This is a genomic window from Vibrio sp. Vb0304 (assembly GCF_033338995.1).
GTDB lineage: Bacteria > Pseudomonadota > Gammaproteobacteria > Enterobacterales > Vibrionaceae > Vibrio > Vibrio alginolyticus.
The window spans coordinates 472,665-530,335 of the sequence record NZ_JAWOTT010000001.1; the positions used below are offsets into that span (position 1 = coordinate 472,665).

The 57,671-nt window shown below is 45.3% G+C and carries 50 protein-coding genes (2 of these 50 cut by a window edge); 25 read left to right on the forward strand and 25 right to left on the reverse strand.

The window, feature by feature from the left end:
• Positions 1-370, forward strand: partial view of a M9 family metallopeptidase gene (locus R7P35_RS02060; protein ID WP_213904543.1) — the end only. Its footprint begins 2,057 nt before the window's first position; 370 of the gene's 2,427 nt are visible here — the last part of the coding sequence; the start codon falls outside the window, past its left edge; the stop codon is at positions 368-370.
• Positions 371-652: 282 nt separating this feature from the next.
• Positions 653-883 (forward strand): PAS factor family protein, encoded by a 231-nt coding sequence (locus R7P35_RS02065; RefSeq protein ID WP_005375384.1) that lies wholly within the window; start codon positions 653-655, stop codon positions 881-883.
• Between the two features lie 77 nt (positions 884-960).
• Here the strand turns inward: R7P35_RS02065 and R7P35_RS02070 are convergent, their stop codons facing one another.
• Together R7P35_RS02070 and R7P35_RS02075 are read right to left on the reverse strand one after the other, a co-directional pair.
• On the reverse strand, positions 961-1,338 hold the full coding sequence (locus tag R7P35_RS02070; RefSeq protein ID WP_005375385.1) for a carboxymuconolactone decarboxylase family protein: 378 nt from the start codon (positions 1,336-1,338) through the stop codon (positions 961-963).
• A 58-nt stretch (positions 1,339-1,396) separates the two neighbouring features.
• Positions 1,397-1,753, reverse strand: a complete 357-nt coding sequence (locus tag R7P35_RS02075; RefSeq protein ID WP_005375386.1) for a MerR family transcriptional regulator — start codon at positions 1,751-1,753, stop codon at positions 1,397-1,399.
• Between the two features lie 520 nt (positions 1,754-2,273).
• Here R7P35_RS02075 and R7P35_RS02080 point away from each other — a divergent pair.
• Positions 2,274-3,623 (forward strand): alpha-amylase family protein, encoded by a 1,350-nt coding sequence (locus R7P35_RS02080; RefSeq protein WP_193837199.1) that lies wholly within the window; start codon positions 2,274-2,276, stop codon positions 3,621-3,623.
• Positions 3,624-3,731: 108 nt separating this feature from the next.
• Here R7P35_RS02080 and R7P35_RS02085 read toward each other — a convergent pair whose 3' ends face one another.
• Positions 3,732-4,025 carry an ArsR/SmtB family transcription factor gene (locus R7P35_RS02085; protein WP_005375388.1) on the reverse strand — a complete coding sequence of 98 codons (294 nt, stop codon included), beginning with the start codon at positions 4,023-4,025 and terminating at the stop codon, positions 3,732-3,734.
• Between the two features lie 245 nt (positions 4,026-4,270).
• Between R7P35_RS02085 and R7P35_RS02090 the strand changes: the two genes are divergently transcribed.
• Positions 4,271-4,564 carry a hypothetical protein gene (locus R7P35_RS02090; RefSeq protein ID WP_005375389.1) on the forward strand — a complete coding sequence of 98 codons (294 nt, stop codon included), beginning with the start codon at positions 4,271-4,273 and terminating at the stop codon, positions 4,562-4,564.
• Positions 4,565-4,656: 92 nt separating this feature from the next.
• On the opposite strand, the gene R7P35_RS02095 is transcribed toward R7P35_RS02090, so the two are convergent.
• From R7P35_RS02095 to R7P35_RS02105, 3 genes are all read right to left on the reverse strand, one after another.
• Positions 4,657-6,621, reverse strand: a complete 1,965-nt coding sequence (locus R7P35_RS02095; protein ID WP_025768498.1) for a monovalent cation:proton antiporter-2 (CPA2) family protein — start codon at positions 6,619-6,621, stop codon at positions 4,657-4,659.
• Positions 6,618-7,235 carry an NAD(P)H-dependent oxidoreductase gene (locus R7P35_RS02100; RefSeq protein WP_005375391.1) on the reverse strand — a complete coding sequence of 206 codons (618 nt, stop codon included), beginning with the start codon at positions 7,233-7,235 and terminating at the stop codon, positions 6,618-6,620. The genes R7P35_RS02095 and R7P35_RS02100 overlap by 4 nt, the downstream gene beginning before the upstream one ends.
• Before the next feature lie 166 nt (positions 7,236-7,401).
• Positions 7,402-7,827 carry a universal stress protein gene (locus R7P35_RS02105; RefSeq protein WP_005375398.1) on the reverse strand — a complete coding sequence of 142 codons (426 nt, stop codon included), beginning with the start codon at positions 7,825-7,827 and terminating at the stop codon, positions 7,402-7,404.
• A 445-nt stretch (positions 7,828-8,272) separates the two neighbouring features.
• Between R7P35_RS02105 and R7P35_RS02110 the strand changes: the two genes are divergently transcribed.
• From R7P35_RS02110 to R7P35_RS02140, 7 genes are all read left to right on the forward strand, one after another.
• A complete protein-coding gene (locus R7P35_RS02110; protein ID WP_205461294.1) occupies positions 8,273-9,844 on the forward strand; it encodes an ATP-binding cassette domain-containing protein in 1,572 nt (523 codons plus the stop codon).
• A gap of 206 nt (positions 9,845-10,050) precedes the next feature.
• Positions 10,051-12,210, forward strand: a complete 2,160-nt coding sequence (locus R7P35_RS02115; protein ID WP_169629135.1) for a prolyl oligopeptidase family serine peptidase — start codon at positions 10,051-10,053, stop codon at positions 12,208-12,210.
• Between the two features lie 529 nt (positions 12,211-12,739).
• Positions 12,740-13,531 carry a hypothetical protein gene (locus R7P35_RS02120; protein WP_017635247.1) on the forward strand — a complete coding sequence of 264 codons (792 nt, stop codon included), beginning with the start codon at positions 12,740-12,742 and terminating at the stop codon, positions 13,529-13,531.
• Positions 13,532-13,621: 90 nt separating this feature from the next.
• Complete coding sequence (gene vmeP / locus R7P35_RS02125) at positions 13,622-14,764, forward strand: efflux RND transporter periplasmic adaptor subunit VmeP (RefSeq protein WP_053303798.1); 1,143 nt, start codon at positions 13,622-13,624, stop codon at positions 14,762-14,764.
• 10 nt (positions 14,765-14,774) lie between these two features.
• Positions 14,775-17,915 (forward strand): efflux RND transporter permease subunit VmeQ, encoded by a 3,141-nt coding sequence (vmeQ, locus tag R7P35_RS02130; protein WP_258458378.1) that lies wholly within the window; start codon positions 14,775-14,777, stop codon positions 17,913-17,915.
• 120 nt (positions 17,916-18,035) lie between these two features.
• Complete coding sequence (locus R7P35_RS02135; RefSeq protein WP_193837204.1) at positions 18,036-19,121, forward strand: OmpP1/FadL family transporter; 1,086 nt, start codon at positions 18,036-18,038, stop codon at positions 19,119-19,121.
• 176 nt (positions 19,122-19,297) lie between these two features.
• Entirely contained in the window at positions 19,298-20,095 is a 798-nt protein-coding gene (locus tag R7P35_RS02140) for a hypothetical protein (RefSeq protein ID WP_138939636.1), read from the forward strand.
• A 47-nt stretch (positions 20,096-20,142) separates the two neighbouring features.
• Here the strand turns inward: R7P35_RS02140 and speG are convergent, their stop codons facing one another.
• Positions 20,143-20,682 (reverse strand): spermidine N1-acetyltransferase, encoded by a 540-nt coding sequence (speG, locus tag R7P35_RS02145; RefSeq protein ID WP_005375417.1) that lies wholly within the window; start codon positions 20,680-20,682, stop codon positions 20,143-20,145.
• 246 nt (positions 20,683-20,928) lie between these two features.
• Here speG and R7P35_RS02150 point away from each other — a divergent pair, with 246 nt between their 5' ends.
• The gene (locus R7P35_RS02150; RefSeq protein ID WP_005375418.1) at positions 20,929-21,081 is read left to right on the forward strand and encodes a hypothetical protein; all 153 of its coding nucleotides are present in this window, start codon (positions 20,929-20,931) and stop codon (positions 21,079-21,081) included.
• A 112-nt stretch (positions 21,082-21,193) separates the two neighbouring features.
• On the opposite strand, the gene R7P35_RS02155 is transcribed toward R7P35_RS02150, so the two are convergent.
• The 7 genes from R7P35_RS02155 to R7P35_RS02185 all read right to left on the reverse strand — a co-directional run bounded on the left by R7P35_RS02155 (position 21,194) and on the right by R7P35_RS02185 (position 31,326).
• Entirely contained in the window at positions 21,194-22,243 is a 1,050-nt protein-coding gene (locus tag R7P35_RS02155) for a sensor domain-containing diguanylate cyclase (protein WP_205461298.1), read from the reverse strand.
• A 282-nt stretch (positions 22,244-22,525) separates the two neighbouring features.
• Positions 22,526-23,377 carry a carbenicillin-hydrolyzing class A beta-lactamase CARB-42 gene (locus tag R7P35_RS02160; RefSeq protein WP_005375420.1) on the reverse strand — a complete coding sequence of 284 codons (852 nt, stop codon included), beginning with the start codon at positions 23,375-23,377 and terminating at the stop codon, positions 22,526-22,528.
• A gap of 324 nt (positions 23,378-23,701) precedes the next feature.
• The gene (gene copI, locus R7P35_RS02165; RefSeq protein ID WP_054574439.1) at positions 23,702-24,253 is read right to left on the reverse strand and encodes a copper-resistant cuproprotein CopI; all 552 of its coding nucleotides are present in this window, start codon (positions 24,251-24,253) and stop codon (positions 23,702-23,704) included.
• 76 nt (positions 24,254-24,329) lie between these two features.
• Positions 24,330-27,509, reverse strand: coding sequence for an efflux RND transporter permease subunit (locus tag R7P35_RS02170; protein WP_213904541.1), 3,180 nt, complete (start codon positions 27,507-27,509; stop codon positions 24,330-24,332).
• A gap of 2 nt (positions 27,510-27,511) precedes the next feature.
• The gene (locus R7P35_RS02175) at positions 27,512-29,230 is read right to left on the reverse strand and encodes an efflux RND transporter periplasmic adaptor subunit (RefSeq protein WP_213904540.1); all 1,719 of its coding nucleotides are present in this window, start codon (positions 29,228-29,230) and stop codon (positions 27,512-27,514) included.
• Positions 29,231-29,376: 146 nt separating this feature from the next.
• Entirely contained in the window at positions 29,377-30,768 is a 1,392-nt protein-coding gene (locus R7P35_RS02180; protein ID WP_104029242.1) for a TolC family protein, read from the reverse strand.
• 135 nt (positions 30,769-30,903) lie between these two features.
• Positions 30,904-31,326 (reverse strand): hypothetical protein, encoded by a 423-nt coding sequence (locus R7P35_RS02185; RefSeq protein WP_205461304.1) that lies wholly within the window; start codon positions 31,324-31,326, stop codon positions 30,904-30,906.
• A 304-nt stretch (positions 31,327-31,630) separates the two neighbouring features.
• Between R7P35_RS02185 and fdhF the strand changes: the two genes are divergently transcribed.
• Both fdhF and R7P35_RS02195 read left to right on the forward strand, forming a co-directional pair.
• Positions 31,631-35,869 carry a formate dehydrogenase subunit alpha gene (gene fdhF / locus R7P35_RS02190; protein ID WP_213904539.1) on the forward strand — a complete coding sequence of 1,413 codons (4,239 nt, stop codon included), beginning with the start codon at positions 31,631-31,633 and terminating at the stop codon, positions 35,867-35,869.
• A gap of 384 nt (positions 35,870-36,253) precedes the next feature.
• On the forward strand, positions 36,254-36,625 hold the full coding sequence (locus tag R7P35_RS02195; protein WP_005375433.1) for a hypothetical protein: 372 nt from the start codon (positions 36,254-36,256) through the stop codon (positions 36,623-36,625).
• Between the two features lie 109 nt (positions 36,626-36,734).
• On the opposite strand, the gene R7P35_RS02200 is transcribed toward R7P35_RS02195, so the two are convergent.
• The 4 genes from R7P35_RS02200 to R7P35_RS02215 form a co-directional block, all read right to left on the reverse strand.
• Positions 36,735-37,832 (reverse strand): ABC transporter permease, encoded by a 1,098-nt coding sequence (locus R7P35_RS02200; RefSeq protein WP_017635233.1) that lies wholly within the window; start codon positions 37,830-37,832, stop codon positions 36,735-36,737.
• Positions 37,832-38,758 carry an ABC transporter ATP-binding protein gene (locus R7P35_RS02205; protein ID WP_213871213.1) on the reverse strand — a complete coding sequence of 309 codons (927 nt, stop codon included), beginning with the start codon at positions 38,756-38,758 and terminating at the stop codon, positions 37,832-37,834. The genes R7P35_RS02200 and R7P35_RS02205 overlap by 1 nt, the downstream gene beginning before the upstream one ends.
• Before the next feature lie 4 nt (positions 38,759-38,762).
• Positions 38,763-39,713, reverse strand: coding sequence for an HlyD family secretion protein (locus tag R7P35_RS02210; protein WP_372036095.1), 951 nt, complete (start codon positions 39,711-39,713; stop codon positions 38,763-38,765).
• 207 nt (positions 39,714-39,920) lie between these two features.
• Positions 39,921-40,712, reverse strand: a complete 792-nt coding sequence (locus R7P35_RS02215) for a PhzF family phenazine biosynthesis protein (protein ID WP_042521526.1) — start codon at positions 40,710-40,712, stop codon at positions 39,921-39,923.
• Between the two features lie 187 nt (positions 40,713-40,899).
• Here R7P35_RS02215 and R7P35_RS02220 point away from each other — a divergent pair, with 187 nt between their 5' ends.
• Positions 40,900-41,433 (forward strand): YbhB/YbcL family Raf kinase inhibitor-like protein, encoded by a 534-nt coding sequence (locus R7P35_RS02220; protein WP_042521524.1) that lies wholly within the window; start codon positions 40,900-40,902, stop codon positions 41,431-41,433.
• Between the two features lie 19 nt (positions 41,434-41,452).
• On the forward strand, positions 41,453-42,232 hold the full coding sequence (locus R7P35_RS02225; protein WP_005375447.1) for a helix-turn-helix domain-containing protein: 780 nt from the start codon (positions 41,453-41,455) through the stop codon (positions 42,230-42,232).
• 36 nt (positions 42,233-42,268) lie between these two features.
• Here R7P35_RS02225 and arsB read toward each other — a convergent pair whose 3' ends face one another.
• The gene (gene arsB, locus R7P35_RS02230; RefSeq protein ID WP_042521522.1) at positions 42,269-43,324 is read right to left on the reverse strand and encodes an ACR3 family arsenite efflux transporter; all 1,056 of its coding nucleotides are present in this window, start codon (positions 43,322-43,324) and stop codon (positions 42,269-42,271) included.
• A gap of 85 nt (positions 43,325-43,409) precedes the next feature.
• The gene (locus R7P35_RS02235; protein WP_009706198.1) at positions 43,410-43,751 is read right to left on the reverse strand and encodes an ArsR/SmtB family transcription factor; all 342 of its coding nucleotides are present in this window, start codon (positions 43,749-43,751) and stop codon (positions 43,410-43,412) included.
• Positions 43,752-44,022: 271 nt separating this feature from the next.
• On the opposite strand from R7P35_RS02235, the gene R7P35_RS02240 reads away from it, so the two are divergent.
• Together R7P35_RS02240 and R7P35_RS02245 are read left to right on the forward strand one after the other, a co-directional pair.
• Positions 44,023-44,607, forward strand: coding sequence for an NAD(P)H-dependent oxidoreductase (locus R7P35_RS02240; RefSeq protein ID WP_017635228.1), 585 nt, complete (start codon positions 44,023-44,025; stop codon positions 44,605-44,607).
• A gap of 167 nt (positions 44,608-44,774) precedes the next feature.
• Positions 44,775-45,140: a winged helix-turn-helix transcriptional regulator gene (locus R7P35_RS02245; RefSeq protein ID WP_005375456.1), complete on the forward strand. Its 366-nt coding sequence runs from the start codon at positions 44,775-44,777 to the stop codon at positions 45,138-45,140.
• A 195-nt stretch (positions 45,141-45,335) separates the two neighbouring features.
• Here the strand turns inward: R7P35_RS02245 and R7P35_RS02250 are convergent, their stop codons facing one another.
• Positions 45,336-46,019, reverse strand: coding sequence for a hypothetical protein (locus R7P35_RS02250; protein ID WP_318091633.1), 684 nt, complete (start codon positions 46,017-46,019; stop codon positions 45,336-45,338).
• A gap of 511 nt (positions 46,020-46,530) precedes the next feature.
• Positions 46,531-47,070, reverse strand: a complete 540-nt coding sequence (locus R7P35_RS02255) for a redoxin domain-containing protein (RefSeq protein ID WP_042521517.1) — start codon at positions 47,068-47,070, stop codon at positions 46,531-46,533.
• Positions 47,071-47,634: 564 nt separating this feature from the next.
• Here R7P35_RS02255 and R7P35_RS02260 point away from each other — a divergent pair.
• On the forward strand, positions 47,635-49,392 hold the full coding sequence (locus tag R7P35_RS02260; protein ID WP_213904538.1) for an SgrR family transcriptional regulator: 1,758 nt from the start codon (positions 47,635-47,637) through the stop codon (positions 49,390-49,392).
• Positions 49,393-49,401: 9 nt separating this feature from the next.
• Here R7P35_RS02260 and R7P35_RS02265 read toward each other — a convergent pair whose 3' ends face one another.
• A complete protein-coding gene (locus R7P35_RS02265; protein ID WP_053307850.1) occupies positions 49,402-50,277 on the reverse strand; it encodes a LysR family transcriptional regulator in 876 nt (291 codons plus the stop codon).
• 141 nt (positions 50,278-50,418) lie between these two features.
• On the opposite strand from R7P35_RS02265, the gene R7P35_RS02270 reads away from it, so the two are divergent.
• The 3 genes from R7P35_RS02270 to R7P35_RS02280 all read left to right on the forward strand — a co-directional run bounded on the left by R7P35_RS02270 (position 50,419) and on the right by R7P35_RS02280 (position 52,330).
• Positions 50,419-51,387, forward strand: a complete 969-nt coding sequence (locus R7P35_RS02270; protein WP_213904537.1) for an aldo/keto reductase family oxidoreductase — start codon at positions 50,419-50,421, stop codon at positions 51,385-51,387.
• Between the two features lie 9 nt (positions 51,388-51,396).
• On the forward strand, positions 51,397-51,801 hold the full coding sequence (locus tag R7P35_RS02275; RefSeq protein ID WP_005385161.1) for a GlcG/HbpS family heme-binding protein: 405 nt from the start codon (positions 51,397-51,399) through the stop codon (positions 51,799-51,801).
• Positions 51,802-51,949: 148 nt separating this feature from the next.
• A complete protein-coding gene (locus tag R7P35_RS02280; RefSeq protein WP_031780944.1) occupies positions 51,950-52,330 on the forward strand; it encodes a hypothetical protein in 381 nt (126 codons plus the stop codon).
• A gap of 108 nt (positions 52,331-52,438) precedes the next feature.
• Here R7P35_RS02280 and R7P35_RS02285 read toward each other — a convergent pair whose 3' ends face one another.
• On the reverse strand, positions 52,439-52,771 hold the full coding sequence (locus tag R7P35_RS02285; protein ID WP_031780945.1) for a helix-turn-helix transcriptional regulator: 333 nt from the start codon (positions 52,769-52,771) through the stop codon (positions 52,439-52,441).
• Positions 52,772-52,912: 141 nt separating this feature from the next.
• Here R7P35_RS02285 and R7P35_RS02290 point away from each other — a divergent pair, with 141 nt between their 5' ends.
• The 3 genes from R7P35_RS02290 to R7P35_RS02300 all read left to right on the forward strand — a co-directional run bounded on the left by R7P35_RS02290 (position 52,913) and on the right by R7P35_RS02300 (position 55,678).
• Complete coding sequence (locus tag R7P35_RS02290; RefSeq protein ID WP_031780946.1) at positions 52,913-53,224, forward strand: hypothetical protein; 312 nt, start codon at positions 52,913-52,915, stop codon at positions 53,222-53,224.
• 722 nt (positions 53,225-53,946) lie between these two features.
• Entirely contained in the window at positions 53,947-55,104 is a 1,158-nt protein-coding gene (locus R7P35_RS02295) for an amino acid permease (RefSeq protein WP_005385167.1), read from the forward strand.
• Positions 55,105-55,336: 232 nt separating this feature from the next.
• Positions 55,337-55,678 (forward strand): hypothetical protein, encoded by a 342-nt coding sequence (locus R7P35_RS02300; protein WP_258458375.1) that lies wholly within the window; start codon positions 55,337-55,339, stop codon positions 55,676-55,678.
• A 144-nt stretch (positions 55,679-55,822) separates the two neighbouring features.
• Here the strand turns inward: R7P35_RS02300 and R7P35_RS02305 are convergent, their stop codons facing one another.
• On the reverse strand, positions 55,823-57,671 hold the 3' portion of the coding sequence (locus R7P35_RS02305; RefSeq protein WP_213904536.1) for a methyl-accepting chemotaxis protein. 23 nt of this gene lie beyond the right edge of the window; 1,849 of the gene's 1,872 nt are visible here — the last part of the coding sequence; the start codon falls outside the window, past its right edge — the gene reads right to left on this strand; the stop codon is at positions 55,823-55,825.

The following is a 57,671-nucleotide window of genomic DNA, read 5'->3' on the forward strand; positions in this document are numbered from 1 at the left end:
TGTGGCTGCGCTAGAAGTGGAAGCGCAAACACCGCCAACCCAAGTGCAAGATGATTTAGCACCTGTGGTATTAGAGTCTGGTGAAGCCAAAATGCTTACCGTTCACAAGCAGCGCTATGCAGCAGTTTATGTGCCTGAAGGTGTTGAAGAGGTTCGTGTATGGCTAACGGCTCACTCTCAAACTGGTAATGTCGATCTATACGCGAGTAGAGAGCATTGGCCTACAGTAGAGCAGCACGAGTATGCGTCCAACTATGCAGGCAGCAATGAATACCTTGCGATTCCTGTTACTGAAGCAGGGTACGTGCACTTTGCTCTTCAGGCTCCAGAGCAAGGCGATGACGTTGAAATGCTAGTGCACTTCAACTAAACAGGTTCGATTAACTAAAGTCGAGATAAAACGTCGCTGATACAGCGACGTTTTTGTTTATATCGGACACGATTATAAACAAACAGCGGCGAATGCTAGTTAATCGGCTGATCTATCGAGTTATCAGTTGCCCTTTTTCTAAACGGCTTTAGGTTTGTATTGCAATTTACCGCGCACATAAACTTTTTTAGCGACGCGTTCTGTGACCTAGCTTCTGATTTGTGCTTCCCAAATGGATACAATATATATGCACCCCGTGCAATAAAGTGAAAAGGGAAAGACATGAAAACGCTTATTTATGAAACGTTGATTAGCCTTGCTAACCAAGAACCAGAACAACATGCAAGAATCCGACAAAATCTCTATGAACAGTTGGATCTGCCGTTCGATAAGCAGCTGGCTTTGTATTCTTGTGCCCTTGGTCCTGCAAGTTCAGGCAAGTTGGAGAGCAGTCAAGGCATTAACAACGCGGTAGATTGCGCGGTTAAACTGCTTGAAACTCCTGAGCGCTAATTCACTCGTTGTTTTAATCACGGCCCGAACCCCAAGGGCCGTTTTTAATTGCGGTTAAATTGATTTCAACGTCGTTATTACTCTGCTCTTTCCGCTAGCACTTCTTTGAATGCAAACATGCCGTTTAATGCCGCGGGAAAACCTGCGTAGACGGACATCTGCAAAATGATCTCTTTAATCTCATCCTCGCTACAGCCTACATTCAGCGCTGCATTTAAGTGCACTTTTAGTTGCGGCGCGCAATTCCCCATTGCCGTTAGCGCGGCGACGGTTGCGATTTCTCTCGATTTTAGGTCTAAGCCCGGGCGAGCATAAATATCGCCAAACGGATACTCAATGGTGTACTGAGCTAAATCTGGACAAATATCTTGTAAGGTTTCGATGACATTATGACCAGCGTCGCCATCAATTTGAGAGAGTAGTTCTAATCCTTTGTTAAAGCGTGATTGTTCCATCGGTATGTTCCTAGTGAATAAACGTAAACACACCTTAATCGTTAGAGTTAACTCTAAGTCAACGAACTTTTCCGCTTTTATACAAGGCAATTTTTTCTTCTAGAGCCGATAAGTGCTTTTTCTGTTGCTCAATGTGGCGTTTGAGGTTTTCTTGGTGTTGTTCTAACAGGGCTTGACGTTGTGGTACAGATTGAGAGCCGACTTCCCTTAATTTGGCATACTCTAGAATCTCTTCAAGTGGCATTGCAGTTTCTTTTAAACGCTTAACAAAGCTTATCCAGTTTAGATCTTTCGAACTATACATTCGATGTCCACTCGCGTTTCTATGGACATGTTTAAGTAAACCGATTTTTTCATAGTATCGAAGTGTATGAGCAGATAGCCCGACGAGGTCAGAAAATTCTTTGATATTCATTATTATCCTCCAAGGTAGAGCATACCCCATAGAGATAAGCTAAGTTTCGCATTTTGAAGTCATTTCGGGACAGATACAAACAGAAATCTTTAGTCTTTTAACGCTAGGTATGGTGATTTACTGGATTTTTGAAACGCGCCAAACGTGATCCATCTGCCAGTTTCGTTTTATTAACAATTGATTACTCAACGGGTTGGCTTGGCTATTTTTATCCTTTGGGCCTATTTTAGGGCGTACATAGGTCTTATGTTCTATCTTTTTAAATTTAAGTTTTTGTTAATCAAAACAATGCCTTAGTTTTGTGTTGGTCTGTTCGGGTTGTATGTCGTGTGCCCGTTATTCACTCAGAACGATTTATCGCTGTGCAATGGATGAGTCGCTACGCCTTCGATTTCAGCCTTGAGTTAGTGCTAAAAGGGTGAGTGCCTCTGATGAATAGCTTTTATAATTTCGATTATTGAATTCACTCACAAAAAAATGCAAACAAGTAATCGTGAGTGGAAACGAGCAGGAGAACAACATGAGTGGCTCACAGGAAACACAATCATTCGGTGCAAACGTTATCTTACATGCGTTTGATTGGAAGTATGCTGACATTGCCCAACGAGCAAAAGAAATCCGCGAGCTTGGTTATGGCTCTGTGTTGGTTTCGCCACCAATGAAAAGCGCACACGATGAGCGCTGGTGGCAGCGTTATCAACCACAAGATTATCGTGTTATCGATAATGCTTTGGGTGATACCAAAGATTTTATTCATATGGTTCGTGAACTGGAGCAAGTTGGTGTGTGGGTTTATGCCGACGTAGTGTTTAACCATATGGCAAATGAGGCCCACCTTCGCAGAGACCTTCAGTACCCAAGACAAGAGGTCTTGGAGGAATACCAGAACAACAAACAGAAATATCAGTCGCTAGCGTTGTTTGGCGATCTATCTCAACCACTTTTTGATGAAGAGGACTTTGTTGAAGCATTCGGCATCAAAGACTGGAAAGATAAGTGGCAGGTTCAAAACGGACGTATCACAGGTGGACCAACCGATCCTGGCTTGCCAACTCTTCGTGTTTGTGACCATGTCGTTGAGCAGCAGCGAGCGTACCTAAAGGCGCTGAAAGCTATTGGTGTGAAAGGTTTTCGTATTGACGCTGCGAAACACATGACGTTAGAGCATCTTAAGCGTGTTTGGACAGACGACATCACGCGGGATGTGCATATATTTGGTGAAATTATTACCGATGGCGGTGCGACGGAAGAAGAGTATCAGCTGTTTCTTGAGCCGTATCTACAGGAAACTCGCCTAGGTGCGTACGATTTCCCTTTGTTCTCAACCATGTTTAAGGCGTTTGCTAAAAAGGGTAGCTTCAAGTCTCTGATTGATCCCTATTGTTTTGGTCAGGCTCTGTCCCCCGGCCGTGCGATTACATTTGCTATCACACATGATATTCCTAACAATGATGTCTTTCTTGATCTCATCATGGACGAGGAAAACGAATGGTTAGCTTATGCCTATATTCTAGGCCGAGATGGTGGTGTGCCGTTGATTTATACCGACTTAAACACCAGCGGTATTAAAGGTAAAAATGGTCAGCCAAGATGGCAGGGTGCATGGAGCGATCCGAGAATGGCAAAAATGATCCAGTTCCATAATATGACGCATGGCGAGCCGATGAGTGTTCTTGAAGGTAACGATGACATGCTCGTACTTAAGCGAGGTGACAAAGGCATTGTGGTGCTTAATAAATCACAGCGTCAACAGTCTTTGACATTAAAAATCGATGGTAATTGGGTTGATTTGATGACAGAACAAATCATTCCAAGTGACGGTAAGTTAATCGTACCATCTAAGTCGTCGATGTTACTCGTCGCGAACTAGAAGATGTACACACCGAGGTTAGCAACTTCGGTGTGTATGTTTATCATCGTCATTCACGTTCTGCTGAAATTCAATATAAACTCAAACTCTCTCGTTTTTGCTAGAAATTTATGAGCACTCGTTAACGCAACATTCTGCTTTTAAAAAACCAATTACGTCATCTAAGCACTGATATTCTGCGACACAAAAAAGGGTTCTACCCTCGCGGCGCTGGGTGAGAAGACCAGCTGAAGCAAGGCTCGAGATATGATGAGAGAGAGTGGATGCTGGAATGCCAAGCTTTTCTTGTACGCCGCCTACCGCGATACCTTTGTATCCCGCTTTGACGACTTCTTTGTAAATACTTAAACGAGTCGGATGCCCTAACTCTTTTAGTGCTTTAGCAACGGCTTCAAGCTCCATACTGACCTCTAAAGAATGACCACAGTAATTTTATTTCGATAATAGGGAAAGTCTCGGTAAATGCCAACTATTACGATCTCAGAACAATTTAAATCAGATGAGATTCATGCTGGCTCATGCCTTCATGACAACAATTGTCTGTTCTAATGAGACAGATCAATCTTCATTATTATTTCACGCCACGTTCAAAATCCCTCGTCTACACTCAATGTTGAGTTGTCAGTTGGCAGACCAAGGAGGCGGCCATGATTGCGGTTCATAGAGATTATTGTTTGTCTAACAGTTCGGAGTTACATGCCCACGTTAAAGTCAATCCTGTCGGTAAATTAGAAGTTGAGATTGTTGAACTTCAAGAGCGCCACACCACAGAGTTTGATGATTTGTCTTTTGAGAGTCGTGGGTGTGAAACTCGAATCTGTGGTAAAGAAGACACAACTCCGTGGCAGTTCAATCTTGCAGTTACTGATGCGTTAGAGCTTTCTCATTTAGTGGAAGAAGCAAACGAAGAGTATGAGATTTTAATGAATGATCTTATGTAATATCGAGAAGATCATTTTATCCTGCACGGCGTGTGGCTCTGTACTGAAAAAATAAAAACCTCCCAAGCGGGAGGTTTTTAATATGGAGTGCGTTATCGTTGGATAGGCTCTTCTCTTGGTGGTATTAGCTCTTGGACGTTATCTTCATTAAAGTCATCGGCGTAACCTTTAGGTGGCGGGGTCCAACCACGTTCTGACCGCGATAGTTTGTCATGACGATCTTTTTGCATCTCTTCCGCCATTTTCTCCTCTAACTGAATAAACAGTTGTCGGAAATTGTTGTCATAGCGTTCACCTTCAGAATCATCTTCCCAAGCTTTGTAGAGTATTTCTGACTTACGTGCTTCAACACGCTTATATGTCGCCTTCTGTTGTTCAACAAAGAAGGGGTGAATGCCAAGGGCTTTCATTGTGTGACCGCCCATCTCCAATGCAGAATGGTAGGTCTCTGATTCAATAATATCAGCTCCCGCTTGACGCAAAAGATAGCCATGTCCACGGTCAAAGGCACGTGCAATCACTGTTACTTTTGGGTATGTGTGCTTAACGTACTTCACCAGTTCTACACTCGATTCTTGGTTATCAATCGCCACAACCAACGCAGCGGCGTGCTCAATGCCGGCTGTATGTAGCATATCTGGTCGAGTCGCGTCGCCAAAATAGGCGCGAGTGCCAATCTGGCGCATGTTATCGACTTGGTCAGATTGATGGTCAAGTACCACGGTAGTCACGCCGTTTGATACCAATAGGCGATTCACTATTTGTCCAAAGCGGCCGATGCCGGCGATGATCACCGTGCCTGTTTCCTCAATCGTATCGCTTTCGCGTTCATTTGACTGGCTTTCAAAGCGCGGTAGAATCACTTTATCAAACAGAATAAACAAACCTGGTGTCAGGAACATCGAAATCGCAACCACTAACGCAAGAGTTTGTGAAAGTTCAAATGGGATGACGTGGTTTTGCACTGAAAAGCTTAGAAGCACAAAGCCGAATTCACCTGCTTGAGCCAAGCTTAGGGTAAACAGCCAGCGGTTGCTGCCTTTCACCCTAAATATCAGTGCAAGAATAAACAGCACCAAGGCTTTCAAAACCATCACGCCAATGGTCAATGCCATGACCAACCAGAAATCACCAAAAAGGACCGAGAAGTTGATCCCTGCGCCAACGGTAATAAAGAACAGACCTAACAATAAGCCTTTAAATGGTTCGATGTTGGATTCTAACTCGTGGCGGAATTCACTGTTCGCCAATACAACGCCAGCCAAGAAGGTTCCTAAGGCAGGAGATAAGCCCACTAAGCTCATCAGCGCAGCGATACCAATGACCAGCATGAGTGCAGTTGCGGTAAAGATTTCTCGCAAACCAGAGCTAGCCACATAATTGAGCAGAGGTCGACTTAAAAAGTGTCCACCAACGACGACGATTGCAATCGATGCTGTGATTACGATGCCGTATGCCCAGCCTGGCAACCCCGCAACGAGGCTTAATTCTTCATGGTGCGCTGCGGCTGTTTGAGCCGCGGACTGTGCCTGTTCAATTAATTCAGGTAAGGCCAATAGGGGAATGAACGCCAACATTGGTATCACGGCAATATCTTGAAAAAGCAACACGGAGAAAGCGTTTTGTCCACCTTCCGTCTTCGTTAATCCTTTTTCGCTAAAAGTTTGCAAAACAATCGCAGTAGAAGAGAGGGCGAAGATCAAACCTATGGCTAAGGCTATGGTCCAAGGCTGGTCAAAGTATAAGGCAATACCCATAATCGCCGCGACGGTACCGCCGACTTGCAGACCTCCTAAGCCCATTAAGCGATTGCGCATCGCCCACAACATTTTGGGTTCGAGCTCTAAGCCAACGAGAAACAGCATCATCACCACGCCAAACTCGGCAAAGTGCTGGATTGTTGTTGTTTCTTCACCGACTAAACCGATAATTGGGCCAATGACCACACCTGCGATGAGATAGCCTAAAACGGACCCAAGTCCCAAACGCTTAGCAAGTGGGACTGCAATTACAGCAGCAATCAAATATACGAAGGCTTGTAAGAATATTCCTGTCATGAAGCCTCCTTAATGAGCTCTGGCAATGCGCTGTTAAGCTTGATTAATGACGCCGCAGCTTCAACATCCAACCTATCTTCGACTAAAGCTGTTAGCAGGCTCTTGTACCGCTCAACATGACGAGGGATTCGCCCTTCTTCATCTGCTGTACGTGCACCAAACATCGCGAGAGGGGCAATGTAGTTCATGCCTGTCAGTGCGGACATTTGTTCAATAGGCGCAAGCAGTTGACGAATCGTAAAGTGGTTGTAGCCCTCTGCCTTATAAGCTTCTTCTTTACCCCCTGCAGACAGCACACAAAGCATGGTCTTGCCTTGCAGTGCTGTGCCATCTGTACCGTAAGCAAAGCCATATTCCAAAACCAGATCTTGCCACTCTTTTAAAATCGCAGGCGTTGAATACCAATATAGTGGGAATTGGAAAATCACCACGTCATGCTCACGTAAGCGTTGCTGCTCACGGTCGATATTAATATCGAAACGAGGGTATTCGCCATAGAGATCAACACATGTCACGCCTTCAATTTTTTGAGCTTCTTTGAAAAGTGGAGTATTCACTTCTGAACGATGCTGGGAAGGATGAGCAAAGAGAATGAGTACTTTTTTATTTGCCATAGGGATCCTTGCTATCTAAGTAACCATGCCCAGTAGGAGCGCGGGTTGGTTAGAAAATGTAACTCATAAATGATCGCCAAGCTAGTTTGGAAAACTGTTTAAGCTGTTTCAATATCAATAAAAAACCACCAAATAAATTGGTGGTTTTGGGAAGCGTTACGTTTTACTAATCATGAATAGGGACGACTAGAATATCCACCGGTGACTTGTTAATTAAGTGTCTGGAGTAAGAAATGATCTTGCTCCAGAAATCTTGGTGGTGACCACAAATCAGCAGATCCACTTCTTGCTCTTTAATGGTGACTTCCAATTTATCAGCCAAATCACCCGTACCTACAAAGAAGTGTTTAAGTGGGTAGTCCATGTAATCACTAAATGTTTTTAAACATTCCATTGAATGCTCATTCAACGGCCTTTGATCCGGGTTTTCTTTAATGTCTACAAGCTCACGATAGATTTCTCCGTGCGTACCATCAATATGAATAAAGGAGATATCGGAGTCGAGATAGTTTGCCATTGATACCGCTCTGTCGATAAGCACGGTGCTTTCATCTGACAGTTCGAGTGCAACAAGGATATGTTTGTATTTCATAACCACGCCCTTATGTGGATTATCTTTACCCTAAGCATAGTATGGCTTGGATAAAAATTGTGTTGCTAAGATCTCGAAATTGTTCAAAGACTTGTTAAAAAGTTAATGTGATATAACAACTTACTGTGAAACTTTCTTTTTGTTCACATTTGGTTAGAAAGCTTGCTTTTTGAACAAAAAAGCGGCTACACTCTGCGCATCATTTCTCTAGGAGATTACGCCAACATGAAGAACTAAACCTGTCATCCATATTTTTACTTATTTTTTGGATCTGCAGGGTTAGTAGGCGTAGCTCACTTTCCGATATTTCTTTGCAACAAGACGACTTTTTGATTTGACGTATATCGTCGAACTTTACATAGAGCTTAATGCGTTTGTGCACGCGTTTTGTTGCAATTTCAAATCATAGCTACGGCTGTTGTCCCTGTCATACAGGAGGCAAATTATGCCAGTTTTACAAGCTTTTAATGTTAGCCATCAGTTTGATAATGGCGATACGCTATTCCAGTCTATTTCTTGTTCCATGACTAAACGACGTGTTGGTTTGGTTGGGCGCAATGGCATTGGCAAGTCGCTTTTGGCTTCCATTTTAGCGGGAGAAATTCAGCCTGCCAGCGGTGTTGTGACTGCTCCCTCTTCTTTCATGATGTATCGCCAGCAGCCGTCTGACCTGCTTTCAGGTCAGCAATCGATCGCCCAGTTTCTGGGCAAAGATGCGGTCTTGCATGCTTTAAAGCAGATTGAACAAGGTGATGTTTCTGAACATTGGTTCGAACTGGTTGGCGAGCAGTGGGATATTGAATTAAAACTCAAACAGCAGCTCGCTGCGATGGGATTACCGCAAGATCCTGATTTCTCTTGTGCTCGGCTCAGTGGTGGTCAGTTGGCGCGTTTGCAGTTATGGCAGTTATTTGAAAACGAAACGGAGCTTTTGATTCTCGATGAACCATCCAATCACCTCGATACCGAGGCGAAACAATGGTTGATAGAGTCTATGACGCATTTCAGCGGCGCGATTTTACTCATCAGTCACGATCGTGAGCTGCTGCGAGAGATGGAGGAAATTTGGGAGCTATCGGGCCTAGGTTTACAGGCTTTTGGTGGAAATTACGATGTGTACGCCGAGAAAAAACGCACTGAACTGCAAGCGGTCGAGAGGCAGTTAGCGCAAGTCGATAAACAGAAAAAACGGTTAGCCGAGCAAGCCCAGAAAAATCGCGAAAAAGCAGACCAACGCGCCGCGCAAGGGAACAAACTGCGCAAAGACGGCAGTCAGCCCAAAATTTTGCTTGATGGAAAAAAGGATAGCGCGACCGCCAGCGCTTCAAATCGCAATAAGAATGAGCAACTCAGACAAGCGCATTTACAAGCCAAAGAACAGGCGTTGCAATCGCGACATGAGCAACTCAAGGCGCAAAAGCTTTCTCTTACAGATAATCCGAACCGTTCGCGAAAAGTGTTGTCGATACAAGAAGGTATATTACCTTTTGGGAATTCTACGCCTATCACGTTGCAGATTTTTGCGAACGACAAAGTCCATCTCAAAGGGAGAAATGGCTGCGGAAAATCAACCTTGTTAAAGACGTTGCTTGGCGAGTTATCGTTGCAGAGTGGTGAGTTGCAAGTGAATACGCCTTTGTATTATCTCGACCAACATTTTGGTGCAGTGAATCCAAATCTTTCGTTACTTGAGAACGTAATGGAGAGCTGCCAAGAGATGACGGAAAGTGAAGCGAGGACCTTATTGGCCGGGATCGGTTTTCGTCGAGATGCTGTGTTTCGATTGGGGCGCCTACTGAGCGGTGGCGAGAAGATGAAGCTCGCGATGCTGATAGTCAGCCACCAAAATTCTCAGCCTTTGCTGCTGCTTGATGAACCAGATAACCATCTCGACCTCGAGTCAAAAATAATGCTTAGTCAGGCGTTAAATACATACAAAGGTGGATTTGTTCTGATCAGTCACGACCAAGATTTCGCTTCTGAGTCTGGGGTTTTGCGCCAAATCGAGCTGACTTAGACGAAAGAGAGTAAACGCCATCGTAGCTCTTCAGTATTGTTCCCAAGTTCTACACCGCCACTTACTAGTTTGTAGAACTGGAAGGAAATGAGGGAGTTAGGATGGCTTTCACAACTCGTTTAATGAAATTAGATTCATTTTGTCGATATATAGTAGAGTTCTGATGTATTGCACAAAAAGACAACAGAAAAATAAAAAGGAATTTCATGAAAAAGAACACCCTAGCACTCACAACGGCTCTCGCACTCGGAAGTGTGTTGTCTGTGGCGTATGCAAATGAAGCGGCGCAATCGTCGGTTGAACAGGTAACCCCGAAAACCATCACGTATCCAACCACACAAAAAGTGGATGTTGTCGATGACTACTTTGGTACAAAAGTGAGTGATCCTTATCGCTGGTTGGAAGACGATCTCAGCCCAGAAACCGCAGAATGGGTTAAGGCACAAAATGCAGTGACGTTTGATTATCTGTCGAAAATCCCTTACCGCGAGCAGATTGAAGAGCGCATCACTAAGCTCATGGACTACGAAAAGCAAAGCCAACCGTTCAAAGAGGGTAAGTTCACTTATTTCTACAAAAATGACGGGCTACAAAACCAAGATGTGCTTTATCGGCAGTTAGGTGATGGCGAAGCAGAAATTTTCCTCGATCCAAATACTTTTAGTGAAGATGGCACCACATCGTTAGCGGGAGTGAGCTTTTCACGTGATGGTTCTTTGGTTGCATACAGCATTTCGGAAGGCGGTAGCGATTGGCGCAAAGTCATTGTGTTAGACACAGAAACCAAAAAGCCCGTCGGCGAAACGCTGGTGGATATTAAGTTCAGTGGCATCAGTTGGTTCGGCAATCAAGGCTTCTATTACTCAAGTTATGACAAGCCAAAAGGGAGTGAACTTTCTGCGAAGACAGACCAACACAAGCTCTACTTTCATAAACTAGGGACGAAACAAAGTGAAGACCAATTAATTTTCGGTGGTGTAAAGGACGAAAAGTATCGCTACGTTGGGGGTTACACGTCGGAAGATGAACGCTACTTGTTTATCTCAGCCAGCGTATCGACGTCGGGCAACAAACTGTTCTTCAAAGACCTGAGTAAGCCAAATAGCTCGCTCAAAACCATTTTAGATAACACCAGTTCTGATACTTGGGTGATAGACAATCAAGGCACGAAACTGTACTTGGTTACGAACCTTAATGCGCCGAACAAACGCGTCGTGACGGTGGATGCAAGTCAGCCGCAGCCCAAAAACTGGAAAGATGTGATTCCTGAAACAAAGAACGTGTTACGTGTTTCTACCGCGGGTGGCAATTTGTTTGCGAGCTATATTGTTGATGCGATCTCAATGGTGAAGCAATACGATATGAACGGCAAACTCATCCGAGAAATCAAATTGCCTGATATTGGCAGCGCATACGGTTTCTCGGGGAAAAAAGAAGAAACCGAAGTCTACTACTCTTTCACCAACTACAAGATGCCAAGCACTACCTACCGTTTGAACATCAAAGATGGTGATAGCGAGGTGTACTACAAATCTAAGGCGCCATTTGATCCTGCTTTGTATGAATCTCGCCAGGTGTTTTACACCTCAAAAGACGGAACAAAAGTGCCGATGATCATCACCTATAAAAAAGGGACACCGATGGACGGCAGTGCACCAACCATCCTATATGGTTATGGCGGTTTCAACATTAGCCTCACGCCATCTTTTAGCCCGACACGTGCGGCTTGGTTAGAGCTTGGTGGTGTTTACGCGGTAGCGAACATTCGTGGTGGTGGGGAGTATGGTAAAGAGTGGCACAACGCTGGCATTCAAATGCAAAAGCAAAATGTGTTTGATGACTTTATTGCTGCGGCTGAATTCCTAATTGATGAAGAGATAACGTCATCAAACAAGTTAGCCATTAACGGTGGATCGAATGGTGGCTTGTTAGTGGGGGCCGTTATGACGCAACGTCCACAGCTGTTTAAAGTGGCGCTGCCAGCAGTCGGCGTACTGGATATGCTGCGTTACCATACTTTTACCGCAGGTGCTGGTTGGGCGTATGACTACGGCACGGCAGAGCAAAGTAAAGAGATGTTCCAATATCTGAAAAGTTACTCGCCGGTGCACAATGTAAAAGCAGGGGTGGAATACCCAGCAACATTGATTACAACCGGTGATCATGATGACCGTGTTGTTCCTGCTCACTCATACAAATTTGCTGCTGAGTTGCAATCGAAGCAAGCGGGTTCAAATCCGACCTTAATTCGCATCGAAACCAATGCAGGACATGGTGCAGGCACACCAACGCGTAAAATAATTGAGACAAATGCAGATATTTATAGTTTTGCACTGTTCAATATGGGAATAGAGAAACTGCAATAGTGCGAATTGTTTGCGTTTTAGTTATCGAAACGCATCTGCGCTTTATCGCTCGATAATAAAAGGGAATCACAGAGAGTGATTCCCTTTTTATTTATTATAGGCCTACTATTTTAATCTGATGCTAGGCTAATCAAACTAAGGTTTTTTTAAATTATTATAATGTTCTAATTAATCTGAAGAGTGTTGTACGATCGAAATGAAACATTGATCGCGATCACCTAAATCCATTGCACTCTCTATTTATATGGTAAAATTAATTAATCATTTGTTCTAATGATAATTTGATTTTCATAAGTTTTAATATTTCCTTCTTCGTTAGTATTACCAAATTTCAAGTTATATAAGATATAAGTAGCGGTGATTGAACTTTTACGATTCTTTATTTTATTTTAATTAAAGCGTCGAATGTTTCGTCATTATTGAATTTTCTTTGATAATTTATGTTATCCAAAGCGAGTTGTGTTGCTTGCTATTTATGATGACCTCATGACGTGAATAATTTTATAATCATTAAAATGGATACAGTTTTATGAATTTAGTGAAACCGTCTGTTGCCATTATGGTTGCAGCCCTACAACTCGCGTCTTCTGCCTATGCGCAGACAAACAATAACGAAGAACTACAAGATATGTCTGACCCACTTGCGGTATACACCCAAGCGGGCTTTGGTATTACTGATAAAGGCGCGAACATCAAAATCGGTCAAACTTACCAATCTAGCCAGCCTGGTACCATGGCGATGAACATCATTGAAATGAAAGGCATTGGTGGTGAGCTATTTGGCATTCGCGACAATGATGATCCAATATATGCCAACGTTGATGACAGCATTGACTCTTTCCGACTACGTAATTTCCAAGTAGAAGTCGCAAAAGGTCTAGGCCGTCAATTAGATGTAAACTACGACGTTGATAACGATAAATTAGATGCATCTTATAGCTTTATTCAAGGTCTACCTAAGTTTGGTATGTTGCAGCTATTTCCTTTAGCTGGTGCGGGTGTCACTATTGCTAATGATTTTAGTGGTGATGACAAAGGTTATGAAATTCCAGGTACTTTCACTGTTGTGGGTATGTACTCAAAAATTGAATTAACCGATAAAATCTGGATTAACTACAACCCAATGTATATGCATACGTTGTCAGGGTCTAGTCAATATAAAGATACTTATTACGCGGGTGAAGATAATATCTTGACTCATGAGTTTGCGTTGTCTTATCAAATTAATCCTCGCGCAAATATTCGTTACTTTGCAAACTGGAATGAGCACGTTAATTTCGGTGATGGTGATCACCGTATCGAATTTAACTACCAATTCTAACTCCCTCGTTTATTTCCAGAATAGAAAGTGTGTTTATCCATATATTTAAATATTTAGGCTAGGGCACTTTCTAAATAAAGTAGGTTTATCATGAAAGCCAAATATAAATTTGCGTTGGTATCTATTGCTATATCTTCTGCATTACTATCAGGATGCAAAACTGGCGATATCGCAACGAAAACAGCCCAAGCACCCTCTGTTGAAACCGTTACCCTAACCGAAACAAAAATCACTCCTTATCATACTTTTATCGGTCGAACTGAAGCGGTAAATGACGTTGATATTATGCCGCGAGTCGGTGGCGAATTAACCGCGATTCATTTTAAAGATGGCGATATGGTCGAAAAAGGCCAATTGTTGTTTGAAATCGACGACCGTCCTTACAAAGCGGCACTGGCGTATGCAAAAGCGTCGTTGCAAAAAGCAAAAGCACAACTCGTTCAAACTACGCGTGATGCAGAACGTGTGAAGAAACTCATCAAAGATAAAAGCATCAGTGAGCAGCAATACGATGACGCCATTGCTGCGCACGCCGCAGCGATTGCTTCGGTAGAAGAGGCGAAAGCGACGCTGGTTTCAGCAAGGCTCGATCTTGAATTTAGCTCTGTGCGCGCTCCTTTCTCTGGCCGCGTGGGTTTCAGCAACTTCCGAGTGGGTGACCGTATTTCGAAAATTCAAATCGTTCCTCTTGTTTCGATCACTCAAGTAGACCCAATTCGTTTTGGCTTTGATGTGGATGAGAAGCTCTACCGCCGAGTAAGAAGTGCCATTGATGTGGCTCATCGTAACGATGACAAACTGGATGTTGATTTAACACTGACGCTTTCAGACGGTTCATTGTATCCGCTTGATGGCAAGATCTACGCCGTTGGCAATAAGATCGATTTAGAAACAGGCTCAATTCGAGCAGAAGCACAATTCGATAATCCAACTTACGCGCTTATGCCGGGTGAATATGGCAACTTGACCATCAAGCTGCGCAACAAAACCATTGATGGTTTGCTTATCCCATCGGCGGCTGTTCAACAAGACCAAGCGGGTGACTACGTCATGGTGGTTGGTGATGATCACGTGGTGTCTCGTCGTAACGTTGAACTCGGTCAGACCTACGGTGTGAAACGTGCTGTGCTGACTGGTTTGGCGGCTAACGAAAAAGTCATCGTCCATGGTCTACAAAAAGTGCGTCCGGGTGCAACGGTGAAAGACGTTGAGCTACAGAGTGAACAAGGCTGAGTGAGTACTGATGTTAAGTAAATTTTTCATTCACCGGCCGAAATTTGCTTTGGTGATCTCACTGGCGATGACATTGATGGGTATGATCGCCCTGAAAGTCTTGCCAATTTCTGAGTATCCTCAAATCTCTCCAACGGTAATTACGGTGAGCACCATGTATCCGGGTGCAAATGCGGACGTGGTTAAAAAGACCGTAGCACAACCGATAGAAGCCAAAGTCAACGGCGTTGAAGACATGATTTACATGTCTTCTGTGATTGGTAACGATGGCTCATACACATTGCGTATTTACTTCCGAGTGGGCGCAGATGGCGATATGGCGCAGGTTCGTGTGAACAACTTGGTGGCACAGGCGACGTCGTCTCTACCACAAGAAGTAAACCAAATCGGTGTGACGGTTAAGAAGAAATCTTCCGACATGCTGGGCGTTATCACACTGCGTTCTCCGAAACAGTCTTACGACAGTATCTACCTTTCTAACTACGCGGATCTCAATATCGTTGAGCGTCTAAAACGTATCGAAGGTATGAGTGACATTACGCTGCTGGGTAAGAAAGACTACTCAATGCGTATTTGGTTGAACCCAAATAAACTGGCTACCTTGAAGCTTTCTGCTAGCGATGTTATTGGCGCAATTAAAACGCAAAACATCCAAGTGGCGGCGGGTAAGATCGGTGGTATGCCAGCTCCGGGTGACCAGCAATATCAATATGTTTTGCAAACCAAAGGCCGCCTCACTTCTGCGGAAGAGTTCGAGAACATCATCATTCGTGCGAGCAAGAAAGGTTCTTTGATTCGCTTGAAAGATGTGGCTCGTGTCGAAGTTGGCGCACAAGGTTACGAAGCTGATGGTCGTATGAATAACGAACCAGCAGCCGTTCTGGCCTTGTACCAGTTGCCGACCGCGAACGCGCTAGACGTGATGGAACGCGTGAAAGAGGCCATGAAAGAGTACGAGAAATCGTTCCCAGATGATTTGGTCTATGACATCGCGTATGACTCTACCGAATACGTAGAGACATCGATTGATGAAGTGTATGAGACGCTGGTGATTGCGGTACTTCTTGTCACCTTCGTTGTGTACGTTTTCTTGCAGAACTGGCGAGCGACCATTATTCCAACCTTAGCGATTCCGGTTTCCATCATTGCGACTTTCGCAATCATGGGCGTGATGGGCATGACCATTAACACGATCTCGTTGTTTGGCTTGATCCTCGCCATCGGTATCGTGGTGGACGATGCGATCATCGTGGTAGAGAACGTGGAGCGGGTTATTCATGAAGAGCATTTAGACCCGATTCCGGCCACTATCCAAGCTATGAAAGAAGTGACGGGGCCAGTATTGGCAACAACGCTTATTTTGTTGGCGGTATTCGTACCGGTTGCGCTATTGCCGGGTATTTCTGGTCGAATGTTCAACCAGTTCGCGGTCACCATCTGTGTATCGGTGCTGATCTCTGCGATCAACGCATTGACGTTAACGCCAGCGCTTTGTGCGTTGATGTTGAAATCTACTCACTCGCAACCTATTGCGCCTTTGCGTGCGTTTAACCGAGGTTTTGAAGCAATAACGCGCAAATACCAAGGTTTAGTTGGCTTCTTGAGCCGTCGTATTGTGCTGAGTATCGGTGTTTATGGCGCGCTTATTGCGGTGCTGGCATTTGCGTTCATGACCGTACCTTCTTCTTTCGTACCGAACGAAGATAAAGGCGTGTTCATGGTCGAAATGCGTTTGCCAGACGCAGCAGCATTGCAGCGTACTGCACCATTAATGAAGAAGTACGTTGATGAGCTAAAACAGATGGAAGGTGTGGAGAACGTGGTTTCGGTTGCGGGCTTCTCGGTAATTAACATGGCGTCGATTCCAAACTCGGGCATGTTGATCATCAAACTGGATAACTGGAGCAAACGTAAAGACCCTGAGCTACACCAACGTGCGTTGATGAACAAAGTTAACCAAATGCTGAACTCAACGCCAGATGCCGCTTCGTTCGTTTTCGCGACGCCGGCAATCAAAGGCATGGGTGCGGTGGATGGTTTCAACCTTGTGCTGCAAGACAACTTGGGCCGTTCTCCACAAGAGTTGGCAAAAACAACCGCTGATTTTGTTGCCCAAATCAATCAACTGCCTGAAGTGGCGCGTGCGTTCTCGATTTTCCGTGCGAACATTCCGCAACGTTACATCGATATTGACCGCGATAAAGCGATTTCGATGGGCGTACCGTTGAATGAAATCTTCAGCACACTGCAAGCGCAGTTGGGCGGTGCCTACATTTCTGACTTCAACTTGTTTGGTCGTTCGTACCAAGTGAAAGTGCAAGCAGAAGAGCAATACCGTGACAATATCGACGACATCAACCATCTGTTTGTTCGCTCAAGCTCTGGAAAAATGGTGTCACTGGCAACGCTAGTGAAAGTGAAGCCGATCTTCGGCCCAGATACCTTGTCGAACTACAACATGTTCAGTTCTGCAACCGTGAACGGTGCGCCAGCGCCAAGTTACAGCTCGGGTGATGTTGTAAAAGCCATTGAAAAACTGGCTGCGGAATCTTTGCCAAGTGGTTACTCATACGAGTGGTCAGGCATGACTTACCAAGAGATGAAAGCAGGCAACATGGCACCAATCGCGTTCGCATTGTCTTTGCTGTTCACCTACTTGTTCTTGGTGGCTCAGTACGAAAGTTGGACCATTCCTGCTGCGGTAATGATGGCGGTTCCAGTCGCGATTCTCGGCGCAATGGGCACGCTATTGCTGGTGGGACAACCGTTCGACTTGTACGTGCAGATTGGTGTGGTCATCTTGATCGGTATGTCCGCCAAAGTGGCGATTCTTATCGTGGAATTTGCCAAAGTTCTGCGAGAAGAAAAGGGCTTATCCATCATTGATGCTGCCAAAGAAGCTGCTCGAGTCCGTTTCCGTGCAGTACAGATGACCGCATTCGCCTTCATCTGGGGGGTATTCCCGTTGGTGATTGCATCGGGTGCCGGTGCGGCATCTCGTCACTCACTGGGCTTTGCGGTATTCGGCGGCATGATTCTCTCTACGTTTGTTGGCACGTTACTGACGCCAGTGTTCTTCGTGATGATGCAATCTCTGCGCGAGAAGTTTAAGCGAAAGAAACCCACTGAACTTGAGGTGAGCGAGCAATAACGCTGATTTCAACTGACTGACTCCACAACACCCCCACGCTGTGTGCGATTGGCCAATGCCTTTCATTGATATACAACCACCGTCGCAGCGTGGGTTCCCCTAACAATAATAGGTTTTAGCATGAAAAATCTTTCAAAAATCGTCGTAGCGAGCTCTCTACTGACGTGTGCTGCTGCGCAAGCGGGTGGGTTATACCTTTACGAAACAACAGCATCGGATATTGGTTTGGCATCCGCTGGTATGGCGGCTCGTGCGCAAGATGCCTCAGTAATGGCAGCAAACCCGGCTGGTCTGGCGAATGTTTCTGGTAAATCTTTCTCTGGTAACCTGATTGGCCTTTACGGTGACGCGCAATTAGACACGATGACTGGCGATGCGGGCAACGTGATTGGTTTTGTTCCTATGGCGTCGGCATTTTACAGCCAACAAGTGAACGACAAATGGACGCTGGGTATTGGTCTGTATGGCAACTACGGTCTTGGCCTCGAGTACGAAGGTCTTTTGGGTGATCATTTAGATATTCCTACAGCAACGACGCAAGCCTTGACCATTCAACCTTCCGCTTCTTACCGCATCAATGATCACTGGTCTGTGGGTGCGGCGCTTGGCATTCAGTACGGTATGTATGAAGTGGAAACGAAGGGAGCCTTGAACTTCAATGACGAAGACCAAGATACTCAGCTCAACGGCCGAGTAGGTGTGCTTTATGAGGCAACACCAGGCACGCGTCTTGGTCTGTCTTACTCTTCTGAAACCGAATTTGAATTCGACAAGAGTAACTCCATTGCTCCACAACAACTGATCTTCAGTGCTTACCATGAAGTGAATGATGACCTAGCGGTGATGTGGAACGTGAACTGGCAAGACTGGAGCGAATACACAACCACGCTGAACGTAGAGACACAAGACACTTACCAAATCGCATTGGGTACTCAGTACAAACTGAATGAAAAAATGATGTGGAATGCAGGTTTTGCATTCGATACCAGCATGTATGAAAGTCAATCAAACGGTGACATTACCGTTCCTACTGGCAAGGCGTACCGCATTGGTACAGGCATTGATTACAAATTGGATTCAGAAAACTCAATTGGTTTCGCGTTTGAAGCGATCTTGATGGAATCGTCAGAAACTCCACGCTTACAAGCTGGCTTTGATGAGCCTGCGCTGTACTTCATGAGCATGAGCTACAACTGGAAAAACTAATCATTCCTAATCGCTAAAACGCCTTCCTTACAGGCCATTCTACCCTAACTACCTGCACTGGATGCTGTCACGCCATCTAAGGTAGTTAGGGCGCTTCTGTCACATCCAGTGAGTGATGATTCAAAAAATATCTGCGCAGCTAAGTGCGGGTATTCAACATCTCAAAGGACTAAAAAATGAAAAACAAACTAGCGTTAGTGTGTACGACTTTGTTGGTCAGTACGTTGGCTCATGGTGCCGAGCATCGAGTAAAAGGCAATAAAAACAAGTTGGCGGATGACCCAACAAAAGTCATCACGAAATTTGGCGCGTCTTACGCAAACAACTACGATTTTGATGATCAAAACATCTCATTCTCGGGCTCACTTGCGCTTGACCAAGCGCGCAAAATTAACCTGCGTATCAATGATGATGCGAGCGAGTGGCGTATTGGTGGCTCGTGGCTGTTTCCGGTCGGTATCGTGAACTTCAACTTCGGTAAAAATGAATACGTAAACGGCGCGGATCAAACCAACTACAGCGTTGGTACCTTTATGCCGCTAAGTTATTTCGGGATTGAGCCAGCAGGCTTCCAAATTTTCCCAATGGCAGGCTATACGTACAACACTGGTGATGTTCCTGTTTGTGACGGTGCAGAAAGTAGTCTCTGTAGCGAGCCTAACTTTACGGGTACGCCAAGTGCAGAGAATGGCTTCAATATGATGAGCTCTTCAGGCAGTAGCGGTTACGTTGGTGCATTTGCGCTGAAATCGTTTACCAAAGAGCTGACGTTAATCAGCTTCGCAGCAGGCACTTACGGCTCAGAAAACAGTGAAGGAGAGAACTACAAAGGCTTCTTTGGTGGTATCGGCCTTGGTTACCTCGTGAGCAAACGCCACTCTTTTAACGTAATGACGTTTGTCATGGACAACAACACCTATTTGGATGAAGCAGACAAGCGCATCGTATTATCATATCAATATCAATTTGAATAAATAAAAACGCAGCCCAAATAGCTGCGTTTTTACTTTGATAGAATGAACTAGTGAATTGAGTTGTTTTCTTCGATCTTTTTCTGGTACTGGTGTTTTAATATATACATGCGCTTAACATCGCTGTAAGCGCCGTTAATAAAGTATTCTTCTACAAGGTGACCTTCTTCGATAAAGCCGCACTTTTTGTATAAGTGAATAGCGACTTCGTTATCCACTGCGACTAATAAGTAGATTTTACGTAGATTAAGAATTGAGAATGAGTAATCTAACGCACGATTAATCATCTCTGTCGCATAACCTCGGCCTTGATGCTCTGGGGCGATGATTATCTGAAATTCCGCGCTGCGGTGAATGTAGTTAATCTCGATCAGCTCAACTAAGCCAATTACGATGCCGTCTTCATCTTCGACGACAAAACGCCTTTCAGCGTCATCATGTATATGTTTTCGATAAAGTTCTTCGAGCTCGTCATAAGACTCGTAAGGTTCTTCGAACCAGTAGGCCATGATATTTCGGTTGTTATTCAGTTCATGAATAAAGCGCAAATCAGAACGTTCTAATGCACGCATTTTTAGGCCTTTCTTCATCATTTTTCTCCAATGAGGGCGGAGAATACCTCCGCACTTGATGCTAGAAAATATTACCGTATTTCACAAGAATCGCGCATCTTTTTTTGGAAAATATCCTGTGATTTTCAATGTGGAAACTTAGAGTTCACGACAAATATAAATTAATCTTTACGATAAAAAACTCGATTAGGTGCTTTGCCTAATATCGTATTAAATACCGCGCAACGACTTAGTGTCTTAATCTAAACAAACAAGGTATTCAATATGTTTTCAATCGGTGACGTAGTAGTAGCGACTAAAGGTATCGATCTTGGCGAAATGGTTGTTACAGGTTTAAGCAGTGGCGGTTTTTACACACATGTAAAAGCAGGCGAAAAAACACTAACTTACCCAGCTAAAGATCTTAAGAAAGCATAATTAAATTTGCTCATTCTTATTTTTAACTGGCTTAAAGTTCGTATTAGTTATTTTAAGCGGGTTAGAATCGATAAAAGGTAGCGCAATGAGTCACTACCTTTTTTTATTTTTTCTACCTTTCTTTACCAATATGAAACTCAACGCGATTTCTTCCGGTTTCTTTTGCCTTGTAAAGTGCTAAGTCGGCGCGTTTAACGAGTGGTTCAAATGAGTCGTCGAGACGACAGACTTGAGTTACCCCAATACTCGCGGTGAAGCTCATATCACAACCTGAATGTTGAACGGTCGTCGTTTCTAGTGCATTACGAATCGTTTCTAATGTGTCTAGAGCTTGCTGTGATGAGCGACTTCTTAATACGATGGCAAACTCTTCACCGCCAACTCTGGCAAGTAAGTCACAATCAAGTAGATGACTTTTAATAGTATTAACTGCATGGATCAGTGATTTATCGCCTGCGTCATGACCAAATCGGTCATTGAGGCTTTTAAAATTGTCGAGATCTAAAATAGCAACATGGAAGTCAATGCCCTGGGTTCGGTATTCATTTAGGCGGCTTTCGATTTGTCGCATGAACTCTCTGCGGTTTGGAATACCTGTTAGATCATCCGTCGTGGCGAGGTGTTCCATTTTCATAATCTGTATATGAAGGGCAATGTTTAAAGCAATCCAATTAGCGATGCACTGAAGCTGTGCCGCTTGTTCGTTTGTGTAAATGTGCGTTTGATGATGCGCAACGTTAAGCGTTCCTAGGCAGACTTTACCGTGCATTAAAGGCGCGTCCATACACGTACCCATACCATTGGATGCGAGCATCACACAATCGATCTCATCAGATTGCGTAACATCGTCGCAGATCATCAGTTGTTGCTTTTTGAACACTCGGCCAACAAACGCTTGATGAATGGGCACTAAAAATTCAGCGGGAATCGCTTTACTACCAGAGAAAGAGTAGACCTTTAAATGATCATTGTTTTCATAAAGTGTGATACTCGCACGGTCAGAATTAAATATACGATTTATCCATTCTGCCACCGTATCAAGTACTTGCTGTAGTGTTTCCGATTGAGCTAAAAAGTGAACAAACCCTATCGGCATACATATCGGACTTTCCATGTTTTGCATCGATAAGTCATCAGGGTTAAAAGTTCTTTCAAGTCTCAATAGACATCTCCTTGGCAATGTTGCAAATACCAACAATAAATTACGTGAAGCTATTTTGTAGAAAATGTGCTTCTTGGTAAGAGTATGGTTCAATTATCGCCGTTTTTGTGCATTTGGTTGCTTAATGTGGGCGTTAACTCACCCTAAATAAGTAAATCTTATACCTATTTATAAGTAAGTCATTACTCAATAAGTGGTGTTTTTAAGATGGAAGTGCAGAATGAGCCCTTCTGGAAGAGAAGGGCTAGAAAAGGATACAAATAGGGTCAGGTGAGTGGTGAGTTAATTGTCTTTGTACTTTTGTAAAATCAACTGACTTATCTGCGCAACGAGTTGGTCCCTAGCTTGAAGTGAGAGCTCGGTTTCTGTGACATAAATACTAATGTAAACAGGTCGATGATTTTCCTTCCATATAATCGCGTTAATGCCACGCGAACCATGACCTCCCGCACCAGAACGGTCTGCAATAGACCAACCTGTTGGTAATACAGAACGCATTAACGAGTCTGAAACTTTGTTGTCCTGCATCCAGATTTTTAATTGCACACGAGACTCATAAGACAACGTTTCGCCTTCGACCAAAGTTCGTAGAGTGTTTAGTATGGCGTTAGGTGTGGTTGTGTCGCGGCTGTCGCCTGGTGTGGCTTCGTTCAAGCGAGGTTCTATTCTGTCTAGGCGCGTTGCTTTATCTCCAATTGTTCGCAGAAACATTGTTACGGCCTTAGGGCCGCCAATTTCATTTAATACCAAGTTGGCTGCAGTATTATCACTCATTAACATAGCGGCTTCACACGCGTGCTCTATGCGTGTGTTTTGGCCTGCGAGCTTATCCATCACTGGAGACCATACAACGATACTGCGCTCATCGACTTTTGCGGTCGCATTTTTACTTAGCTTACCGCTGTCCATATCACTTAGCATTTTGGCACAAGCTAGGGTTTTGAATGTGCTCATGAGTGGGAAGCGTTCATCGCCACGGTAATCCCAACGCTCGTCTGCTTGGGTATCCCAAACTGACACCCCAATTCTGCTTGAGGTTTGTTGCTCGAGGAGAGAAATGTCCTCATTCAGTTGGGACGCGTAACTTAGGGTTGAGCAAACCATTAGCCCAGCCAACAAAAATAACTTTTTCATGGATCGTGTTCTTCAATTTTAGTTTTAGTTCGCACGGTAGCGATGTCACGTAAACTATAACGAGCCAATACTCTAAACACTGTTAAATCTATGTCTATTTTATGTAGGATTCTTTGCAATACGCTTAAACGGTCTCAATATGGGGAGAAGAGTGTTGCTATCAAGGCCTGTAGTTTGGCTTATATATTACGTCAGTGATTCGGTCACAAAAATATCTTAGCGAGAGACACTGGCTCAGAATTTCTTATCATGAGCTAACGAATAGTTTGATCCAGAAATAAAAGGAGCTGAATCATCAGCTCCTTTGTCTATTTGGATAATTACTTACAGTTCAATCTTTTTAACCATGCCCGATTCTGCATGGCCCGGAATGTTGCACGCGAACTCAACCTTGTTGTCACCGTGGAAGTGCCACAACAACTGCTTCGCTTTGCCTGGTTCGACCGTCACAGAGTTGCCCGAGTCGTGCATATGATCACCGCTCATTGTCTTCATCATTTCACGATGTTCTAGCTGCTCTTTAGCCGAACCAATCGTAAACTCGTGGTTGATCTTACCGGTGTTCATGACTACAAACTGCACCACATCGTTTGGCTCAATCTTGACGTCTTTCTTGAACTTGATGGTCATGTCATCACCCAAGATTACGTGTACCACCTTGTCTGGCTTTGCCCCTTTCGCTGGCATACCTACTGCCGACATGCCCGGCATATCCATCATGTTTGAATGGTCCATTTTACTGTGGTCCATCTTCATGCTGCCGTGGTCCATGTTTTCATGCTTCATGTTGCCATGGTCCATGTTTGAATGATCCATTTGGGCAAACGCAGTCGTTGTTGTTAGGGCTAGAGCAAGAGTGATTAGTGTCTTTTTCATTTTTATATCCTTGTTTTAATTCATTAATAACTTGGTTGCTTCCCCTCAAACGGCATGTTTGAGAGGAAGGTAGGGATTAAGCGTTGTTGTTTACATCACTAGCTTGTGTGCCAGCTTGGTGATTAGTCGCATTGCTTGGGCGCAACTCACGTTGTTTCCACAGCTTGAAGATGGCTGGAAGCACTAACAGCGTCAGCAGCAGTGCCGATGCCATACCGCCAATCATTGGTGCAGCGATACGTTGCATCACTTCTGAGCCTGTCCCTTCGCCGTACATGATCGGAATCAGACCAATAATGACCGTCAGTACCGTCATCATTACTGGGCGAACACGCAGGCCCGCACCTTCACGAATGGCATCGGTTAGGTCTTTCGCCTCAAGCTTCTGTTGGCTCTCTTCCGCATCGAGTTTTTTGTAGTGCCATGCTTGGTTGAGGTAGACGAGCATGATGACCCCAATCTCAACCGCGACGCCTGCTAGGGCAATAAAGCCGACCCCAACGGCAATCGAGAAGTTGTAGTTGAGGATATGCATGAGCCATAAGCCACCGACCATAGCGAGCGGTAGCGTAAGCATGATGATCATTACTTCGCCGACACGACGGAAGCTGAAGTAAAGCAGCAGCATAATGATGGCGATGGTGATTGGTACCACGACACTCAAGCGGTCTTTCGCACGCTCCATGTATTCGTATTGACCAGACCAAGCCAGGGAGTAACCCGCAGGAAGTTCCAATTGATCAGCAACAACCTGTTGCGCTTCCACGACGTAAGAGCCAAGGTCACGACCATCGATGTCGACAAATACCCAGCCGTTTGGACGCGCGTTTTCCGTTTTGATCATTGGAGGGCCGTCTTCGTAACGAATATCCGCTACGTCAGCCAGCGCAATACGGGCGCCATTTGGTGTAACTAACGGCAGGTTTTGCAGTTTAACCACTGAATCACGGTAGTCTTGTGGGTAACGAACGTTGATTGGGTAACGCTCCAAGCCTTCAATGGTTTCACCCACATTCATGCCACCCACCGCAGTGGAGATCACTTGCTGAACGTCTTTGATGCTTAAGCCATAACGCGCTGCGGCACGACGTTTAATGTCGACCGTGACATAACGACCACCTGCTACACGTTCCGCATAAACAGATGCTGTACCTTGTACGCCATTAAGAATTGGCTCTAGCTGAGAGCCGATCTTCTCTATTACTTTCAGATCGGGACCGGCGATCTTAATGCCAATAGGGGTTTTGATGCCCGTTGCTAGCATGTCGATACGCGTTTTGATAGGCATTACCCAAGCGTTAGTAAGACCAGGGAACTGAACCAACTTGTCGAACTCTTTGCGCAATGACTCGGTTGTTACCCCTTCGCGCCATTGATCGCGTGGCTTCAACTGAATCACGGTTTCAATCATGGTGAGTGGCGCTGGATCGGTTGCGGTCTCAGCTCGGCCAATTTTGCCCCATACGGTTTTCACTTCTGGAACGGTTTTGATCAGCTTGTTGGTTTGTTGTAGAAGCTCGCGCGCTTTACCAATTGAGATACCCGGATAGGTCGTTGGCATGTACATCAAGTCGCCCTCATCCAGCGGCGGGATGAACTCGCTACCCAGTTTACTGGTTGGGTAGTAAGCCGATGCCATCAGACCTAATGCGATAACAATCATGGTCTTAGGGTATTTTAAGCTGGTGTTCAACAACGGACGGTACAACGCGACCAAGCCACGGTTAACTGGGTTTTTGTGTTCTGGTAACACCTTACCGCGAATGAAGTAGCCCATAAGTACAGGGACGAGTGTGATTGCCAAACCTGCTGCCGCTGCCATGGCGTACGTCTTAGTGAGCGCAAGCGGCGAGAACATCTTGCCTTCTTGGCCTTCTAAGGCGAACACCGGTACGAAGCTAAGTGTAATGATCAGCAATGAGAAGAACAGCGGTGCGCCGACTTCTTCTGCGGCTTTGCCTATTACTTGCCAGCGGTTTTTATCGGTCAGTGGCGTTCGTTCAATGTGCTTGTGAACGTTTTCAATCATCACGATCGCACCATCTACCATGGCACCAATGGCTATCGCAATACCACCCAAGGACATGATGTTGGCGTTGATGCCTTGCCAATGCATTACGATAAACGCACTAAGAATACCAACCGGTAGGCTCAGAGCGATAACCAACGAAGAACGAATGTGGAATAGGAACAACGCACACACAATCGCGACGACGATGAACTCTTCTGCAAGCTTCTTCCAGAGGTTTTCTACCGCTGAATCGATAAGGGTAGAGCGGTCGTAGGTTGTAACAATTTCCACGCCTTCTGGTAGGCTGCGTTGCAGGTCTGCTAGCTTGTCTTTGACTTTCGAAATCACCTCACTGGCATTTTCACCAAAGCGCATCACGATAACACCACCTACCGCTTCACCTTCGCCATTCAGCTCTGAGATACCACGGCGCATTTGCGGACCAAGGTTAATGTCTGCGATGTCTCCTAAGAGCAACGGCGTGCCTTTCTCAGTGACTTTGAGAGGCAGTGACTTGATGTCTTCAATGCTGGTTAGGTAACCCGTGGTACGAACCATGTGCTCGGCTTCAGCCACTTCGATAACGGACGCGCCGGTTTCTTGGTTGCCGTTTTGGATTGCCATGTTCACTTGTTGCAAAGTGAGGTTGTACGCACGCAGCTTGGCAGGATCAATCTGCACTTGATACTGCTTCACCATACCGCCCACGGTCGCAACTTCAGAAACGCCATCAACGGTTTGCAATTCGTACTTCAGGAACCAGTCTTGCAGGCTGCGGAGATCCGCCAAATCATGCTTGCCGGTTTTGTCCTGTAATACGTAGCTGTAAACCCAGCCCACGCCAGTCGCATCAGGACCTAAGGTTGGTTTTGCGTTCGGTGGCAGCTTTGGTGCTACTTGGCTTAAGTACTCCAACACGCGTGAACGTGCCCAGTACATGTCGGTATCATCGTTGAAAATGATATAAACGTAAGAGTCACCAAAGAATGAGTAGCCACGAACTGTCTCAGCACCCGGCACGGCAAGCATGGCGGTGGTGAGTGGGTAAGTGACTTGATCCTCGACGACTTGAGGAGCTTGCCCCGGATAGCTTGTCTTGATGATCACTTGCACATCAGAAAGATCCGGAATCGCATCAACAGGCGTATTCTTTACACTGTAAAGTCCGCCTAATACAAGGGCTAAGGTCGCGACCAACACTAGGAATCGGTTGCTCAGTGACCAACGAATAATAGCATTGATCATAATTAACCCTCGACGGCTGTTGTTGCAGGAACTAGCTGTTTAAGAACGTAGTCAGATCCTTGTTTTTCAACTAGAAACCGAACTTTCTGTCCTTCTTCAAAACCCGATAGATCAACGTCTTCACCCACAGAGAAGTTCATCTCGCCTGCATCCCAGTTCCATTCTGCAACCGGTAGGTGGTTTAAGGTGATCATGCCAAAATCAGCCATCAGCATGCTAATGTCACCAGTTAGCCAAACCTCTGCGGCAATGACGCTGTTGTCTGCCTTGTAGTCGATGATTTGGTACTGACCGGACTCCGTCTTTTGCATTTCAAATTCGATAGCCTGACCTTTTTTCAAGTCACCCATCTCAACGCCATCTGCGAAAGTGAAGTTCATTACCATGCCCGGCCAATCCCATTCTGGTACAGGCTGGTGGTTGATGGTCAGCATACGGTGATCTTTCATCACATCCGTGATCTCACCTTTGGCCCATGCCGTTTCTGCTGCTGCTTCTACACCATTGATGCGAGACAGATCCGCCGACTGGCTTGATTCAGAGTCGAGCATGAAGTGAGATGAAGTAACGATCTTATCGCCTTGTTTAAGTCCTTGTAATACTTCGATTTGTTCGCCAGCTTCGCGGCCAGCTTCAATTCGAGCAGAACGGTATTTGCCATCACCTTCCGCCAGAACAACGCGAGTCATACCGCCAGAGCGGATAACAGATGATTTAGGAATCGTTAATACTGCGTCATCAGTGACAGGCTGAAGGGCAATGTTGGCGAACATGTTTGGCTTCAATGCGCCATCTGGGTTAGGGAATTTAAGGCGCACACGCAACGTACGTGTTTTCGGATCGAGGATTGGGTACACATAATCGACAACACCTTGCCATTCATTGCCCGGAATCGCGTCAAGGGTCATCGTGGCTTGAGAACCCGCTTTCATCCAGTGCGCTTGACGCTCAAAGACTTCTGCATCAACCCAAACATTGTCCAAAGGACCTGCACTGATCACCGCTTGAGCAGGGGATAAATAGCCACCTTCACGCACGTTTAAGCTCGCGATAACGCCATCAGCAGGCGCTTTGATTTCAATGGTTTGCGATGCTTTACCGCTACGAGTAATGGATTTGATTTGAGCGCGGTCAACCCCAAGCGTTACCAAGCGTTCGGTCGCGCCTTTTACAAGACCTTTGCGGCCAGTGCGGTACGCATTTAGCAATTCTTCTTGTGCTTTAACCAGTTCAGGAGAGTAGAGCGTGAAAAGCACATCGCCTTTCTTCACTTTCTCACCGACGGCATTGATGTAGAGTTTTTCTACCCAACCCGCCACACGAACGTTGGTTTGCCATAACAGACTTTCATCAAAGGCAATATAGCCAACCGTTTCGATGCGTGGTGATAGCTGTTGTAGTGTCGCGTTTGCGGTTTTAACCCCGAGGTTGTTTTCTACTGAAGGGTCAATAGTCACTGTACCCGGTGCGTCTTGTTCACCGGATAGGTCTTCTGCGTAAACCGGAATCAAATCCATGCCCATTGGGGATTTACCCGGCTTGTCGCGTTTGTAGTTCGGATCCATTGGGGCAACCCAGTAAAGCGGATCATTAGAGCTTGCAGTAGGTTCGCCACCCATCGCACTCATGTCGTGAGCCGAACCCGTAAGAAAATGATTAGCACCAAACCCTAAAGCACCACCAACAATCAGCGCGATGGTTGCAATTTTTAATGTTTTCATTGTATTACCTTATTTTCCCCTTCACATTTGACGCTACAGCGTTGTTGCCTGCTCTCGTTCACCCAAATCACATAGCAGATCTATGCTCATGGGATTCTCTCGTTTTCCGCCTAGCTGCAGCCCCAACTGTCTTGGGGAATCACAAATTAATATGTCGAAATAGAGCGAGCTTCCGGTGAAGCCACTTGGTAGTCGAAACCACCGAGTAGGGTGGCTAAATTGCTGTTTGCGATGTTGAGATCGGTCAGCAGACGTTGTTGCTCTAATTGCAGAGCCAACTCGTCAGTCGTGGCAGAAATCACATCGTTAAACTGCGCTGTGTTGTTTTGATAACCCCGCTCAACGGCTTGAATGCGCGCTTTCGCTTGAGGCAATAAGGTGGATTGATAACGTTCTAAGCGTTGGGTTAAGTTGCCGCGATCAACCAACAGAGTGTTCACCTTGGCATTCATCTGCGTTAGTAAGGTGTCTTTTTGTGATTGTGCCGCGCCAACTTGGTATTGAGCGGCCGCGAGATTGCGATCTTGGCGGTCACCCGTAAACAACGGAATGTCCATGGTTAGGTAAGCGCTGACCAAATCGGAGGCGGGTTCACCCATCATGTTGTCGGCTTGGCGGTAGGCGTACATTACTTCGACGCCAAATTGTGGGTTGTAGGCTTGCTCAGCAATTTCCACCTGCGTTTTATTGGCAGAAATACTGACGTCGGCCATCTTAACCATCGGGTGTTGGCTGAGTTGCTGATAATGCTTGGTGGAACCCTGACTGGCAGCAAGTTTGCTGTTCAGTGTGTCCCAATTAAGTTGATTGCTCGCGTGCAGAGCCTCTTCGTTTGCCAACCAATCTGACCCCAACCATTCGGAGAGTTGAGAGATAAGACGACGTTGCATTTGTGCGTTGGCTTGCAGTTTCTCATCCAACTTGCTGACTTGAAGCTGGGCATTGAGCAGATCTTGCGCTTCACTCTTACCAATCGAATAGTTGGTTTGAATAAAGCTTTCCATCTCCTTCATCAACTTGCGATTCTCAAGCATGATTTGTTCAGCGCGTTGCTGGTAACCAAGTTCTAACCAAAGTTGAGTCATGCTGTTGGCTACTTCAAGCTCACGAGCATGGACTTGAAGCCCAAGGCCGTCGGCTTGTTGATTGGCTTTTTTCTGCTGTAAATCAAGCGTCGAGCCACGCTCAAACTGTTGCATTAAACCAACGGAGATGTTGGTCATTGGGTCTTCATCGAATTTGAAGCTGTCGACAGGCAAGCCACCAAAACCCACTTTCAGTTTTGGGTCCATCAAGGTCGCACTCGCGACGCCCGTTTCACGCATGGCAGCAGATTGCGCAGAGTATTGCTTACGATTGCCATCGTTACTCAAAGCGACGTTGATCAGTTGGGCAAGCTTGGTCGTTGAAGCTCGCTCACTTGATGCGGAATTTTGCGCTGCGTGCGTCTCTTTTCCTGCGGCGTTAACCAAGGTAGGCGCAGCGACCAGAGCCACCATAAAAATAGGTGCAGCTAAGCGGTATGGTTTGATATCCATAATCTAAATCCAGTGTTCGCCGGATCGATGGAGGTGCGGATTTTATTGCGGGAACAGTAAAGCCTTGTTACCTCATCGTTCAGGCGCATTAAAACAACCTGCGATACACGCGCAGGGTCGAATGCTAGGACGGATTTAGGCTATTGGAGGTCGATATAGGTCGCGGCTGACGTGTACGACTGGGGAAGCAACTTCAGGAGTAATAGTTGCGCGATAGACGACGGGCATTGGGCTATTGATAGGATTCGGTAGGGGGACGAAAACTATCGTACACGCGGCAGTACAGCAGGTATGAACCATGCCGGAGCCTCCACCACAGTTCATGCTGGTTTCTCTTGCATCGCCATCTTCGGACATAGAAGCGTCTGTCATGGAGACGTCCATCATGCCAGGCATACCGCAGTGTTCGCTGTCACTCATCATAGAAGGATGGTGAGCCATGCCAATAGACATCATTTGAATATTCATCAACGGCTCACTGTTCGCCACACTAGATACCAATAGCACTAGCGTCGTGAAGAGAGTTAACCAGATTGTATGCAGCGATTTTAAGTGCATACCCTTTCCCATGTGTTTGATGAAAATGATGAAAACCCTTCGATTCTAAAGGTTAACCTAAGGGTAAGGTCAATCATTTATTACTCTTATTATCAAAATAGTCCAACCCTTCTGTTTTCGCACTTAAACGTTTGTTAAACACCGAGTGTTGAAAGTTAGCGAAAGAAGCTCTCGCTTTTTATGACACGTGAAAAATGTGGTTTATAAGTTTTACATCACACTAACTTGTCTTACAAATGATTATCCTTATAAAATGCATGGTTTTACTTGTGCAGATTTGGATTTGCTTTGCTGCGGGGGTTGCATGATAGAAATTGTCATCGATGGAAAATATAGAATTGTAGAAGAGGGTCTAACCCTTTTAGAAGCAGCAAAAGTGTGTGGGGTCGAGATCCCATCGCTGTGCGGAATGAACAAAAGTAATGAAAAAGTACCGTGTGACTTGTGTGTGGTTGAAGTCGAAAGCGGCGGTACTAAGCGTGCGTGTGAACTTGAAGTTTACCGCGGCCTTAATGTGGTCACGCAATCAGAACAATTAAGCGAGCACCGCAGAAAAGCACTTAACCGTATCATGACGGATCATTACGCCGATTGTGAAGCGCCATGTAAAACAGCATGTCCAGCGGGCGTGGATATCCAGTCGTACCTATATCACATCGCACAGAACGATCATCAAAAAGCGATTGAAGTGATTAAGCGTACGTTGCCTATGCCGTTATCGATTGGCCGTGTGTGCCCGGCATTTTGTGAGAGTGAATGTCGCCGCTCGTTAGTCGATGAGCCTATTGCAATTCGTCAGCTAAAACGTCATGCCGCGGATGCGGATTTGTCTGCGCATGAAGCCTACGTACCAGAAAAGAAACCAAGCAAAGGTTTGAACATTGCCGTCGTCGGCAGTGGTCCTGGTGGTCTGACAGCTGGCTACTACCTATCGAACGAAGGCTACGACGTTACGGTCTTTGAATCCATGCCAAAAGCGGGCGGTTGGTTGCGTTACGGTATTCCAGAATACCGTTTACCAAAAGACATTCTCGATAAAGAAATCGAACTGATGTGCCGCAATGGCATGCAAGTTCACACCAATCAAAAGCTAGGTGTGGATTTCACGCTTTCTCAATTGAGCGAAGAATACGACGCAGTGTGTTTGGCTGTCGGTGCGTCTCAAGCGGTTGAAATGCGTTACACAGGCAGTGACCTTGAAGGTTGCTACTTAGGCGTTGATTACCTTAAAGATTACGTCACTGAGCAAAACTATGTAACGGGTCAAAAAGTCGCGGTGATCGGTGGTGGTAACACGGCAATTGACTGTGCTCGTACTGCGCGTCGTGCTGGTGCAGACACCACGTTGATTTACCGTCGTACCCGTGACGAAATGCCAGCAGAAGACTACGAGATTGTCGAAGCGGAACACGAAGGGGTGAAATTCCACTTCTTGACCAACCCGGCAGAAAACCTTGCCGATGAAACCGGACGCGTGAGTGCGATTCGTCTAGAGCGCATGGCGTTGGGTGAGCCGGATGCATCTGGTCGTCGAAGCCCTAAACCAACCGGCGAGTTCTTTACCGAAGAGTTCGACACCGTAATTGCGGCAGTATCGCAAAAGCCAGACCTGAGCTTCCTAGAAGGTGAAGACTTATCTATTCCGCTAACGCGCTGGAACACCTCTGATGCAGATGAAAAGACCATGCACACAGGCACGGGTAACATCTTCAGTATTGGTGATTTCCGCCGTGGTCCAGCAACGGCAGTTGAAGCGGTAGGTGATGGTCGTGTTGCGGCAAAAGCCATTGATCTATTTTTGAATGGCGATATGGCAGATATGCCAAAGGCGGCGTTCAACTCGCGCAAAGAGAAGAAACTCTCTCAAGTCGATCCGCTTCACTTCGAGAACATCCAAAAAGTCGCTCGCTCTATCATGCCAGAGCTGACTCCAACACAACGCGAGCAAAGCTTCGCTGAAGTGGAGTTGGGCTTTGATAACCAAGAAGCGATGCAGGAAGCGGCGCGCTGTCTTGAATGTGGTTGTCAGGCAAATACCGATTGTGCGCTGCGTGATTACTCCACCGAATATGAAGCAGAGCAAAGCTTTGACTTCTCTTTGCAGATTAAATCGCATCAAGATTGGTTAGATCTTCGTACGAAAGACTTGCGTCATAAGTACGAAGTTGACCGTAGTTCTGAGTTTATTGAGTTTGATGCTAACCGCTGTATTAGCTGTGGGCAGTGTATCCAAGCGTGTCGCGACAAAGCCGTGCACGGCGTACTGAACTTTGTGTGCGACAAACAAGGTCGTCCTGCATTACGTCCTGATGATCGTCCACACTTTGGAAGTAACAAGAATGGCTTAACCCTAATGGGCGATTCGAACTGCGTGCAATGTGGCGCGTGCGTTCAAGTGTGCCCAACGGGCGCGATGGTTGATAGTCGTGACCGTTCGCAAGGTCGTACTGAAGATCTGAAAGCGGTCGACACCATTTGTACATACTGTGGTGTGGGTTGTAAGTTGACTATGTTCGTGGACGAAGCAACCAATACGATTCGTTACGTGAAAGGCGGTGACTCGCCGGTGAACCAAGGCATGCTATGTGTGAAAGGGCGCTTTGGTTTTGACTTCATTGGCAGTGAAGAGCGTCTTACCACGCCATTGATCCGTAAAGACGGTTGGCTGCAACCTGCAAGCTGGGAAGAGGCGATTCAACTGATTGCGAGCAAGTTCTCAGGCATCAAGCAAGATTTTGGCAGCAACGCATTGGCGGGTTTCTCTTCAGCGAAAACCACCAACGAAGACAACTACGCGTTCCAAAAATTTGTCCGTCGTGAACTGGGCACCAATAACGTCGATCACTGTGCGCGTTTGTGTCACGCATCGAGTGTAACCGGCCTTGAAGCGTCACTGGGTAGTGGTGCAATGACCAATGACATCCCAAGTATTAAGCACTCGGATGTGATCTTTATTATTGGTTCGGATACCACATCAGCACACCCGATCATCGCTTCACATATCAAACAAGCAATTCGTCACCACGGCGCTCGTTTGATTGTGGCTGACCCGAAACGTGTCGATATGGCAGAGCATGCAGAGCTGTATATGGCGCACCGTTCGGGTACGGATGTGATGCTCCTGAACGGCGTCATGCAGCAGATCATTAAGAACGGCTGGTACGATCAAGAGTACATCGAAGAACGTGTCGACGGCTTTGATACCTTACTGCAAGAAGTAATGTCGCCAGCTTACAACCTCGATAAAGTGGAGTTGGTTACAGGCGTTAAAGCTGAAGACATTCAAGCAATGGCGCGCATGATCGGTACGGCAGATCGTACGGCTGTTTACTACTCGATGGGTATCACTCAGCACACGACAGGTCATGACAACGTGCGTTCTATCGCTAACCTGCAATTGCTGTGTGGCAACATCGGTATTGAAGGTGGTGGTATTAACCCGCTACGTGGTCAATCTAACGTGCAAGGCGCGTGTGATATGGGCGCGTTGCCAAACAGCTTCCCGGGCTATCAAAAGGTATACAACCCAATTGTGCGTCAGAAGTTTGCGATTGAATGGAATGCACCAAATCTGCCTTCTGAGCAAGGTCTAACCCTGACAGAAATCATTGATGCGGCTTGCCATCGTGACGTTCGTGGTATGTACATCATGGGTGAGAACCCAGTGTTGAGTGACCCGAACCAAGCGCATGTGATTGAAGGTTTAGAAACGCTCGACTTCTTGGTGGTTCAAGACATCTTCCTAACGGAGACTGCACAATACGCGGATGTGGTTCTACCTTCTTGCTCGTTTGCAGAGAAAGCGGGTCACTTCACCAATACGGAGCGTCGTGTTCAGCGTGTGAATCCGGTCGTAACGGCACCGGGTGAAGCGAAAGAAGATTGGTGGATTATTCAAGAAATTGCCAATGCCATGGGCAGTGATTGGGATTACCACTGCGTGTCTGATATCACCAATGAAATCACACGAGTGACACCTCAATACGCGGGTCTTCGTTGGGATGCCATTACGCCAAACGGTGTGCAATGGCCGAGCAACAAGAACAACCCGGCAGGTACTCGCATCATGCACCAAACCCAGTTTACTCGTGGTAAAGGGCAAATGGTGGGCGTACCGTTCCGTTATGCGGCTGAACTGCCAGATGAGGAGTATCCGCTTGTGTTAACGACTGGTCGTGTGCTTGAGCAGTTCCATACCGGCACTATGACGCGCAAAACCAAAGGGTTGGATAACCTGGCTGGTCCACGTGCGATGGTGAGCGTGGAAGACGCAGAAGCGCTTGGCATCAGTAATGGTCAGCGTCTGACGGTGTCTACACGTCGCGGCAGCATTGAGATTGATGCCTTTGTGACTAAGCGGATTCAAAAAGGTGTGGTGTTCATTCCATTTCACTTTGTTGAATCGCCAGTCAACCGTTTAACGACAACGGCGACGGACCCGCATGCGAAGATCCCTGAGTTCAAGGTCGCTGCGGTTAAAGTGGAAGTGAGCGAAAAAACAACGCAGACAGAGTCTCTCGAAGATAGTTACCAACACGTTTAAATTCGGTGAGTCACATTGTTGTGGTCACTGACAATTTGAGCCTAGTTGATGGGCGGATAATCTAATCTTGATTTCCGCTCTCACTACATTCACTCGGATTGTCTTTTTCTTCCAACTCCTTTTACTTTTCTGTTATCACCGCGCTCCGGTTAGTTTTCCTTTCTTACTTCTTACTTCTTACTTCTTACTTCTTGCTGTCTCTGTGGCGTATTTTTGTTCAAGCCCATGATGAGAGTGCAATAAAGTTTGTTGTTGAGCTTGTCATAGAATTGACTGTCTCTGACTGTCCTCTGTTATTTGGGCAAGTTCTATAACCTAAACTTTGCTCGCTTCCTATACTGAATTAACGAAGCAAGATTTTTATAACAACAAGAGGAAGCTTGTATGACAAGAACAACCTCATTTGCACTCGTTTTATTACTTATGTGCGCATACTTTGGTTACAACCGTTATTATGTATACCCCCAGCAGTTGGAAACACAGGCGAAGTCCATGCTAATACAAATGGCAAATCGCGAAGAGTGGGTCGATGTGTTTGAGATGATGAATCGCGTAGACGCGCACAAGGGCCATTTGGAACTTGTTGCTGACGTGACATCCTCTGATGGTCAGCGTGCGTACAGTGAAGGTATTATCACGTACACGGATCGCGAAGGCGTTGTCTGTAAACAGGTAGTGTTCAACTTTAAAATAAACTCTTTGAAAAACTACAATATTTCCGATTTACGAGATTGTTCCTACGGTGAGTACTATTAATATTGTCTGAGAGTTGAGCTCGATAGCGCAGTGTATGAATACAGAAACAAAAAATAGCCCTTCGTTGGGGCTATTTTTGTTTTTAAGGAATGAACGTAATATCGTGGAATTAGTCGAGTGATTTTTTGAAGCGAAATGAAGCGACAATAAGGCCGATAACGGTGAATCCAAGTAACCAAACTGTATCTCGCCATAGCTCCATTAGGTCTGCACCACGCAGCACAACACCACGAATAATGCGCATAAAGTGAGTGGCTGGTAGGGCTTCTGATATCCATTGTGCGGCGACGGGCATTCCTTCATAAGGGAACATAAATCCGGACAGAAGAATCGACGGCAAAAGAATAAACACCGTCATCTGCATGGCCTGAAGCTGTGTCGTCGCAATGGTGGATATCACCAAACCTAAGGTTAAACTCGCGGCGATAAACAGCAGCGTGCCAAACAGTATCTGACTAATGGCGCCGTTTATCGGCACACCAAATATCCAGTGCCCCAAGCCTAAAATGATAAACACTTGTATCAGACCAACAAAGATGTAGGGAATGATCTTCGCCACCATGAGTTCGATGGAGTGGATTGGCGTAGTAATCAATAACTCCAAATTGCCTCGTTCCCGTTCCCGAACAATGGCCGCACTGGTGAACAAGATCATCGTCATAGTCAGAATCACGCCCAATAGACCGGGGACAATGTTCACCGCCGAGCGCCGACTCGGGTTGTAATACAGCGCAACTTCAAAGGTTTTGGTTGGAGCAGGGCGTATCTCAAAATCAAAATCTGTTAACGGCATGGTTTGCAGTGAGAGAATCGCAGAACTGATCATGGTGTCTGAACCATCTACAATCCACTGCCCAAGCTCTCGCCCTTGCACCATACGTTGGGTTAAGTCGCTAGGCAGAATTAAAGCCGCTCGCACCAAACCGTCTTGAATGGCTTGCTCGGCTTCAGAAGCGGTAGCGAAGGTTTCGACCACATCGACCACTTGTGTGACTTTGACGGATTCGGTAATCACACGCCCGGCAGTACTGCCACTTTGATCGACGACGCCAACGGGAATGTTGCGAATATCCGTATTAATGGCAAAGCCGAACAGCAAAAGCTGAATCAACGGGATCATCACGACCATGCCAAAGGTAATTCGGTCACGTGAAAGCTGACGGATCTCTTTGATCATCACCGCTTTCATACGGGCAATAGATTTCATCATTGGCGACCTTCTCCCGTCACGCTGACAAACACATCTTCCAAGCTCGGGCGAGCAATGTTCATCTCGCAGCCCTCAAGCTCTGGAAAGGTCTGGGTTAACCATTCGATCGGTTGTTCGATGTGCTGGTGGATCAAAATGCGTAAGCGAATGCCTAGTTGTGCGGCAGAACGGACCTCTTCACGCTGAATGACTTTCTCTTTTAGCTCGCGTAAATTATCCGCTTTGACTTCGACGATGTTAACGCCCATTTGCGCCATGAGTTCTTCTGGCTCACCATCGGCGCGGATTTCGCCCGCTTCCATAATCGCCAGACGATGACAGCGTTCGGCTTCGTCCATGTAGTGCGTAGTGACCAAAATCGTCGTGCCTTGGTCAGAGAGGTCAAACAACTGCTCCCAGAAATCGCGTCGGTTCTCTGGGTCAACCGCAGACGTGGGTTCATCGAGAAACAACAGTTCGGGTTTATGCATGGTGGCTGCGGCGAGAGATAAGCGTTGTTTCTGGCCGCCGCTCATTCCGCCGACGCGCTGTTTACGCAGTTGGTCGAGACCGTAGGTGGCTAGTTGTTCTCCGATGCGAGCTTTCAGGGCCTTGGTTTCCATTCCAAAGATTTGTCCAATAAACTCAAGATTCTCTTGAACCGTCAGGTCATCGTAGAAGGAGAACTTTTGCGTCATGTAGCCTATCTTGAGGCGCAGAAGCTCAGATTGTTTTGGGATCTCTAACCCGAGTACATCAACATTGCCTTCACTTGGGCTAAGCAATCCCGTCAACACTCGAATGGTTGTCGATTTACCGCAGCCGTTAGGGCCAAGAAAACCATAGATACTGCCTTTAGGCACATTAAGCGTGATGTTGTTGATGGCGGTGAAGTCACCAAACTTCTTCACTACATTTTCAGCTTGAATCGCGAATTCGGTCATTGGCTTACTCCACCAAATCCACTTGCGCTGGTATACCTGAAGGCAAGGATTTTGCTGAGTCTTGAAGGTCGACTTCTGCTAGGTACATCAAACGCGAGCGTTCTTCCTCGGTAAGCGCGAAATAAGGCGTGAATGAAGGCTCAGTCGCTACCCAACGAACGGTGCCGCTATATGGTTGCTCAACGCCATCTACATGCACGTTAACCGTTTTACCCGGCACAAAGTTGACTCGATAATTGGCAGGAACATAAACACGGGCGTATGGGACGCGGCTCGCTTGAATTACGGCAACAATGCCATTCACCGGAACGCGTTCACCAAGGTTAAACGGTAGGTTATCTAGCAAGCCATCTCGCGTGGCCGTGATGGTGAGTTCTGCCAGTTTCTGTTCTTGTAGTGCTACATCGGCTTTTGCAGCCATGAGTGCGGCTTTCGCTTGTTCAATATCTTCAGGACGAGAGCCAGCGGTCAGTTTGCTGAACTCTTCTTGTGAGGAGTCTAGCTCTGCACGGGCAGAATCTCTGGCTGCTAAAGCGGTGTCTTTTTCTGATTGGCTGATGAGTTTTTTACGAACTAACTCCGCTTTACGTTGGTAGTTCTTTTGCGCTTCAATCAATTGAGCTTCCGCTCTGGCAACGCGAGCTTGCGCTGCGGCAATGTCTTCTGGTCGCTCACCATTGGTCAATTTCAAAAGATAGGCGTCAGCCTTGGCTTGTTCGGCAACGGCGTGAGCTAAAACGGCTTCTTGGTTCTTTGTATCGAGCTGAACCAGCACTTCTCCTTCGGTGACTTGGCTGCCTTCCTTAATGGGTAGGGCACGAATTATCTCGCTAGAGGTGGCAGTGAAGGTTACGCGGTCACGTTCTAATGTGCCAAGGGCTTGCTGTCCGTCATCTTTGGAGCAGGCAGTTAAAAGAGTCAGGGCTAGGGTGCCAAGAATGATTCGCTTCATCATGCGACGCTTCCTCTAAGAAGGTGAGCTCGAACTCGTATCAAGCTATAGAAGAGTATGGGACTGCATTCAGTGTAACGTGAGTCAGTTTTGTCCGGCTAGGAAGTTAATTCCTTCAATATTCATCAATTGATTAATTATTGAAGCTGGCTTGATCCTGCGAAAGCCGTGCTTTACTTGGCTCTTTTAAGTTGATTACATGAATATCATTTAAACAAAAATCTTGCCTTTCATGTAGAGCACGCCGTCGCCAGATACTCTTACTTGTTCGCCAGTAACTTCACAGTGCAAAATGCCTCCGCGCTGAGAAGCTTGGTAAGCGACCAGTGATGTTTTGCCTAACGCTTCTGCCCAGAACGGTGCTAACCCAGCGTGAATCGAGCCAGTTACGGGGTCTTCGTCACCACCATTTGCAGGCCAAAAGTAACGAGATACAAAGTCTTGTTGATCGCCTTTCGCGGTAACGACCACATCGTAAGGAGCGAGTGTCTTGAGGTGCTCTGAACGGTATTGAACCTCAAGTACCTCCTGCTGGTTGCCGACCACCACGAAATACGCTTGAGGGCTAAGCAGTACGCGTTCCACATCGCAACTTAGGCCTTCAATCAATGCCGAGGGAATATCAGAAACGGCTTTTGGAGGACGAGCAGGGAACGTCATCTCGATCTTACCTTGCGCATTCTTCTCTACGGTGAGGGTTCCTACTTCCAGAGTATGAAATTCAATCGTGCCATTAATGCCAAACTCATCAAACAGAACTAACGACGAGGCCAGTGTCGCGTGTCCACAGAAATCGATTTCAGTAATCGGAGAGAACCAACGAATCTCATATTGGTTTGCGCCAATGGACTTTAGGAAAGCCGTCTCTGATAAGTTGTTTTCTGTCGCGATATTTTGCATCAACTCTGGGGCTAGCCATTCCTCTAACGGTACGACCGCTGCTGAGTTGCCTTTGAATTGCGTATCGGTGAAGGCGTCCACCACGTAGATATCCAATTCCATTTTCCTTCCTTGTTCCGTGAGCGATTAATTAGCATAAACCAAGTGCAATTAAGAGAGTAAGAAATTTGTGTTAGAATCTTAAAGTGTCAAAATTATAGATTGTTTTGTGTTTTTTGATACTTACTGACAAGGATTCGGACTGCTGGGTACTTACACTAGTGTTGAATTCATTGAAAGGAAGAAAAACATGAAAGCGATCTACAAATCAGTTTTGGCATTGAGTGTTTTTGCGGTCGGTTCTGCCCATGCATTTGAACTCGTGAGTAGAGATATTCAAGAAGGCCACCCGATGGCGAAGACATTTGAATACTCTGGTTGGGGATGTGATGGCGGGAATCAATCACCACAATTGATGTGGAAAGAAGCTCCAAAGGGCACAAAAAGTTTTGCGATCACCATGTATGACCCCGACGCGCCAACAGGCAGTGGTTTTTGGCATTGGATAGCGTTTAATATTCCATCCACCGTTAGCGAGCTGCCTCGAGGCATTTATATGAACAAGTTAGGCGGCAAAGAATCTCGTATTGACTACGGCACAACGGGGTTCGGCGGCGCGTGTCCTCCAAAGAATGATGGGATGCATCGTTACCAGTTTACGGTGTGGGCATTGCCAACTGAAGAACTGAATTTGGATGAAAACACGCCACCAGCCATTGTAGGGTTTACTTTGAATAGTGTTGCTTTGGGTAAAGCGACATTAGCCACGACTTACACGCGATAATTGAATATAAGGGGAGAGAATGGGTCACCAATATCAGGTTACGCTGTTTCGTGCGGAGCAGCAGCAGAAGCTTCGTAATGTCAGGATTCACTCCCCAAGCCTTATTCAGATTGTTAAGGGGAGTAAACATCTTTTCTGGAAAGATGGAGTACTCGACATCCATCATCCAAATATCATGCTTTGTGAAGCAAATGCATCCCTAAATTTTGAAAATCTTCCTCTACAAGGGCGATTTCTTTCTCGAATGTTCAGTTTTCACTGTGTGCCTAGCGATGAAATGTTGGAGCTAAGCATGAGCAACGCATTAGGAAACTATGTACCCGTTGTTGAGACAGATAAAGCATTGCAAGCGACGTTAAATGCTTTGTTTTCGTTTGAGCGGGAAAGCTTAAGTGAAGCGACACAACGCTATTGGATTATGGGCCTATATCAGCAGCTAGCTGAGAGAGGGTTATTGCATCGGTTGTTCTCGAGTTCACATATCTCTTTTAGTCAGAAACTTAGTCGTTACTTATCGCGCTCTCCAGGGGAGGAGCATCCATTAGATATGGTCGCGGGGCACTTTGCTATGAGCCGAGCAACATTGATACGAAAACTGAAACAAGAAGGTACCCAGTATCGTGAAGTATTGGCAGAAGTGCGCTTAAATCACGCACTTTACTTGATGCAAAATGGCTCGTATAACGTTGCGCTGCTCGCACAGTTGTGTGGTTATCAGTCAGAGGGGCGTTTTAGCCAACGCTTTAAAAGTAAGTTCGGCCTAACGCCCAGCGAGTATATTAAAACGGTAGTGAGTTAATGTTTTACCGCTTTTGTATTTTTTGTGCTTTTTAGGTTAGTCATAATATTTGGCCTTCATTCGCAATGCTACATTCACCAAAGCAATCAACACAGGCACTTCGATCAGCGGGCCAATGACACCAGCAAAAGCTTGGTCTGAGTTTAGGCCAAACACCGCGATAGAAACCGCAATAGCCAATTCAAAGTTGTTGCCTGTTGCCGTGAAAGCAATCGACGCGTTTTTGTCGTAGTCGATGCCCATTTTCTTACCGACGAAGAAGCTGACAAAGAACATCAACACAAAGTAGATAGCCAGTGGAATTGCTACACGGAATACATCCATTGGCAGTTCAAGAATCATTTCACCTTTCAAGCTGAACATCAGTACGATGGTTGCAAGCAGGGCGATAAGCGTAATCGGTGAAATGCGTGGGATGAACACGTCGTTGTACCATTGTTCACCTTTCGCAGCGACTAGCCATTTACGGCTTAGGAATCCCGCTAGGAATGGGATACCAAGGTAAATCAGAACACTTTCCGCGATGTCCATCATCGAGATATCAACCACGAAACCTTCGTAGCCAAAGACTGGTGGCAACACTGTGATGAACAACCATGCCATCACACTGTAAGTCACGATTTGGAAAGCGCTGTTTAGTGCAACTAGGGCTGCGCCGTATTCTTTGTTACCGCCACCGATATCGTTCCATACCAATACCATCGCAATACAACGAGCAAGACCGATCAGAATGATACCAACCATATAACCCGGATGATCACCTAGGAAAGTCAATGCAAGGATGAACATCAAAATAGGGCCGACAATCCAGTTCATGACCAAAGACAGCGTGATCGCTTTTTTGTCTTTCGTCACTGTGCCTAGCAAGTTGTAGTTCACCTTTGCGAGTGGCGGGTACATCATCAAAATCAAACCAATCGCTAGCGGTACGTTTGTGCTACCAACTGACATTGACTCGTTCCACTCAGCAACTTGAGGGAATGCTGCGCCAATACCTACACCGATTGCCATTGCCACAAAAATCCACACCGTTAGGTAACGGTCCAAGAAGCTCATTTTGTCGCTGGCACTATTTAAAACTTGAGTAGTCATAGTGTTCTCTTATTCGTTTATCGTCGAAAGGCGATAGTTAAAGGTATAGTTTATCTCTGCACGCCTGAACAGCGTGCAAAGGGCATTAATCAAATAACTTGGAAAATCCTAGATTGAACTGATCAAACGCGTCGCGTTGAATGCGGTAACACACCTTAGGTGGGTTTGGCTCGGCGCTGATAAAGCCTGCTTGCTTTAGAATACGCAAGTGCTCGGAAACAGTAGATTGCGCAAGACCCAGTTCAGAAACCAAATCACTGTTCAAACAACCGCCCATGGTATCGAGCGTGTGCAGGATATGCAGAATGCGCAAACGTGCTGGATGTGACAAAGCTTTTGCTTGTGCTGCTAGAGTTTGTTCTTTCTCGAGCTGTTGTTGTGTTGTCTGAAAAACAACTTCGCACGTGTCGTTGCACTTATCACTCATTCGCTGGCCTTAATAGTTAATCGTCGAATTGCGATAAAGTGTACGCCTGCTCTGTGGAAGATGCAACAAATCGATGAAAAAATCAATCGGGAAATAACGATGAATAAAAAGTTGAAAAAAATATATCTTTTAAAAACAGTGATATAATCAAAAATCAAGTAGGTTACTAAAAGTTAACTAATTGCACTATATTTCTAGGTTACCATAATAAACCACATCCGACGCACAATGGTTATTGCGTCATCTTGTGAACTTATTTAAAGGTAATCCCATGAGCAACGTACTGATCATCAATGCACACGAACCATCACCATACTCAGAAGGTCGTTTAAACGCTTCTCTTGTCGACAAAGCACAGACGCTTCTGCAAGCAAAAGGCCATGAGGTTCGCGTTGTGACAATGCAAGATGAGATCAACGTAGATGAGCAACTCGCACACTTTGAGTGGGCTGATCGCGTGATCATCCAAAGCCCAATCAACTGGATGTCTGTGCCTTGGTCATTCAAAAAATACATGGACGACGTGTTTACTGCGGGTATGGGCGGCGCACTATGTGCATTCGATGGCCGTAGCGCAGAAGAACCAAAGAAAAACTATGGTACAGGCGGCACTCAAACCAACAGCAAATACATGCTGTCACTGACATTCAACGCGCCAGAAGAATCGTTTGATGATGAGAGCGAATACCTATTCCAAGGTAAAGGCGTGGACGATTTGATGTTCCACATGCACGCTAACTTCCGCTTCTTTGGTATGTCAGCACTGCCTACATTCGCTTGTTACGACGTGATGAAGAACGCAGATATCGAAAACGATTTTGTTCGTTTCGAAGCGCACATTAACGAAAACTTCTAATCCTTTTAGAAAGATAGTGCGAACTGAATGATGAATTGAGATGGACTGCTACATGCGGTCCATTTTTATTTGTTTGCGGCGAGGTGACGTTTTTATTACTCTAAAGAACTAAATGTATCTAGCTTACTTTTCGTTACCTAGATTAGGTGCGTATCTTGAGGTGTATTGTGGAAAGCAGAATCAGTGTAGATAGCAAAGGTCGTAAGTCAGTGGCGAACGTATGTGCGGAGCCATGTGCTATCGAGAAAGGGATGCGTCTAATTGGTGGTAAATGGAAAGGTTCTCTGATTTATCATTTGAAAGACGGCCCAGTTCGTTTCAATGACTTAGCACGCATGCTAGGCGGTGCAAGTAAAAAGATGATCGACCAACGCCTTAAAGAGCTAGAAGCGGAAGGTATGGTGGTGCGCAAAGTGATCAGCGACCGCCCAATTGCCGTAAGCTATGAACTAACAGAGTTCGGCCGTACCGCACTTAAGATTCTTGATGATTTGCGAATTTGGTCTGAAAAGCATCAAATTGAGCTTCGTTAAGACCAAAGTAGTTAATCGCAAACGTTACTCTCTTTTGAAAGCTGATTAACAATACATCGCCGTTTATACCCAAGTAACTTAGATGTGCTTCATTTAAATCGTAATTTGTTTCGTAAAACAACGTACTCTTTCGAGTCAGGCATATCGAAGCTACTTGAGCATAATCGTACTTTTTAAGTTTTTGATTTTTAGTTATTATTTTATCATGCTTAATAAGTTGTAGAATAAATCACTCACTTCAGTTGAATTTAAAAAAGCACTATTTAATTCCAGTTTCTTTTCAAAATCGGAATATTTATCGAATTCCTCTTTCTCAACTAAACCTATTGGTGAGTTGTCGTTAACGTGGCTTTCATATTTTTTGATGGTATATAATTTAGACTTTTCGTCAAAATATTGAATTATCTTAATGTTAACGTCAGGTCTCTCCGTATTATACGTGATCGTAATTTTTTCATAATCTTTATTAATCGAAGTCGTAAGCCCTGTAGGGTAGATGATTTTAAACCTATTAATGTCATTCTTCTTCGTGCTTCTATAATGTTTTGAGTATGAAAAGTTTTCAATTGCACTTTTAGTGACGATAATTGACTCACCTTTCTTTAAACCGTATTCGGTACATTCATAATCGTCGACAACCGTAGAATTTCTTTTCTTTTCAATCAGGTAGGACATAGTTGCAGATGTCCCTCCGTGTTCCAGTTTTTGTTGGTTTACAGAACAATAGAAATGACCTTTGTCCACCGTCATTGCGTTGACTTGTTCCGGATTTGAAATGGTGGGATGTATATCTTTTGCTGGATCGTTGTCGCTTCCTCCTGAACCGCATCCAACTAATCCGATACAAACGGCCATATAAAGCAAAGAGATTTTATTCATACTGTATTTCTCAATTAAGATGTGTGATTGCAAATAACGATTAATTACATTTTTATAAAGTGAAATGTTTTTATTTTAATTGAACGGTGTTTTATTGGTAATTTAATCGTTTGCTTTTATTTTGTCTCTTACGGTATCTATGTTTTCATTTATGGTATGAATTATTAGATTTGCACAATTGTGAGTTGCAATAGGATAATAATCGCTAGCCAACTACTTGTGTAGGTACCGTTATGATTTATATATCCGTTAAGTCTAAGTTTTTAGTCTTAATTTCATGTATTTATCGTGAAAGTGACTTAGAAGTAAATAACTAACGTTGTTTGAGGGGAGCCTGGGCTTCACTGATCTTGTTTTTCATCAAGGCGTTGTATAATGAACAAGGACTCTATTTCCAACTTGTTGATACATATCAGATCTCACGGATCTGATATGCATTCCAAGTTATTCTCACTGAGGCAAGAATCCTAGCTTATTTAAGGATAGAAAGTTTACTTGGGTGTAGAAGATATTAGTAATCCAATGTGCCACGGATAGGGTAGTTATTGTTTGGATCGCGAATCCATGCCAATCCGCGTGATAGCGCGCCAAGCTCAGGGCGAACAAACGGGTTGTTTGAAATATCCACCACGTGTAAGTCGCCGTGTTCATTCACCACAAACAGACCTGGTTCTGCGAAATTATGATCGGTTTCCTGTTCAGATCGAGGAATAGATATATACAAGCCTAGCGTTTTCATTTGTTCTTCGGTCAGGCCGTAAGCGATAGGGAAGCTGATTTCAAGTTTCTCTAGATGCCCCTCTAGCTGTGCTTTTGAATCGCCAGAAACGGCAAGAATATCGACGCCAGCATCAGCGAAAGCCTGTTTGTAACTCTCAAGCTCGTTGAGGTACTTAGTACAAAGAGGGCAGTGTTTACCACGATAAACGAATACTGCTTGCCAAGTCGCATCACCTTGCGGCTGACCCAACGTTACGCTTGAACCATCTAGCAAAGTGGCTTGAAGATGAGGGAAGCTGTCGCCCGCTTTAAGTTTCACTGAAGTTGCCATATTGACTCCCGAATTGGTGGTGTATATCCATGAATGCCCCTTTCTCAACAAAGCGATTGGGGGATGAGACTTCAATGTAGACTCTGTTTTGCGGTGTTTCAACTAGTTAACTTTTAGTAACCTGCAATAAGGTAGTAGAGTGCAAAAGATGAAAAAGCAGAACTTAAGATACAACGAAGTGGGGGTGTAGTATCAGGAGCTAAGTTCTGCTTGAGGTTAGGCTATGACCACTGGAACATATCGTTAAGATAAACCAGAGTCATCACTTCTATTTTATTACTCGATTGAGCTAGGCGTTGCTGAAAAAAGTACGCCATCATTGGCTTCTTCATTTTTTCCTCCTTTAGCTGACGAGTAAATTATGTGTATAAAAGGGGATATAAAAAAGAGAGTGCTTTTGTTGGCTTTTTTCCTAATAACGTAAATATATGGGGCTTTAAAGCCGAGTTTGGAGGTTAATTGTGGAAAAGGGGAACAGATAATTAGGAAGTTTTCTTATTTTATTACCGCCAACTTAAGTAAACTATTCCTATCCACAAACTTCACAGATCTAAGGTTGATTCAGTGTCTGATCTCAATTTGTTTCGCTATTACCAACGATTACTCTCGTTTAGTGTTGGTAATGAAACAAAAACCACGTTACAGGACATTGCCGACATCATGTTCACTTCTTCTCGGCATGCTCGTAGCCTGCTAACGCAAATGCAGGAGAAGGCGTGGTTGAGCTGGTACCCGAAACCTGGGCGGAACCAACGATCGACTCTTATTCTGAATATGGAGTTAGACGTTTTAAAAGAGAGCTTGGCTCTTGAACGTATCAAGTTAGGCAAGTATGAAAAAGCACTGGCGATATTAGATGAAGACGAAATGGCATTTGGCCGTTTGTTAAAAACAACGTCTGGTGCTTCTGTTCAAGAAGGACAGCTCAATATTCAATTAACCTATAAGCGAATGTTTGAGCGCGTCGTTCCACATCAACTTCAGCGTAGCAGCGAACGTTTCTTATTAAGGCAAATCTATTGTTGCTTAGTTTCGAGTGATCACAATGGGAAAGTGCAACCAGAACTCGCACATCACTGGCGTTATGACGAAGACACCTACGAATGGACTTTCTACCTTCGTCCAGGTCTGACTTTTCATAATGGTAATTCCATTGATGCAGAAACAGTGGTTAGCTTGTTTGCAAAATTGAGTTCACTACAGTATTACGAAAAAGAGTTGGCACATGTTGCTAACATTACTGCGCCAACGCCATTGAAGGTTGTTTTTAAGCTTAATCGAGCTGACTTGGGCTTTGCTGGACTTATTTCTGGTGTGAAATACGGCATTCAACCAGTAAGCCAAGTTAACGTAGCGAATAACAAGCTGGTGGTCGGAAGTGGCCCATTCTCTGTTGTCGAGCACAATGAAAGTCGTTTAAAACTGCAAGCATTTAATGGTTACTATGCATGTAGAGTTCTAACGGATTTGGTGACTATCTGGATTGTTAATGACGAGCAAATGGAGAACCCGTCATTGGCAGCAAATACGTTGCAAAGGGATACTTCGCCCGAGGAGGATTTGTGTGGACACTATATGTCGACGCAAAACCGAGAAAACTCATCGGCGAGCAAGCGTAGTCGAATAGAAGATGGTTGCTTATTCGCCTTATTTAATCAGCACGCTAAGCACAAACTCTCTTTAGCGCAGCGCCGTTATATTAGTGAGCTAATTCAACCTGAGCGCTTGGCCGAAGTGATGCGCCGCGAGAATATTGTATTTGGGAGTATACCCGCTTATAACCTGCTACCAGGTTGGAAGCCAGTGCTCCGTCCGTTCAGTGAGCCGCTTAAGTTACCTAAACACATTACGATAGCAGGATATAACTATACCGCGTTGCGTCGCTGTGCGCGGGCTATTTCTAATCGTTTGGCGAGTGTTGGCAGTAAAGTAGAAATTGTTATGTATTCCTACCGTGAGCTGAACGAGAAGGCTAAGAACGGTGAGCTAAATGAGACAATGGTCGTAACGAACATAAACCTAGATGATAATCGTCATGCCTCTGCGTTCACGAACTTCTTCAGCAACGCTGTGCTATTCCACACTTTGGGAGAAAAGAACGCAAAATGGTTAGATGAACAACTACAGAGAGTCAGATCTTTCGTTCCACTTGAGGACTACCTTAATGCATTGGAGCCAATTGCATCGACGTTGATCAGCGAGTATTGGATTGCACCCATGTTCCACCATACACAAACTTTGCGTTTCCAAGGTGTTTTAGAAGACGTCGCTCTTACTAACTGGGGTTGGCCAGATATTCGCTCGGTGTGGTCGGCGGATTAACTGCTTTAGTTATTGAGCAAAGTGCTGCTTCACAAATTCAATGAAGGCTCTGGTTTTCGCCGATTGATAGATAAGTTGTGGGTACACCAAGTACACCGCGTTGTGCTGGTGGTCGGTTTCTTCCGATAAAACCTGCACTAGACGGCCGTGCTCAACGTCTTGTTCGACAAAGTAACTTGCTAACCGAGCAATGCCATTGCCAGACAGGGCTGATTCTTTGAGTAAGCGGTTTTCATTGCTTGAAAGCCAACCTTGGGTTTGAACTGTTCCCGTTTTTAACGGCCACTCTTTTTGATGCAATGTGGTTAAGCATTGATGCTGTTTTAAATCTGCTAACGTCTCTGGCGTACCTTCTTCTTGCAGATACTGAGGAGAGGCAACCAGCCAGTGGTGGTAGTCCAAAAGGTGATGCGCAATCATATTCTCGGGCGGCGTTCTTGTTGCTCGAAACGCAAAGTCGACGCTGGTTTCCGTCAGATTAAACGCTTGATAGCTAGAAAGAATCTCGAACTCTACGTTTGGATGTAAAGCGCGAAACGCCACACACAAATCATGCAGCACCGCTTCGGCAAACATCTTGGGAGCAGTAAGACGAATCAGACCGTCTACTTGCTCAGATTGCTGACTTAAACTCTTTTCCATTTCCATTACGCGGCGTTTGAGATCTTCCGCTTGTGCAAAGATCGATTCACCTTCTGCCGTCAATCTCACGCTGCGTGTGGTTCGAACAATCAAAGGCGTGGCGAGTTCCGATTCCAATCGCTTGATTTGTTCCGACAGGTAACTTTTAGAGATACCAAGTTGCTCTGCTGCTCTAGAAAAGTTGAGTGTTTGAGCCACTTCAGCAAACAGCATCAGTTTTTCGATTCTCTTATAATCTGCCATCTTTATTGCTCGCTTTAATTGTTCGGTAACGAGGATAATGAATTCGATTTTACGGTATTAAACTAATTTTTACGAACGGTAAGATGGTTCGAGTTAATTTAAGAAATTGAAGATGCAGAAATCGGAAAAGTGAGAATAACGATGAACAATCCAACACTACCGCTCGCCAAAACCTTACCTAACGTTAGCCGCTTGGTCTTCGGCTGTATGGGACTTGGAGGGGAGTGGAATCGCAACCCATTAACCGCCCAAGATGAAAACCAAGCTTATGCCGCTGTAGAGGCAGCATTAGAGGTTGGCATCAATCTCTTTGATCATGCGGATATCTACAAATTCGGTAAGGCTGAAGAAGCGTTTGGGTGCATCTTAGCCAATGACTCAACCTTACGAGAACGAATGTATCTGCAATCAAAGTGCGGCATCCGTCTAGGAGATGAGCAAGGTGTTAAGCAGTATGACTTCTCTGCCAAATGGGTGACGGCTTCTGTTGAGGGCATTCTTGAACGCCTTGGCGTGGAAAATCTTGATGTTTTGATGCTGCATCGTCCTGATCCTTTGGTTGAATTTGAAGAACTGGGCACAACGCTAAAAGCCCTGAAACAAGCTGGCAAAGTTAACCACTTCGGTGTTTCTAACATGAACAGTGCTCAAATTGACCTTCTTCAACAAGCAACGGGCGAAGTTGTTGTGGCGAACCAGTTGGAAATGAGTCTGGCTAAGTCTGAGTTTATTAAGCAAGGCATGGGGCTTCCTTCGTCGGAATCTGACTACGTTGCGGGAACACTGGAACATGCCCGTAAGCATAATATCCAACTGCAAGCGTGGGGCAGTATGGCGCAAGGAAGATTCTCAGAGCGTGGTTTACATTCTGATGATCACAACACCATACAGACGGCGGAGATGGTAATGGCGCTAGCAGCTGAATATGGCGTGTCGTCTGAAGCGATTGTTTTAGCCTTCCTGACGCGTCATCCAAACCAAATTCAGCCTGTTATTGGTACTGCAAACCCACAGCGTATTCGCGCTTGTGCTCAAGTAGAGAACGTCACGCTATCACGTAGCCATTGGTATGGCTTGTTCGAGAAAACCCTTGGTCATGAGATCCCGTAGGAGAGAAAAATGAAATACGTACAAGTTCAAACTCTGATTCAAACGGCATTGGAAATTGCGACTGCTCGCAAGCAAAACATTGCGGTTGCCGTGGTTGATACACATGGAGAATTGCTCGGTTTTGCCCGAATGGATGATGTGAGTGTGCAAGCAGGTTTGTTGGCACAGAACAAAGCTTACACCTCGGCTAGAGACCGTCAGCCTAGTGGCAATCTGGGCGCTTGGGCTCGTGAGACAGGTAAGCAGTTGAGTTATTGGACTGACCCAAAGATCACTGGCTTTATGGGTGGTGTACCTGTAGAACAAGAGGAGAAAGTCGTCGGTGCAATTGGCATTAGCGGTTTAGCTGAGCAAGATGATGAAGCACTGGCGATGGAAGTATTAAACGCGCGTGAGTATAACGTTTATCAGTAGGTGTGATGCTTTGTCCAGCTTTGTACTCACTGTAGGGACTCAAGTTCACAGGCTTCGTCGAGTCACAATGCTATCTAATAGCCTGAAGTAAGCAGAAGTTGAAATCGCGAACTATGATTAATTTATTTGAAAGCTTTGAGGCCTAAATATGTTTCATAGGGTATTCGTTTCGCTATTTTTTGTTCTCCTCTCAGGCTGTGGTACGAGTGACAGCGCGTTAAAAGAGAGCGGTTATGATGAAGCTTATATCCAAGGCTTTCATGACGGTCGGCATAGTGGTATGCAAGAGGCAGGGAATGATTTTGAACACTATATTAAGGACGAAACAAGGTATCAAACCGACTCAGATTATCGACAAGGCTGGGATGCTGGTGAGGTAGAGGGTAACAAGTTACAAAAGCAGGCGACCGCGATAGGACAAGGCATGATTGATAATTCATATGAAGAACGTGATGTCTTTGATCCTGATAAAGTGGCGAAAGATGCAATAAAAGGCGTTGATACATCGGAATTGAAAAGCCTAGAGTAACGGACTGATATAAAGAATAAAACTCGTCATTTGACGAGTTTTTTTGTCTAAACGATTCATGTTTCAACGCTCAACAGGGCATTCATCGTTTGGGTATGAGCAATGTCGTTAATCACCTTTCTTGTTCTTTTGTTCAAGGACTAACGATAATAGGCGAACGAGCAGGGACTGAGCTTCCGGTGAGAGCAATCTCGCCACGGCCGTTAGGTCATTTGCTGTGACATGCTGAACATCACGTACATCTAAAGCAATATCTAGGTCAGTCAAATGAAGCGAACGCAATATGGCACGATATTGTGAGAGTTTAAGATCGGACTCTCCGCGCTCGATCCTTTGATATGTTTTTACGCTCATTCCAGCGATGTTTGCCATTTGCTCACGGGAGAGGCCATTCGATTTTCGTCTTGCGATCAGTGCTTGAATTATAGGGTCTACCTGCATGTGCTCTCCTGAAAGGACAGTTTTGACCTAAACGGAGCAAGAAGTGGACCAGTTTAACCACCACATATTTACCTGCTTTGCAATCAGTATAAAAATAACTGTCTTATAAAAACGTAAATATTTTAGTCAGTTATTAACTCAATGGAAAAGTATCAATCATACAAATCAATAGAAACGAAAGCTTCTATTCGCAAAATGCAACGCATTTTAGATCATTTACTTAGTGAAATTGATCAGCAACATCGTGAGACTAAAGAGAATGTTGTGACACTGATTCAACAGTCACAACAGCGATTGATGAACTACAAAGAGCTTTACCTTCACAAAGAGTCGATAAGTGAAGTAGAGCTGCGGGTGGCGCATGAAAATATGAGTGAGACTGAGAAGCAGGTCGCCGATATGGGTATTCCAGTGTTAACTTATATCATTGGTGCGCTAGATAAAGCGTATTAACACAGCCGTAAAGTCGGGCGATACAAGATTTATGCAATTTCGATCAATTGATGACATCTAAAAGAAAGGATGCAAATGCTGGGGAACCACACCCAGCATTCGGACACTCATTTACCTATATTTTCGAACCGTAAATCAGTGTTTAGAGGTATGTGAACCGAACGTGTCGGTACGCAGCGAATAATAGCGATATTGTCCGATCTAGGCTACGTCCTTGGAATCTAACACCTTCACTTAAACTGTAAATTAATCTGTACACCCAGCCAAATTGAGCCATTGAGCACGTTCTGCCTTCTCTTTAAGCGATAAAAGACTAATTAGTGACGAAAAAAACAACACATCTTAGGTAAAAGATAAGAGTTGTTAAAATATATCGCTATAAGATTGACCTTTTGCTTTTCAATCGTCCTGCTTATGCCTTACAATCTTTTCGAACCAAATCCATTCATAACGAATGGGGTTGATGAATTAAGATGAACAATTTTGCTTCGAACCCAAAGTTGCGCACATTTCATCAACGATGACATCGCCAAAAACGACTCTCAAGTGTTCATGTGCAAATGATTAACCACCTTTTGTTGCATGTTTTCTTAGCCATACAGGGCTCTTGTAACATAGTGCTCTTGTAACCAAATTTTGACTAAGTCGGAGCGTTTTGTTGTGTGCTTTAGCTAAAGCACAACTGGCGAGAAATTAACGGATTGAATTTAGAGGTATTAACCGTGAACCTAAAACTTGTCGGCAGCTCCCTGATCGTTGCAGGTACTGCTCTTGGCGCTGGTATGCTTGCTATACCAATGGTGCTTGCTCAATTTGGCCTCCTTTGGGGCACTCTTCTTATGTTGTTCATCTGGGCTGGAACGACTTATGCTGCGCTGCTCCTTCTTGAAGCCAGTTGCAAAGTAGGTGGTGGTGTGAGCATGAATGCAATTGCTCGCGAAACGCTTGGTAAAGGAGGCCAGTTGGTAACCAACAGCTTGCTTTACGCCCTGTTAGTTTGTCTATTAATGGCTTACATCATTGGTGCGGGTGATCTGGTACAAAAAGTAACAGCCTCAATTGGGCTTCCAACATCCACGATCGCAAGCCAAGTCGGTTTTACTCTTTTAGTTGGTATCATTGTTTCGGCAGGTACAGGGGTAGTAGATAAGCTTAATCGCGGTTTGTTCCTAGGCATGATCGTAGCGCTGATCCTGACACTTTTTGCGCTTGCACCAAGCGTCTCGTTTGAAGGACTTGATGAGGTTGTGAGCGACGATAAAATGGCACTTATCAAAACCAGTTCGGTGCTTTTCACCAGTTTCGGTTTTATGGTCGTGATCCCATCGCTTGTAACTTACAACAAAGAAGCGAGTAAAACACAGCTGCGTAATATGATTATCGTGGGCTCAACTATTCCGCTTGTTTGTTACCTATTATGGTTGTTAGCGGTTGTCGGCAATCTACCACCTCATGAGCTTGTTCAATACTCCAACGTAACAGAGTTGATCTCGGTACTAGGTCAGCAATACGAGGGCTTAGAGTTCATCCTATCCATGTTTACTGGTTTGGCACTGCTAACGTCGTTCTTAGGTGTTGCAATGGCGCTATATGATCAAAATGCAGACCTACTGAAAGCAAGTAAGCCAGTGATTTTTGTTACTACTTTTGTGCTACCACTATTAGGTGCTGTATTTGCGCCAGAACACTTCCTAGCTATTCTCAGCTACGCGGGGATTATTCTTGTGTTTCTCGCGGTCTTTGTCCCATTATCAATGACCATGAAAGTGCGCCGAGTGCCGGTAGAAGATGACAATATTTATGAAGCTGGTGGCGGCGCAATGGGAATGAGCATGATCTTCCTATTCGGCTGTTTCTTGCTGTTTGCCCAAGCAGTATAAAATCACGCTAGCTTATTTAAAAACTGAGCCGCTCGTAGTCAAACGGGCGGCTTTTTTGTATTCATAGCCGAACCCAGGCCACTCGAAGTCATCAGCATTTGTGATGTTTGACGTTTCTCTGATAATCACGGTTAGCGCTGACTTTTTAGTAAAACTCCTTAGCGAAAGGCTGACATGTACAGTGATTCACCCTTCTATTATATCGATGTTGATATGAATAAGAGGCTCTGTTGTGTCAAAGCAATTATCTTTTGCCATGGTTGGCGTTATGTTGTCTTTAGGTGTGTTGAGTACAGAAGCGGTGGCTGACCCGAAGCATAAGCATGGACATCGGTACGATCACGATCATGCGCATTACCACCATCATAAACACAAGCGCAAGCACAAGCATAAACATAAACATCGTGACGTTATTTATGTGGAGACCCGTCGACCAAGGCGCAGTTACTATTACCATGACCGAATTCCTCGGAATAGTACCTACATAAAGATTGGAGATTTCACCTATCTAAAAGTGGACGACCGTTATTATCGCCGTTCTAATGATCGCTATATCCATGTCGAGTTCAATTAAACTTGAAAGGACATATAGTCGGCGTTCTTGTAATATTGAGCTTAATAGCACCAACATGGCACATGTAACATCGACCAATACTAGGGTTGAGGGTTAAAAACAAAAACAGCGAGCCGGTGCTCGCTGTTTTTGCTTAGATGAGTGTTAGACAGTAAATCTATTTAAGATTTGATCTTGTTTATGTACATCTTCTTGTTGCGCCTGCATCGCGTCGTTGGTTCGATTTGCCGATTCGGCGACTTGAGTCGATAGGTCTTTAATATTCACCGTATTGTTGTTGATCTCTTCAGCTACAAGACTTTGCTCTTCCGCTGCTGAGGCAATTTGCAAGTTCATATCGGAAATACGCTGAATCGCATCACGAATGCGTTGTAACGCACTATTTGCTAAACCCGCTTTTTCAACGGCCTCTATAGCACTACCTTTGCTTTGATGCATGGCATTTGCCACAGATGAAGCGCCAGATTGTAGTTGCTCAATCATAGTACGAATCTCTGTTGTCGACTCTTGAGTACGTTGTGCCAGTGTACGTACTTCATCTGCAACAACGGCGAAGCCTCGGCCAGATTCTCCCGCACGTGCAGCCTCGATTGCGGCATTCAACGCGAGTAAGTTCGTTTGGTCCGCAATATCGTTGATGACTTTTAGAATCGTTTCGATATTGGCGGTAGCAGATTCCAACACTTGTACTTCTTCGACTGCAAGGTCAATGCTATCGGAAAGCATGTTTATCGTTTGTGTCGATTCACCAACGATAGAAGCCCCCTCAACCGTTGCTTGGTCGGCTTCTTTGGCTGCACTTGCCGCACCTTGCGCATTATTAGCAACCTCTGTCGCGGTGACAGACATCTCATGCATCGCGGTAGCAAGTTGTTCTAGCTCTTGCAGCTGAGTGTGAATTGCGCCTGCCGAGTCTTTTGCGCCCTCAGCGGTGATTTGAGTTCCGTTTAAAATTTGATCAGAAATACGTTTCGACTCAATGATTTGCTGTTGTAAGTTCTCCATGAACGTATTGAAGTTTGTGGCAAGCTCAGAAAACTCTTGGTCAGTATCTGTTTCGAGGCGTTGTGTAAGGTCGCCTTTCCCTGATGCTACATCTTTAATCGCATTGTTTAGCGTGTCCAAAGGACGCATGAGAGTGCGAATCAACAGAGTTAGGGCGATAATAGATGCAATCACGGCAATGATTGAATAAATAATAGCGTTGTTACGAAGCTCTCCTACGGCAGAATAGGCAACAGCTTCATCGATCACCGAACCTACGTACCAGTTCTCGCCAGGAATGTGAGTCAGGTTAACCATGTAGCGGTTGCCATCAATCTCAACATGTTGTGCTGATTGCGTAAGTTCGATTTGCGGGAGGTAGCTACCGACCTTCTCGCCGTTATACTTACTTTGAGGGTGAGCAATGGTTGTGCCATCAGCGGTGATCAGAAATAAGTAACCAGCATCAAACAGATTCACTTGGTTGACCAGATCAGAAAGGGTAGTTAATTCGAGGTCATAAAACATACCGGCTAAAAACTGGCCATTTTCTTTTACTGGCGTACCAACAGAGATGATAACGTTTTTCGAAGACGCATCGACGTACGGATCGGTTACGACCAAATCGCCTTTGCTCTTAGCTGCAATAAACCAAGGACGCTGACGTGGGTCGTAGTCTGGACCCGCATCCCAGCCGTCGTCATTTTCAATCACAAAGCCATTACTTTCATAACCAAAACCGATGGCAAGGAAGCTGCTTTTTGGCGTCGGTCTTTCAAGTATGTTTTGAACATAGCTATGTGAACTGGGATCAAGCTCAATCACTTCAGTAATGGAGCGAGCGAGATCCTTCTTTGCATTCATTTCTGATTGCACAGTGTTACCAACACTGGTCAATATCTCGTTGACACTTGAGTCGATTTGCTCCTGAGTTTGGGAGCGGATGGTCATAACTTGTTGTGTCGACAATAACGACACGGTAATTAGCAGCAAAAATGAAGAGGCTGTG

Coding starts and splice junctions, on each gene's coding strand:
- R7P35_RS02065 (WP_005375384.1), top strand. CDS start 653: ATGAAAACGCTTATTTATGAAACGTTGATTAGCCTTGCTAACCAAGAA.
- R7P35_RS02070 (WP_005375385.1), bottom strand. CDS start 1,338: ATGGAACAATCACGCTTTAACAAAGGATTAGAACTACTCTCTCAAATT.
- R7P35_RS02075 (WP_005375386.1), bottom strand. CDS start 1,753: ATGAATATCAAAGAATTTTCTGACCTCGTCGGGCTATCTGCTCATACA.
- R7P35_RS02080 (WP_193837199.1), top strand. CDS start 2,274: ATGAGTGGCTCACAGGAAACACAATCATTCGGTGCAAACGTTATCTTA.
- R7P35_RS02085 (WP_005375388.1), bottom strand. CDS start 4,025: ATGGAGCTTGAAGCCGTTGCTAAAGCACTAAAAGAGTTAGGGCATCCG.
- R7P35_RS02090 (WP_005375389.1), top strand. CDS start 4,271: ATGATTGCGGTTCATAGAGATTATTGTTTGTCTAACAGTTCGGAGTTA.
- R7P35_RS02095 (WP_025768498.1), bottom strand. CDS start 6,621: ATGACAGGAATATTCTTACAAGCCTTCGTATATTTGATTGCTGCTGTA.
- R7P35_RS02100 (WP_005375391.1), bottom strand. CDS start 7,235: ATGGCAAATAAAAAAGTACTCATTCTCTTTGCTCATCCTTCCCAGCAT.
- R7P35_RS02105 (WP_005375398.1), bottom strand. CDS start 7,827: ATGAAATACAAACATATCCTTGTTGCACTCGAACTGTCAGATGAAAGC.
- R7P35_RS02110 (WP_205461294.1), top strand. CDS start 8,273: ATGCCAGTTTTACAAGCTTTTAATGTTAGCCATCAGTTTGATAATGGC.
- R7P35_RS02115 (WP_169629135.1), top strand. CDS start 10,051: ATGAAAAAGAACACCCTAGCACTCACAACGGCTCTCGCACTCGGAAGT.
- R7P35_RS02120 (WP_017635247.1), top strand. CDS start 12,740: ATGAATTTAGTGAAACCGTCTGTTGCCATTATGGTTGCAGCCCTACAA.
- vmeP (WP_053303798.1), top strand. CDS start 13,622: ATGAAAGCCAAATATAAATTTGCGTTGGTATCTATTGCTATATCTTCT.
- vmeQ (WP_258458378.1), top strand. CDS start 14,775: ATGTTAAGTAAATTTTTCATTCACCGGCCGAAATTTGCTTTGGTGATC.
- R7P35_RS02135 (WP_193837204.1), top strand. CDS start 18,036: ATGAAAAATCTTTCAAAAATCGTCGTAGCGAGCTCTCTACTGACGTGT.
- R7P35_RS02140 (WP_138939636.1), top strand. CDS start 19,298: ATGAAAAACAAACTAGCGTTAGTGTGTACGACTTTGTTGGTCAGTACG.
- speG (WP_005375417.1), bottom strand. CDS start 20,682: ATGAAGAAAGGCCTAAAAATGCGTGCATTAGAACGTTCTGATTTGCGC.
- R7P35_RS02150 (WP_005375418.1), top strand. CDS start 20,929: ATGTTTTCAATCGGTGACGTAGTAGTAGCGACTAAAGGTATCGATCTT.
- R7P35_RS02160 (WP_005375420.1), bottom strand. CDS start 23,377: ATGAAAAAGTTATTTTTGTTGGCTGGGCTAATGGTTTGCTCAACCCTA.
- copI (WP_054574439.1), bottom strand. CDS start 24,253: ATGAAAAAGACACTAATCACTCTTGCTCTAGCCCTAACAACAACGACT.
- R7P35_RS02170 (WP_213904541.1), bottom strand. CDS start 27,509: ATGATCAATGCTATTATTCGTTGGTCACTGAGCAACCGATTCCTAGTG.
- R7P35_RS02175 (WP_213904540.1), bottom strand. CDS start 29,230: ATGAAAACATTAAAAATTGCAACCATCGCGCTGATTGTTGGTGGTGCT.
- R7P35_RS02180 (WP_104029242.1), bottom strand. CDS start 30,768: ATGGATATCAAACCATACCGCTTAGCTGCACCTATTTTTATGGTGGCT.
- R7P35_RS02185 (WP_205461304.1), bottom strand. CDS start 31,326: ATGCACTTAAAATCGCTGCATACAATCTGGTTAACTCTCTTCACGACG.
- fdhF (WP_213904539.1), top strand. CDS start 31,631: ATGATAGAAATTGTCATCGATGGAAAATATAGAATTGTAGAAGAGGGT.
- R7P35_RS02195 (WP_005375433.1), top strand. CDS start 36,254: ATGACAAGAACAACCTCATTTGCACTCGTTTTATTACTTATGTGCGCA.
- R7P35_RS02200 (WP_017635233.1), bottom strand. CDS start 37,832: ATGAAATCTATTGCCCGTATGAAAGCGGTGATGATCAAAGAGATCCGT.
- R7P35_RS02205 (WP_213871213.1), bottom strand. CDS start 38,758: ATGACCGAATTCGCGATTCAAGCTGAAAATGTAGTGAAGAAGTTTGGT.
- R7P35_RS02210 (WP_372036095.1), bottom strand. CDS start 39,713: ATGATGAAGCGAATCATTCTTGGCACCCTAGCCCTGACTCTTTTAACT.
- R7P35_RS02215 (WP_042521526.1), bottom strand. CDS start 40,712: ATGGAATTGGATATCTACGTGGTGGACGCCTTCACCGATACGCAATTC.
- R7P35_RS02220 (WP_042521524.1), top strand. CDS start 40,900: ATGAAAGCGATCTACAAATCAGTTTTGGCATTGAGTGTTTTTGCGGTC.
- R7P35_RS02225 (WP_005375447.1), top strand. CDS start 41,453: ATGGGTCACCAATATCAGGTTACGCTGTTTCGTGCGGAGCAGCAGCAG.
- arsB (WP_042521522.1), bottom strand. CDS start 43,324: ATGACTACTCAAGTTTTAAATAGTGCCAGCGACAAAATGAGCTTCTTG.
- R7P35_RS02235 (WP_009706198.1), bottom strand. CDS start 43,751: ATGAGTGATAAGTGCAACGACACGTGCGAAGTTGTTTTTCAGACAACA.
- R7P35_RS02240 (WP_017635228.1), top strand. CDS start 44,023: ATGAGCAACGTACTGATCATCAATGCACACGAACCATCACCATACTCA.
- R7P35_RS02250 (WP_318091633.1), bottom strand. CDS start 46,019: ATGAATAAAATCTCTTTGCTTTATATGGCCGTTTGTATCGGATTAGTT.
- R7P35_RS02255 (WP_042521517.1), bottom strand. CDS start 47,070: ATGGCAACTTCAGTGAAACTTAAAGCGGGCGACAGCTTCCCTCATCTT.
- R7P35_RS02265 (WP_053307850.1), bottom strand. CDS start 50,277: ATGGCAGATTATAAGAGAATCGAAAAACTGATGCTGTTTGCTGAAGTG.
- R7P35_RS02270 (WP_213904537.1), top strand. CDS start 50,419: ATGAACAATCCAACACTACCGCTCGCCAAAACCTTACCTAACGTTAGC.
- R7P35_RS02275 (WP_005385161.1), top strand. CDS start 51,397: ATGAAATACGTACAAGTTCAAACTCTGATTCAAACGGCATTGGAAATT.
- R7P35_RS02280 (WP_031780944.1), top strand. CDS start 51,950: ATGTTTCATAGGGTATTCGTTTCGCTATTTTTTGTTCTCCTCTCAGGC.
- R7P35_RS02285 (WP_031780945.1), bottom strand. CDS start 52,771: ATGCAGGTAGACCCTATAATTCAAGCACTGATCGCAAGACGAAAATCG.
- R7P35_RS02290 (WP_031780946.1), top strand. CDS start 52,913: ATGGAAAAGTATCAATCATACAAATCAATAGAAACGAAAGCTTCTATT.